Below are 57,671 nucleotides of genomic sequence, written 5' to 3'. Positions count from 1 at the left end.
AGAAACGATTACGACAGTTCCAGGTTCATCCTTCTTTGATAGTGCGGAGTCGTTTGCGATGATTCGCGGTGGACACATTGACTTGGCGATTCTAGGTGGCATGGAAGTTTCGGAAAATGGAGACTTGGCCAACTGGATGATACCGGGAAAAGTGGTGAAAGGAATGGGCGGCGCAATGGACTTGGTTGTCGGTGCAAAACGTGTCGTAATCATCATGGATCATGTCAATAAACACGGCGAATCGAAAGTGAAAAAAACGTGTTCGTTGCCGTTAACGGGTCTTGGTGTTGTGGACCGACTCATCACGGATTTGGCGGTGTTTGATTTCACAGAGGACGGTATGAAGCTTGTAGAAACTGCTGCAGGTATCTCTGTGGACGAAGTAAAAGAAAAAACCGAAGCAAGTTATACGATATCTCCAAACTTTACGGCTAGATAATTCGATTGACGATACCCGCTGACGAAGGTGTCGTCTTTTTCATTGGAATGGGGGCAGGTTCATGGAGAGAATAGCTATCATAGGGTGCGGTACAATGGGCCACTCCATTGCACTGAGTGCTGCGTGGGCGGGATACGATGTGACGTTGCATGGCATAAACGTGGAAGAACTCGAGCGCGCACTGGCAAGCATTGCGAGTAAGTTACAAGTATTAACGGACAATGACTTGTTGGAGATGGAAGAAGTGGAGGCAGTAAGAGATAGGATTACTACAGTCACAACAATTGATGAGGCTGTAAAGGATGCGACGTTCATAATCGAAGCAGTGCCTGAACGTCTGGAGTTGAAGCAACAAATCTTCAAACTACTGGATCAGCTTTGCGATCCATCCGTGATTCTGGCAAGTAACACTTCGGCAATCAGTCCGACTGACATCGCAGCTCAAACTACACATCCTGAACGCACGGTCATCACACACTTTTGGCATCCGGCACATTTGATTCCATTAGTTGAAGTAGTTCGCGGATCGAAAACAAATGATGAAACGGTTAAACGTTCGATGGCATTAATGAATGGGATGAATAAAAAGCCGATCGAAGTGAAAAAGGAAGTACCCGGTTTTGTAGGGAATCGTCTACAATTCGCCTTGTTGCGTGAAGCACAGCATATTTTACAAGAAGGAATAGCGACAAAGGAAGATATAGACGCTGCAGTACAATACAGTATCGGCAGAAGATTACCCGTCACGGGTCCATTTTTATCGGCAGATATGGGTGGCCTAGATGTATATACGGACATATCGAATTATTTATATAAAGATTTATCGAATGCAAATCAATCCACAGCTAGTATGCAGGAATTAGTGGACGCGAGAGAGCTCGGTAGTAAAACGGGCAAGAGATATTATGAATGGGATCCTTCATTTACTGAGGAGGTACATACTGCGCGGGAAAAAGAACTGATCCGCTATGTAAAGCAAGATAGAGGAGGATAAATAAAAATGCCAGAACACCCAAAGCGGGTAGTTCCGGCATTTTTATTTCTTCATGAGTAAATAGCAAAAGTACGGTGCACCTATCAATGAAACAATAATACCTGCTGGAATACCACTCGGTTCCAAAATGTTTCGCCCAATTGTATCCGCTAGCAATAGAAGGAAACTGCCTAGTAAGATCGCAATAGGTAAATTCATTTGATGGCGTGGGCCGATTAAGGACTTGGCGATATGAGGCGCCATCAGACCGATGAACGCGATACCACCTGTGACTGACACAGCGGATGCAGCTAGCGCCACGGCGGTCAGCAATAACACTACACGCTCTCGTTCAATCGACACGCCGATACCTGTCGCCATAGATTCATTCAAACCGAGCATATCGAGTCGGTGTGCTTTACATAACGCAAAAGGAATTAAGAGGAGCAACCAAGGGGCCAGTGCCCAAATATAAGGCCAATCTGTTCCCCAAATATTTCCTGCTATCCACCTTGAAATGAAATCAACTTTTTCTTGCTTGGCGGAAGAAGTCAATACAACCATTACACCTGAGAGTGCCATTGAAAATCCAATACCCACTAATACAAGACGCATAGGCTGCAGTCCACTTTTTCTACTGTAAGCAAATAGGTAAATTAAAACCGATGTGATGAGGGCTCCCCCAAATCCTACTAACGGTAATAAGTAAGTGAACGCGCCAGCCTCGATTGGTACAAACAAGAAAAATAATGCAATAGCGACTCCAGCTCCAGAATTTATTCCGATGATACCGGGGTCGGCAAGGTCATTCCGTGTGATTCCTTGTAAAATAGCACCTGATAAGGCGAGCGCAGCACCGGCCAACAACGTAATGATGATTCGCGGTAGTCGAATAGTAAACAGTACAAATTCTTCTTTGAAGGTGCCTTGACCGAGAAGAGTAGGGATTAGCCGGCTCCATTCAATAGAAGCAGATCCTAAACCAAGCGCAAGAGTAGTTAGGCAGAGAATCAATACAATGAAGCATGCTCCAAGAATTCTTTGTTTTCTTCGAATATGTGGAAGTATCATGAGAATGCCTGACCTCCTTTGCGTACGATTAAAAGAAAGAACGGTAAGCCGATGATTGCAATCAATGCAGCAACAGGCGTTTCAAACGGCGCTTGCAGCATTCGTCCAACCGTATCCGCTAGCAACATAAAAGTCGCGCCTAAAATAGCGGAAATGGGGATGATGAATCGGTAATCTGTTCCGACGATTGCACGAACAATATGTGGAATCATTAATCCAACAAATGCTAAGTTACCCGCTAATGCCACAGCGGCTCCTGCTAATAAGATAATCACCATAAACAGCATGACTTTTATTTTCACTGTGTTTTGTCCAAGTCCAATCGCTACTTCTTCATTCAGGCTCAATAATGTCAACTGGCGTGAAAGCACGAGTGCGACGAGAATACCTATAATGATAACTGGGGCAATGGTCTGCAACTGTCCCCATGAAGTACCAATCAATCCGCCGGCTGTCCACATTGCTACGTCCTTTGAAATCTTAAAATACAAACCAACACCCTGTGCAATGGCGAATAAAAATGTAGAGACGGCTGCGCCTGCCAATACAAGGCGAATGGGTGCAAAGCCGCCTCGCTTCGCGGAGGCAATACCGAAGACGATCAGCGCACCGACAGCAGAGCCAATAAAGCAAGCCGTCATGATGCCGAAATAGTTGATAGTTGGAATGCATGCAAGCGCAATGGCTAAGGCGGCATTCGCCCCAGCAGTCAGTCCAAGCAACCCAGGATCAGCCAATGGGTTTCGCGTCATGCCTTGCATGATCGCCCCGGAAACAGCTAAAGCCGCACCTACAAACATAGCACCTATTTCACGTGGAAAGCGTATTTCGCGCAGGATGAGAATATGATCTTTTTGATTTGACGTGAATGAAAGGTAGATATCTTGCCATGAAGTGTGAGCGGCACCAAGCTTCAAGGCAAATAAGAAGCTGATTAGTAAAAGTATCGTGCTAGCAAATAATTTAAAACTAAATGGTATAGCTTTTCTAACATGTGTATCCACTTTATTCATCCGCTCCTTTCTTGTCATAAAAAAAGGGGTTCTTCAATGAAGAAGAGCCCCATCTTGTTTGATTACTTAGTTCCTAAAAAGCTTTTGATGAAGAAATCGAGCTGATTATCCAGTGTATAGGCATCATTGAAAGAGAATTCTGCTGTATTTACCTGATAGACTTGATCATTTTTGACGGCAGGAATATTCTTGTATGTTTCTGTTTCCAGGAATGAATTATCTCCCGTATCACTTTTACTTAATATGATATAGTCCCCGGCAAATTCAGGCAAGACTTCTGCAGATAGCGCATAATATCCGTCTTTCTTCGTCATTTCCTTTACTTTTTCAGGCATCGCTAATTTCATTTCCTGATATAAGATTTCCGTTCCTCTTCCCCAGTTATCACCGAAGACATAAATTTGTTTGTCAAACTCTTCAATGACGGAAACTGTCGAATCTTTTCCGATTTTGGCTTTAATGTCTTCTCCCGCCTGTTGTGCACGTGCCTTAAATGCATCTACCCATTCTGTTGCTTCTTTTTCTTTATTCAATAACTTACCAATTTCGATTTGCTGTGTTAAATAATCTACTTTTCCGTATGTATACGTAACAGTAGGAGCAATTTCTTTTAGTTTGTCAATATTTTTAATAGTGTTAAGTCCAATAATTAAATCGGGTTCCAGTTCAATGATTTTTTCAATATTTTCATCAGAAACTTCTTCTACATCTTTCAAAAATGAATCAAAGCTTGGATTATCTTTTGACCAAGATTCAGCTCCTACCAAATTCACGCCAAATTCATGTACAGTACCCGCAAAACTAGATAACACCACAACACGCTGTGGATTAGCGGGAACCTCTACTGGACCTTCTTCAGATTGATAGGTAATCGTGTCACTTGTTCCTTGTTCTTTTGAAGGTGTATCTTCTTTCGCAGGTTCTTCCTGTTTGTTTCCACAAGCTGCTAACGCAAGTACGATAAGCAAAAGAGCAGGTAATAGAATTTTCTTCAACAGTTATTCGTCTCCTTTTAGTAAATCATATGTAATACATAACGGTTTGCCCGTTCTTGGATCCGTTCCAATTTCGGCATCAATTCGAAATACTTCTCGCAGTATATCTGGCCGTATTACTTCCTCGCACACGCCTGCGCGTACAATTTCACCATCTTTCATCGCAATGATGAAATCGGCAAAACGTGCTGCTTGATTCAAATCATGAAGTACCATGATAATGGTGCGTTGCTGCTCCTCATTAAGCTTTTGCAATAGCTCAAGCACTTCTAGTTGATGTGCCATATCCAAATAGGTAGTTGGTTCATCTAGGAAGATGATATCTGTTTCCTGGGCGAGTGCCATCGCAATCCAAACGCGCTGTCGTTGACCACCGGATAATGCATCTACTTGACGGTATTTGAATTCAGTCGTATTGGTGACTTCGAGCGCCCAATTGATAACATCCATATCACGTGCTGTCAAACGTCCCATTGCATTCTGGTAAGGAAATCTACCGTAAGATACCAATTCACCAACTGTTAAACCACTGGCGGCTTCTTGTGTCTGTGGAAGAATAGCCATCTTTTGTGCGAGCTGCTTCGTTTTTTGTTTAACAATATTTCTGCCATCTACTATCACTTCTCCTGATTGATGCGGAATTAAGCGCGTGACAGCTTTTAGAAATGTGGATTTGCCACACCCGTTTGCTCCGATAATAGCAGTCACTTTCTTGTCAGGTATTTGGACCGATAACCCATTAACGATCAGATGATTATCATATGAAACTTGTAGATTTTCTGTATACAAGCGAACCATTTCGTAAAATCAAACCTTTCCTACTAAGTAATCATTGATAATGATTATCAATATCGGTACAATAAAAACTATAAATTGAAATGCAAGCGATGTCAATAATTATTTGTAAAGGAGAAGATGGAATGAAACAAGATCAGCTACTGGACGTGACGATTATCGGCGGAGGACCCGCGGGGTTATACGCTGCTTTCTATAGTGGGTTGCGTGAAATGAAGACGAAAATCATTGAATATCAGCAGCAGCTTGGAGGAAAGATCCATGTCTATCCTGAAAAAATGATTTGGGATATTGGCGGCATGACACCGGCACCAGGAGCACAGGTAATTGAACGGCTTGTGACCCAAGGGTTAACTTTTGATCCGGAAGTCGTGCTCAACGAGAAAATTGTGAAGATCGAAAAGATAGCAGGCAAGCATTTTGCATTACATGGCTCTTCGGGTACTGTTCATTACAGCAAAACCGTAATACTCGCAACAGGTACAGGTATTTTGAATCCACAGAAGATTGAAGTGGAAGGCGCAGAACGCTTTGAAGTGTCGAATTTGAACTATACGGTAAAATCTTTGGGACGTTTCAAAGGGAAGACCGTCTTGATTTCGGGCGGTGGCAACGCGGCAATTGACTGGGCCAATGAACTGCAACCCATTGCTAAGAAAGTGTACCTAACTTATCGTAAAGAGAGCTTAAACGGCCATGAAGCGCAAGTGCGACAACTCTTGGAGAGTGGCGTGATCTGTCACTTCAATACGAATATATCTCGATTCATTGCATCTGAGGACCATAGCTCAATTGAGAGAGTGGAGCTACGACACAATGAAGATGAAACAGTTACCACGATAGCTGTAGATGAAGTAATCATTAATCACGGTTATGAGCGTGATACGTCGTTAATTGGTGATCAGCAACTGGGTGTTGAACTAACGGAACATAAACAGATTGCCGGAACGTGCACGAGTGCTACGTCTATAGAAGGGATGTATGCGGCAGGGGATGTACTGAGCCACAAAGGCAAGCTGCATTTAATAGCAGGGGCATTTCAAGATGCAGCGAATGCTGTGAACTGCGCCAAAATCTATATCGACCCCGAAGCAAATAAAAATGGTATGGTATCTTCTCATAATGAACTCTTCAAGGAACGAAATCGTGAATTAGTGAAACAACTCGTATAAAAAAGAACTGACCAACGATGTTTTTTATCGTAGCGTCAGTTCTTTTATTTAGATATTCTCGAGTTTCTCCAGCCGTTTCATCAGCATGCCCCGCCACTCTTCAGCCAGTGCATCGACTTCCAGAATTCGCTTCAATCCTCCCGAATCTCTAGGACGCTGAAAATACACTTCATTTGCATAAAGGATGGAAACTTGGTTTGGATCTTGTTGCAGCAAAGTAATGGTTGAATCTGAACGGACAATTCCTTCTTCCACAACACGGCATAAATAGCCTGTGAATCCAGTGTTGACCATTCCCCTCATCAAATCGGGTAAGCCAGTTCGCTTACTAATTGTGCTACAAGGGACTCGCCCCTGTATTACTTGAATAACTGCTTCTCCCACTGTAAACATATCTCCAATACATATATCTTTCTCAAGCATTCCATCCACTGTCAGATTTTCTCCGAAAGTAGAAGAGGGCAACGTGCAGGAAAATTTCTTTTCCCAGAAAGTATAGTGCTCACTCGGATAGATACAGACCGCTCGATCAGGACCGCCATGATGTTTCGTATCCGCAATCCCGTCTCCTTGAAAACCATCCACAGAAAGATATGCTTTTTCGACAGACTGCTTACAAATAGCACTGGAAAATTCTCCACCAGTAGTAGATTGTACGATTCGCGGCATCCCAATAGATAGCGTCCGCAATGAAGGTTCACTGTTCAATAAAAATCCCTACTTTCCGCGTGTTCATACATGTAGTATACAATAAACGCGATTTATAGAAGGGATTAGTATAGCGCATGTTAGATTGCGACCATGATCAACCAAAAGATATGCATGAACAATACGGCAATATAAATAAATAATGCAGTAGTCAAAGAAATACGTACGATAATCCCTGATGAACTAACCGTTACGATATATAAAAGTAATAAAGGTAATCCTAGTTTTACCACGTAGAACAAAGGAATACTTTGTTCATATAAAAATGATACTAGCAAATTGGCTTCTTCTATAAGACCAAACCGCAAACCATAATCCGTGAAAATGGCATCTAATAAACATAAGCAAGCCAATAGAAAACCTGCATTTATTAATCTGTTTTGCTGAATAGGAAAATCCTTAACTGTATTCATTTTATCGGCTCCTTACATACAGTGTAGTTACCTAGGGTGAGTAATAAGTGATGATTTTATTCATTGATTACCATAATTTTATATAATTATTTATTTGCATTAGGCTATGAAAATGCGTATAGTACATTACAACAGTAATGTACTACGTAACCTTGAGGTGGTGAAGTTCTTGCTTGAGATGGATGGAGAAAAGCCGATTTATATACAAATTGCAGAATGGTTAGAGACAGAAATTATTGACGGTACGTTACAAGCGGACGATAAAGTGTACTCGCAGTATCAATTGGCAGATCTTTTCAATATCAATCCTGCGACTGCTGGAAAGGGACTGACGATTTTACTAGACGCGGAACTTATTTATAAAAAACGTGGCCTTGGCACATTTGTAACGGCTGACGCACGTGAGAAACTACTGGCGAAGCGTAAAGGCGGTAGGTTAAGTCGTCTGGTGCAGGATCTGCTTAATGAAGCGGCATTACTTGGGCTGGAAGAAGATCAGCTAATTAAATTAATCCAGGCAGGGCGAAAGGAGAGGTCATAATGTCAGCAATTACGTTGAAAAACGTGTCAAAAAGTTATCGATCTATTACAGTACTGGACCAGTTAAATTTAGAAATCCGTGAGAATGTCATTACGGGACTGGTAGGACGTAATGGTGTGGGAAAGACGACGTTGATGAAGATGATTGCGGGATTCATAAAAGAGTCGGAGGGAGAACTTCGTGTGTTTGGTGAGCATCCCTTCAATAGTCTCAAGGTTTCCGCCAACATGATGTTTATTGACGATATGATGGGCTTCCCGGATGCACTAACATTGGATGATTTACTAACAGAATGTGATCGCTTCTATGAAAATTGGAATCAAGATCTAGCTATGCGTCTGCTTGAATACTTTAAATTACCGCTGTCGTTGAATCACCGGGTACTGTCAAAAGGGAAGCGTAGTACATTCAACGCAATTATTGGTATTGCCACACGTTGTCCACTCACGATGTTTGATGAGCCAATTACAGGAATGGATGCTGGGGCGCGCAGGGATTTTTACAGGGCGCTGCTGAAAGATTATATCGCTTATCCCCGCACTATTTTGTTGTCGAGTCATCATATGGAAGAAATGGAGGATTTGCTGGAGGATATTTTGGTGATTGACGGCAAGAGCATCTCGTTTCATGGTCCAATAACTGAACTGCAGGAAAAATTCCTGTCACTTCAAGCGCGAGAGAGTGTGCTGAAATCCTATGCGATTCGCTATGCGGTTGTTCATCGAGCAAACGCAGGACCAATGACAGAATGGATTGTAGACAACCAGCATACCAAAGCGGAAGTAGAAGAGTTGAAGCAGGCAGGCATTCGCGTATCGGCAGTTTCTGCAAGCCAAGCGTACTTGGCGATGACGGGCCAGGCGACAGGAGGGGTAGACGATGTTTTCAACGCAATGGAGCGTCAATGAACTGGCGAAGCGTCAGTATTTATTTAAATTGAGTACCAATGGAGCGGTATTTACTACGTTGATAGTGCTACAGATTATTGGGACTATATTTATAAGTGGTGCGGGGTCCTCATCTATGAACGAATGGGAAGAGATGATTTCTGTTAACTACACGTCCATATCAAATGATAGTCAGGTAGGTCTGACATTATTCTGGGCACTCATTGTTGGATTTCTGCTGACATCAGCTGCACAGCGTAATGAATCCTTTTCATTCGTGACGAATCGTCTGACCTTCCAGCTGGCGAACTTTTATTTCATTTGCACAGCCGCATTACTTGGTGGTGTAATGACCGTGTTGATCGGGTCGGTCATGAAAATTGTTGCGCTGTTTGGCGATAATGTCATTATAGAAACGACAGGCCTTCTGTCATCGCCGCTTGATTTCTTCTCCCGGATTCTCGTTATGACCGCGTACACATTGCTGATTATGATGATCGGGTATTTACTTGGAACCTTAATACAGTTTAGCAAGTTGTTCATTGCCTTGTTTGGATTGATCTGGTTTGTGTATTTCACGTTCGGTGTCAGCCTGTCAGTTGGCGAAGGTGATAGCGTATTGTACTTTTACTACGGAGAGACATCTATTCTAGTGTTTGTTTTGAAAGTAGTAGTATCGGTTGCTGTATTGTTCGGTATTAGCCTCTTTGTGACAAATCGTTTGGAGGTGAGAAATCCATGATGTTTTTTATGGTGTTAATACCGATAGTCCTGCTTCTTGGTCTGGTTCCCATTGTGATATTTACGAAAAACATGAAACGTACACGATTGAAAAAATCATTTCATCGCAATATTATTGTAGGTTATCTTGTGTTATTGTTACTCGGTGTTTTTGTGGCGGAATTCATGGAGCGTAAGGTAGAACTTCATATTCCACCAAAAGTAACGGATAAAAATATTGAATTTGATTTGCAATCTGCGATTGTAGAAGGGGCGACGATTCCTGAACATCTCGTTCTGGCGAAGCGGTCACATGAGGTGAAAGATGAACTATCGATATCTCCTTTCACTGGCGCTTATATGTTGATTGAACGTACACCTCATCACAGTAATGTGGTCAGTGAAACCGTCTACACCCCTGAGTTATTGGCAAATATCGGTGATGGTGATGGGGATGATGTGTATTATGACTTTACGGATCAGCTTAAAATAGCATTGCCGGTTTGGGAAAACAATTGGATGACTGTTCCTAAACAGCCTCGGAATACTATTCAGTATACATTTTATCATGATTCAAATATATTGAATCAGTTCACTGGTGAAAAAACGCATGGTTATTCCTCTGGCTCAGTGTCGGCAACCATGATGATTCACTTGGTCATACCCGAATCGATTGAGTTGAATCTTCCTGAAATTGAAAGTGAACGTGGAACCTATATAGAATTTCTTGAATAGAAAAAGACCGAAGCATACACGCTACATTGTGCGTTTATGCTTCGGTCTTTTGTATTATCCACGTTCTACAGGCATTGAGCAACATCTAAAAGAGCCGCCGGATTTGATAATTTCCGAGAAGTCGACTTCAATGACCTCAAATCCATGTGCGCGTAAGTTTTTATTCACTTGTTCATTTTGTGGAAGGCTGATTACTTTATTGTTACCGATTGAGAGAACATTGGTACCAAGCGAAAACTGTTCATCTTCCGCCACTTCGATCAGTTCATACGAACCGGCCATTTGATGCAGTGTTTCCTGATCAAATGCCGCTGGAAAGACGAGCGCTTTTTCGGGTGAAAGAATATTAAAAACGCAGTCTAGATGTAAGTACTGCCCGTCAAATGGAATAGGCTTGAGTTGATAATCCGGAAGCTTTTCCTCCAGCTTATTTACAGCTTCCCTGGACGTACGACTACTGATGCCGACGTAGATGGTATCCCGGTCAACGATAATGTCTCCGCCTTCCATTCGATCGGTGGCGGACTGATAGGGGATGTCATGTGCAATCAGCCATTCTTTTAGTGTAATTTCTTCACCTTTTCGAATATTTGCAGCCAAGTCGGCTATGAATATGTCATTGCCTATTGTGAAGCCAATATCTCGTGTAAAAACTTGCTCGGGGAATTTTTCAGAAGGAGGAAGCGTGATGACTTCCACTCCGTTTTCCTTCAAAATTTCTTCAAATTCTGCGTGCTGACTCATTGCACGTTGTATATCAATGTTTTCATCCTTATACTTTTTTTGTACTTCGTTAATGACTTCATCAATCGCCATAAATTCCGGCTGGCATAATATGACTCGGCGCAGTGTATCGTATTCCGTTACGCACTTTATCGTATCGATTCTTTGGTTAGTAGTTGTCACTAGCAGTGTGCCCCCATTCATGAAAGTACTTTGTATTATTCCCGTTGCCTAGGTTTATAAACTACTTTGGCCATTGATTCTACTATTTTGGAAAGACATTAATTTGTTGTAGCTGGTAAATATACATAGTAACAAAACGGCTCTCTCATAGGGACAGACTAGTCAATAGGAAAAAGCATAGTAAACGCTTACATATTTGTATTGACAAATAATTTAGAAAACGTATAAAATAGATTAACCGACTATATAACGACATATCCTATTTGGCTGAACTTGAATGGAGGGTTGCGTAGTGGATCAGAGGAAAAAAAGAGAAATTGGGTTTTGGTGGTCAATTCTACCGTTAGTCTTAATGATACTGGTTATGATCATAACTGTAGTTAAGCTTAAAGAGGGACCGCACATGCCGCTAATTGTAGGAACTGCCATTGCGTCACTCGTAGCCTGGCGACATGGTTTCTCGTGGAAAGAAATTGAGGAAATGATGTACAAAGGAATTCGTTTGGCCCTTCCAGCTGTCATCATCATTATGCTTGTTGGTTTGGTTATTGGTTCGTGGATGGGTGGAGGGATAGTTGCCACGATGATCTTCTACGGATTGAAAATCATTACACCCTCTTGGTTCCTAGTAGCCATTGCGCTGATTTGTGCAATTGTTTCATTGGCAATAGGTAGCTCATGGTCGACAATGGCTACGATTGGTGTAGCTGGGATGGGTATTGGACTCAGTATGGGGATTCCAGCTGGAATGGTAGCAGGGGCTGTCATTTCTGGCGCATACTTTGGAGACAAGATGTCACCGTTATCCGATACAACCAATTTAGCCGCGGGACTTACTGGAACGGATTTATTTGATCATATTAAGCATATGTTGTATACGACGATTCCCGGATTACTAATTGCGCTTGGAGTATTCACATTCCTCGGAAGAAGGTTTGGGTCAGGTGAAGCTGAATTAACGTCGATTGCCAACACATCTCAGGTTATGCAAGAGAGCTTCGTCATCTCTCCCTGGTTATTGCTAGTTCCTTTGGCAGTTATTGTGATGGTTGCCATGAAGATCCCTGCAGTACCGGCATTAATTGTCGGGATTATAATGGGTTTTCTAGCGCATGTAACACTTCAGTCGGGAACATTTACAGATGCACTCGGTGCTCTGCAAAGTGGTTTTGCAATCGAGACGGGCAATCAGCTAGTAGATAAACTATTTAATGGCGGTGGCCTTGATAGTATGATGTATACCGTCTCTATGACGATTGTGGCTATGACCTTTGGCGGTATTCTGGAGTATTCAGGTATGTTGCGGGCCATTATGAAGCAATTGCTGAAAGTCGTGAAATCGACATCTACATTAATTATTTCAACGATTGGTGCGTGTGTCATGACCAATGCAACTTGTTCTGAACAATACGTTTCGATTGTTGTACCTTCTAGAATGTTCAGTAAAACATATAAGGATATGGGTTTGAACTCGAAGAACCTATCGCGTGCACTAGAAGATGGCGGAACATTGACATCCGTATTTATTCCTTGGAATACGTGTGGTGTGTTTATATTCGGTACGCTTGGTGTAAGTGTAGTAGAATACGGCCCGTACGCTATCTTGAATTTCGCCGTACCTCTCATTTCAATTCTCTATGCTTTAACTGGTTTTACTGTTGTCAAAATGACATCTGAGGAAATGGTAGAAATGAACGAGCAAGAAGCGAAGTTGGAACTCGAAGCGCAACTTGAATAATTAAAAAGCAAAGCCGAGTTCTTGACGGCTTTGCTTTTTTACTAGATGGTAAACTTCATTTTGTACAATGCGCGTGGTCTTCCTTGGCTGTAGGCCATTTCTTCACCAACTGAAACGACAAATTGTTGATCCATTAGTTTTTTAATGGTTCGTTCAGCGGTTCTTCTAGAGACCGCTAAATATCCAGCTAAATCATTAGCAGTGAATGGTGTAGATTGTCTAAATTCATCAAACAGAGTTAGCTTGGATATAACTGCAGGGCTTAGTGTCGTCTTTTTACTAATCGTAAGTAAATCTGGGTCGTCTAATCTCATCGCAATTGATGGTTTTGTAGCTGGCAATGGACCGTGTAATTTCTTATGTTCATCCAGCATAAAGACTCCTTTGTTGTCCGTTTGTTTGCTGAGTTGCAGTGCGTTGATCGCATTGTCGCTGGCTTCCAGGGCTGTTAGTCCTAATCCAAAAGACAATGTGGATGCTGATTGAAGCGATTCGCAGAACTCGACGAAGGCTTTTAATGCGAAAACAAATTCTATAGTGCCTAGAGTAGTGTAGAAAAAGAAGCTACCCTCTTTTTCTTTCCATTGCGCCTGCAAGTAGTTCGCTAACTTTTCTATAGTGCCCTGCGGAAGTTTCTCAGGTTGGTGAACTTGTAGTACTCCTACAGCGATTTTAGTCGCTTCATTTCTTGCAAAATCCGCTTGTTGGACTGCATGTTTTATTGCACGTAAAATATTACTAGCCGGATCCAGCATCCGGAATGATGGGATGCCTGCCGCCTGTAATTGATCGTATACGGCATGCACACTAGTTACTGCTAATTTCGATTTCCCGCTTTTAACATGCTCCATATGAAAATTCACAACCGTTTGTAAATCCGTGTTGGCTTGTAATTCATGTATAGCAGGCTTCTGAATGGAAGAAAGAGGACCGAGATCCTGTAAAATCTGTTCAATATGTGCTAGCTCTTTTATATCTATCGAAATGTCATGAATTGCCATGTTTTTTTCTGAAGCAAGGTATAATAAAGTGACAGCGATTGTATGTTCATTTTGTTGGACATAGAATGCTGGAATTGAGATGGTCTGAAGAGCTTGTTTGGACGCTTCATAAGGCAGGGAGCCAGAGAATAAAATGGCATGACAAGGCTTCATTGTCTTTAGTAGCCGGGGAGCGTCGGACGGCTTGTCGTATTGATAGTAATCAATACGTATATTATGGGGTAATACAATACTCCTTGCTTGCCGACAAAATTCTTGTGAGCCAATCAATGCAATTGTAACCTTCATAATGGGACCCCCTCTTTTCATTAACGACTATTTAACGACAATCATACAACACAGAGGAAAAGCTGCCAATGGGAAAGGAAGAAAAATAATGAAAATAACTGAAATAGAAATTTTTGCGATTCGATTACCGCTCTATGAACCCTTTGTAATTAGCTATGCATCGTATGCTGACATGCCATCTATTATTGTGAAATTAACAACAGACACAGGTTATGTTGGGTACGGTGAAGCGGTAGCGGATGACCATGTCACGGGGGAAAGCTGGGAAGGTACATTTGCCGTACTACGCTATACACTCGCTCCCGTTTTACTTGGTGAAAATCCAAGTCACTTTGGGAAAATTCATGAACTGATGGATCAGGCGATTTACGGTGTACCTACAGCGAAAGCAGCGCTAGACATCGCTTGCTTTGACGCAGTAGGGAAGGCATATAGTATCCCTGCCTACAATTTACTTGGTGGACGTTATCATGAGAAATTTCCGATTACACATGTTCTAAGTATCGCTTCACCCGAACATATGGCACAAGAGGCTGCTGACCGTGTGGCAGCGGGTTATAGTTCATTAAAGATGAAAGTCGGTACCAACGCAGCGGAAGACATCAAGAGAATTCAAGCTGTGCGCGAACGTGTTGGTCAGGAAGTCGCAATCCGAGTAGACGTTAACCAAGGTTGGGTCAACAGTGCGACGACATTGCAGGCGATGAAGCAATTGGAAAGCTGTGATCTGGATTGGCTCGAGCAACCTGTAAAAGCGGATGACATCGATGCATTGGTAGAAATTAAATCGAAAATCGCGACACCTCTAATGGCAGATGAGGGATTGCGTGGGGTGCGCGAAATGCGTGAAATTATTGCAAAGCGTGCAGCAGATAAAGTGAATATCAAGCTTATGAAATGTGGAGGTATGTATCCTGCAATGAAGCTTGCGCATATGGCTGAGATGGCTGGTATCGAATGTCAGGTTGGATCAATGGTAGAGTCGTCTATTGGATCTGCAGCAGGCTTCCATGTAGCTTTCTCACAAAAGGCGATGACGAGTGTAGAACTGACTGGGCCGTTAAAATTCAGTAAAGACGTCGGCAATCTTCACTATGAAGTACCGTTTATTGAACTCAATGAAAAACCTGGACTGGGTATCGATGTAGATGAGCAAACGCTAGAAGAATTGACAGTGCGTAAAGAAAAGGTGACATTATGACATTGCAAGCATCCCTTTCATTGCTGACAGAAGAACAGCTGCCGGAAGTTCTAGCATTACAAGAAAGGATCATTGCGGTTCTGGAGCAACCTGAATTTCTTCAACCGCTAACGTATGATGAGTTTGTGTATATTTTGCGAGGTAATGGCATGATGGTGGGGGCTTTCGTAGATGACCGTCTCGTCGCGTTCCGTGCGATGTTGGATCCTGGTGAAGACGAAGAGCATTTAGGAAGTGATGCGGGTGTATCGCAAAGCGAATTGTCTAGCGTGCTATACTCGGAAATTTCAGGTGTGGATCCAGACTATAGAGGGTATGGACTGCAAACGACATTAGGTAAATGGCTGATGGAACATGTAGAGAGAGATCGCTATCGCTATATTTGTACAACTGTTGCACCATTTAATATTCCAAGCTTGAAAGATAAATTTGCATTGGGTTTACGAATTAAAGGACTCAAAGTTAAATATGGCAATAAATTACGTTATATTTTATTCGTGGATTTGCAAAAGCCTTTTCCTGAAACAACTTCGCAGCAAAAATTCGTTCTAATGGGGAATACTGAACAGCAACAAAAATTGCTGAAAGAAGGTTGGTTTGGGGAGTATATCGAGAAAAAAGACGATCATTGGTATGTGCTATACGTAAAATAATAGACTTGTAACATGTAAGACTATGCCTTAAAGCGTAGTCTTTTTTTCATTCGCCGGTAGAATTTTAAGTTCCCAATAGATCTAGAATGCAAACTCTATGGTAAAATTAAGGAACTACAAATTGAAAGGTTGATAGCCGTAATGCGAAATTCTTCTGTAAAACTTACTTCATTATCTTCAAAAGGAGGCTGCGGTTGTAAAATAGGACCCGCTGATTTAGCTGAAGTTCTTCGCACATTGCCTCCCGGTCTCACTGACCCTAATTTGCTTGTCGGATTGGATACAGGCGACGACGCAGGTGTATATAAGATAAATGATACGACTGCCATCGTGCAGACACTGGATTTCTTCACACCCATCGTCAATGATCCATATGACTTTGGACAAGTGGCGGCGGCGAATGCGATCAGCGATGTCTATGCAATGGGCGGTAAACCAATTACAGCATTAAACATCGTCGCATTCCCGATACATACACTTGACCGCAGTATCTTGACGGAGATCTTGCGCGGAGCTGCTGACAAATTGAAAGAAGCCGGTGCCGTTCTTGTCGGTGGCCACTCAATTGACGATCAGGAGCCTAAGTTTGGTATGCAAGTAACTGGAACGGTGCATCCTGATAAGATCCGTACGAATGCAGGAGCAAAACCTGGCGATCGTTTAATTCTGACAAAACCGATTGGCATAGGTATCATGACTACTTCTTTGAAAAACGGATTATTATCCGAAGAAGAAGAAATTCACGTTACAAAAGTAATGACCACACTCAATAAAACGGCGGCTGAAGTGATGGATGATTACAGCATTCATGCTTCAACAGACGTGACAGGCTTCGGTTTGCTTGGACATGCCTCCGAAATGGCAACAGGTAGTGGCGTGTGCTTGCGAATTGATCATAAGAAAGTTCCAGTTTTACCTCGTACACGAACACTTGCAGAAGCGGGTTCGGTTCCAGGCGGTACGAAAAATAACTTTGCACATATAGAGGATATGGTTGAATATCCCGAATCATTGGATCAAGTTGGCAGATGGATTTTATGTGACGCAGTAACTTCTGGCGGTTTGCTTGTAGCAGTTGCTGGAGATGAAGCGGATCGTTTGCAAGAGCATTTGCGTGAAGCGGGAGTCGATGCGCATATTATTGGAGAAGTAACTGCTGAACATAACGGTCGAATTATCGTACAGTAAATCAAGGAGATGGGAAATAACATGGTACGAGACATTACATTGACGGAAGCGCTCGAATTACAGAAAAATCATTCACATACATTAGTCGATGTACGCTCTCCGAAAGAGTATAAAGAAGCAACTATTCCAGGCAGTATGAACATTCCGATTTTCACGAATGAAGAACGTGCAGAAGTGGGTATGCTATATAAGCAAGTAGGAAAACAAGCAGCAATGGATCATGGTCTGGTTATTTTCTCTAAAAAGTTACCCGAATTCATTGCGGAGTTCAGGAAAATAGACACGCCAATCACTGTGTTTTGTTGGCGTGGCGGCATGCGAAGCAAAACGGCAATGACTGTACTGGAATTGATGGGAATCCGCTCAAGTCGAATCAGTGGCGGGATTCATACATATCGCCAGCGGGTTATTGCACGACTGCAAGAAACAATCAAACCTAAATTGCTTGTACTAAACGGGTATACAGGAAGTGGCAAAACGAAGATTCTTCGCAAGCTGATGGAAGACGGCTATCCGGTCATTGATCTAGAAGGTATGGCGGGACATAGAGGTTCAATATTTGGACAAATCGGTGTCGAGCCGAACAACCAGAAGAAATTCGAATTGCTAATTGCAAATAAACTAGAGAGGTATGAAAATGAGCCATATATTTTCATAGAAGGCGAAAGTAAACGTATAGGACAAGTACATATGCCGGAACTACTATTTGAGAAAAAAGAACAAAGCCCCCAATGGATTATTCAACTACCGGTTGAAGTACGTGTTAAAGAAATCCTTTCCGTGTACGAACCGGAAAAACAACCAGGTCTGTTTATAGAAGCTTTTACAAGAATTCGCAAACGCATCCATCGACCAATTGCAGTACAAATCCAGGAAGACCTAGAGAACGAACGGTTCACGGAAGCCGTAGAACAGTTGTTGACTCACTATTACGACCCACAATACGAACACTCTGTAGCCCGCTTTGCTACAATTGACCGAGATGTCATCCAGGTTGCAACTGTACAAGAAGCGTATGAGGAATGCTTACATAGATATAAAGAGCTAATGAAATAAGTGAAGTTAGACTATCCTATTGGGTAGTCTTTTCTAATACGTGAAAAACACTAGTTGACGGACGTTACTCTTACACACACTTTACACTTCACATGATTGATTGTAGCTCAATAGAGTACAAAAGTTTGTCAAATGATTAAATAGGGTATTCTAATAACTATTAATAACCAGACACTTAACAAGCAAAATTGATACAGAAAAGAGGAAATGCTATGATCGAACTGAAAACAAATCTACCAGGAAAAAAATCGCTATTTGGAGATGCGTGTAACATACTCATAGAACATGATATCCAAATGGGAGGTAACTGGGATTTCGACCGTGGAAACTTCGATACCATTTTGAATCAAGACGGTAGCAATACGATTTACTTGCGAATACCTTTTCATGTAGTTGACGGGGTGCTTGATGAAGATAGTGCCATGATCGAATTTGACGTACCATTTATTATCAACCATGTAGTAAATATTGGATTGGATGATGATGAAAGTCCTGTATTAGCTACTGTTGGTCTCGACCAGTTCCAAACGCCTGAAGATAAAGACGGACCTATTGTATACGATGAAAAGTGGGTACGTGAAGGGGAAGCACGAATAGCAAAATTTTCGGATCATCCTATTTTTATCGCTCCACTAGTATAAAAATTCATATGGTTAAAGAGACAAGTAGCTCCAAAAATTGGAGTTGCTTGTTTTTGCGTATGGAAATGAACTCCTTTTCCATTTATTAATATGTGATAAGATAAATAAAGTGTAAAAGTTACGTAACATATGATCTATTGTGAGGTAATAGAAAAGGTGGGGAATTTCATGTCAAAACGGCAAGATTATTCATTCTATACAAAATCGAAAGAAGCGCAGAAGCAATTGTATAAGCGCTCTTTACTTGTCGTGATCATTTCCCAAATATTTAGTGGTGCCGGACTTGCGGCTGGAATTACAGTAGGGGCGCTATTAATTCAAGATATGACAGGGAATGAAAGCTTAGCCGGTATGCCCATTGCGCTGTCTACTTTTGGATCAGCATTCTCAGCGTATCTTGTCGGTAGGCTGTCCCAACGGTATGGTCGTCGCCTCGGTCTTGGCGCGGGCTTTATTACCGGTGGTGTAGGTGCGTTCGGTGTGATTTTTGCTGTGATGACCGGAAGTCTTGCTGTGTTATTCCTCTTTCTGTTTATCTATGGAGCAGGTACATCCTCCAATCTACAAGCTCGCTATGCCGGAACAGATCTAGCGAATGAAAAGCAACGGGCTACTGCGGTCAGTGTCGCTCTTGTTTCAACTACAATCGGTGCGGTAGCCGGACCTAATCTCGTCTTGCCAATGGGATATGTGGCAGATTTCATCGGTATACCTTCGTTAACGGGTGTATTTCTACTAGCAGGGGGCGCCTACGTGTTATCCGGGCTGACATTCTTACTGTTTTTACGACCGGACCCTTTACTCGTTGCACGTGAGATTGAATTGGCGGAACAAAAAGAACGTGGAGAGTCTGATGAAGGACGCATTGCTCGTCAACATACGGTCAAGAGGATGGGAATTTGGGTGGGTAGCATTGTCCTTGTACTATCACATGGTGTCATGGTTGCGATTATGACAATGACCCCTGTCCATATGCAGCATCACGGCGCTTCCATATCAGGAATTGGTTTAGTCATCGGCTTACATATCGCAGGTATGTATTTACCATCCATTTTTACTGGTGTATTGGTAGACCGTATTGGACGTCCAATTATGGTGATTGCGTCGGGGGTAACACTTGCGCTAGCAGGTATTCTTGCAGCCTATGTAGCGGGCGAATCGATATTCTGGATGTCCCTATCGCTCATATTGCTAGGGGTTGGCTGGAACTTTGGATTAATCAGCGGGACAGCTATTGTTATCGATTCTACTGATGTGTTAACTCGTGCAAAGATTCAAGGAAGCATTGACGTGTTTGTCGCACTAGCGGGGACAGTAGGTGGACTGGCATCAGGAATTGTCATGGCATTTTTCGGTTTTTCGATGTTAAGTTTTCTTGGAACGTATATTTCGTTACTACTTATTCCGCTCATTATTTGGTTGCGTTACAAAGAAAAGAAAGTTCCAGCACAAATTGCCTGACAAAAACGGATTATTTCCTTGGAAATAATCCGTTTTTCTTTCGTAAACGACATGCTTGGCTGTGTAGCATCTTTCCTTTCTTTCACATAGATTAGCAGCGTAGAAGAAAATGGGAGGGGTCATATATTGAATCAGCAAAGTGAGTATTGGATGAATCATTGGCAACATCCGCAATATCGCAGGATTTCAATGGAGCAGGCAAATGAAATCGCACGACAAAGAGTACCGGGTGAAGTGGTGAAATCAGAACTGGAATTTGATGACGGCATGTTGATATATGAAGTGGATATACGCACAGTAGAAGGACAGAAGTATGAAGTCAAAATTGATGCCGTGACCGGTGAGGTATTGAGGGTGAAATTAGATTGATTTAAAACGACGAATGGAGTTCGTTTACTTTTCCAATTCTATTATTCTGTGTATGATTAACATAAGAACTGTCACAGAAAGTAGGGAAGTAGTATGTATACACCCATTGATTATTCCAATGACTTACAAGAGAAGTACGCGCAACTAATCACACAGTTGGATGCACTCATGTCAGGAGAGCCAAACGTCTACGCAAACTTAAGCAATGCATCCGCGTTACTCAATCAATTCTTCGACCGCATCAATTGGGTAGGTTTTTACTTGATGGACGGCGATGAGCTCGTGCTCGGTCCATTCCAAGGATTACCGGCATGTATTCGTATTCCGCTCGGTAGAGGTGTTTGCGGAACAGTTGCGAAGACGAAAGAGGGCCTAGTTGTACCAGACGTTAATGCGTTCCCAGGCCATATCGCATGCGACGCAGCATCCCGTTCCGAAGTTGTTGTACCACTGATTAAAGATGGAGAAGTATTTGGTGTGCTCGACATCGACAGCCCTGAATTAGATCGCTTTACAGAGGACGATTTGGCGGGATTGACGCAAGTAGTAAAAGCGCTCATGAAACATATCTAGCTAAATGGTAGGTTACGGGAAGGCATAGTTGCTCGACGTACCAGGCGGACGCTCTTCTCGTGGGCCCGCGGTGAGATAACTAATATAGCTTTCTTGATTTGGAGATCTTAATGATACATTGAGAAATAGTAATGTATAGCATGCAGTGGCACTTAAACTTACTAAGTGGAAATCAATACGTATCATTTGCAGATTTCGATCACTAGCTAATAAAAATAAAAAGCACGCCGGAGAAAATATCCGGCGTGCTTTTTACATGCCTAAAATCCAAGTAAAGAAAATGACAATGATTGCAATAGGTGCGAAATAGCGTACAATTACTTTCCACAAAGAGTGAAGTGCCGGGTGCATCCTTAACTCCTCTGCCGTATCTTCTTTCGTCAGTACAAAGCCGGCAAATAAAGACACAGCCAATGCCCCGAGCGGCATCGCAATTCTACTCGTCAGTATATCTGCAAAATCGAAAATAGAGTTGCCGAAAATACTGACGCCAGATAATAAACCAAATGATAATGCGCTAGGAATTCCGACCAAAAAGATTAATCCGCCAAACACCCACGAAGCGCGCTTTCTCCTATCATGCTTTTTACGGATGCCTGTAGAAACTACGATTTCTAGCATCGCTATAGCAGAAGTCAATGTAGCAAACAGCATCAAGAAAAAGAAAATAATTAAAAATATGCTGCCAAATGGAATTTCATTGAAAATAGCTGGCAGGATAACGAAAATTAGTCCTGGCCCCGCTTCCGGTGAATGTCCTAACGCGAAAACTGCCGGAAAAATGACAAGTCCCGCTAGGATCGAAATCCCTATGTTCAACATAGAGACATTAAATGCGGACTGTCCGAGCTTCTCTTCTTTCGAAAGGTAGGATGCGTAAGTCATCATCGCGGTCACACCGACACTTAGTGAGAAGAACGCCTGTCCTAATGCAACTAGAAAAGTAGTTCCGTTAAAATAACTCCAATCTGGTACGAATAGAAAACGCACACCTTCCATCGCGCCATCTAGTGTCAGCGAACGAATCGCTAATACAATGAATGACAAGAATAATAAAGGCATGATCCAGCGGCTGGCCCGTTCAATTCCTCCGCGAATCCCGCTTTGAACGATAAAGATCGTTAACGCCATAAATAACGCTTGTGCCAATAATACTTCCCATGGATTCGCTATCGTCGTATTGAAGAGCTCTCCATAATCCAGCCCACCTAGTGTAAACGTAAAGGCACGCGCCAAATACGATAAAATCCATCCGCCGACGACACTATAAAAAGATAAGATGATGAAAGACGAGGCAAGCCCCATCCACCCAACCCATCCCCATTTGCGTCCCACTGATAACTTTTTCAAAGAAGTCACGGCATCTGCCTGTCCTCTACGGCCAATGACAAACTCAGCCAATAAAATTGGCAAACCAATTAATAATGTACAAATGATAAATAACAGCACAAACACGCTGCCACCGTTCGTTCCGGCCATATAAGGGAACTTCCAGATTGCGCCTAGGCCGATGGCACTGCCAGCCGCCGCTAAAACAAAGCCAATCTTGGATGTCCATTGTTCACGCTGTTTCATAAAAATCCTCGTTTCTTTTTCTAAATCACAAAGTCAATAAATCGTATCATAATTTTAAGAAAGAATCGATAGTTGTAAAGTTAACAGAGAGTTTTGAAAATAACTTGACTATTTAATGAAAGTGGTGTAATATTACACCAATAGATATGAAATGTAACTATGAGGTGATCTAGTGAATCAACAACAATTAATAGAACTGATTTCATTAAAGTTACGGGTAATTCGATTAGAGAAAGAATATTCCCAACAAAAAATGGCGGATGTACTAGGGCTCTCTAAAAAGACGTTAATTCAAATTGAAAAAGCAAGAGCAATGGCCAGTTGGACAGCTGTTATAGCTGTCTGTGCTTTATTTCGCGATAGTGACGTATTGCAAGCTACCGTCGGCGGCGATCCGTTAGAAGTACTGGAAACTATTGCGCATGACGGTATTGACCGCCGAAAGGATCAATCGATGGGTGGTAAAGTGTGGTGGCGCGAGTTGGAGGCAAAAGGAATTTTTCGTTTACAGCAAAATATAATTAGTCAGCATTTCCGTATTTTAGATGAGGAGCATTATCGTTGGTACAGTTCATTTGATGAAGACGAGGCACGTCACCGGTTGGAGGAACTGAGCCGAAAATGAAGAGGGAGGGACGCGTATGATTGCACCCATAGCATTTGCGGTACTTTTATTGATAGCGTTACTATTTTTTACTGGAATTGGATTGTTGTATTTATTGTTCATGGGATTGATCCACTATATTCCGTTAGCGCTAAGTGCAATAATCATTTTATATGTGTGGATCGTCATGATGATCTTTCATTTCTTCAGCACGCGGCAACGAAAGCGATTGTTTGGCATTATTGCAGGGGGAGTTCTACTCGGGGCGGCAGTTTGGCCGATAATGCAAATATACAAGGATAGTATTTCAACAGTGGATGCCGAAGTGGAAGTGCGTGATTATGAACCGTTTACGATTGGACAGGAATCAAAGCTTGCCGTACTCGATGAGGCAGCTACACTCGAACTGAAGGATGATTTACCGAGAATAGACGGCGCGACCGCGCTATATCCACTGTATGCAGCTTTTGTTCAAGCAGTCTATCCAAGTAAAGAATACAATCCGTATGACAGCGAAGTAATGGTCAATACAACACCTATCGCGTATGAAAATCTGTTTTCTGGCGAGGTAGATATAATTTTTGCAGCAGGACCTTCAGACGCTCAAATGAAAGTAGCGGAGCAACTAGGTCTTGAGCTGAAATTGACACCGATTGGTCGAGAAGCATTTGTCTTTTTCGTTAATCAAAAAAACCCTGTTGATAATCTAGAATTAAAACAAATTCAAGATATCTATGCGGGTAAGATCACCAATTGGGAAGAGGTAGGAGGTAAAAACGAGTCGATACGCGCATTTCAACGACCAGCAGACAGTGGTAGTCAGACAGGTTTGGAACGACTGATGGGGGATATTCCGATCATGGATGCACCAAAAGAGAATGTGCCCGAAGGAATGGGTGGTATAATTTCAGAAGTCTCAAAGTATCGAAATTATAAAAATGCTATTGGTTATACGTTCCGCTATTACTCCACGGAAATGGTAGGAAATGATGAGATTAAACTGCTCGCAATCGACGGCGTCAAGCCGACGAAAGAAACAATCCGTACTGATGACTATCCAATAGCATCTGAGTTTTATGTCATTACAGCAGGAACAGACAATCCGAATACTGAGAAATTCATTGAATGGATGGTTTCACCACAAGGACAGAAATTGGTGGAGAAAGTAGGATACGTGCCGGTGAAGAAGCCGTAAATACACAGTAATCTAGTAGAATGAAAAGAGGATGCACGTTATGCAAGGGGAAAAGAAACAACTAGTATGTATACTGCTCGCTTTTGTATGCGCAGCGGGTGTGTTTTTCCTAAGTGATGTATTTCAAAGTATGGCTTACTTGGGCGATGGATTGATCTGGTATTGGATAGGTGTTGTACTCACTTTCGTAACCGGAATAGTAGGGACTGTGTTTATTCTTCTATCGTTAAAAGTTGAAGGGCCTGTAGAAAAAAGCTGGCTTACCGTTTTACTTATTTCATTAAGGGCGGTCGCAGTTTTAGCTATTGGGCTGGGCTTTTTGTGGACTACTTTTGTAGTCGTTGCTGGTATGTCAGGTATGTGAAGGTTTACTCATCATGTTGAATAAACAGTACATGTTTTGTACTTAGCAAATTGGAGTGATGAAGCAATGGCAAGACAATATTTTAACATGGCATGGCTTGTCATGATTCTGATTCCAGCACCGTTCTTATTTCATTTCTATGAATTTGGCCAGTATATGAAGCGAGAAGATGCAAAGTATTTATTAGTAGTGTCTGTTTTATATCTTGTGATAACAGGCATTTTATCTTGCGCTATAAAAGTTCGTTATATTTTACTTATGAATATACTTACCGCCATAGTATCTCTGCTATTGGCTATGAATTTTATTTCGGATGATGGTGGATGGTTCAAGCCATTTGGTCGAGATATTGTCATTTTGTTAACAGCTATCCCGTTTTTCATTGGACAATTAGTAATTCGGATGGTTGCTAAACTTGTTATAGACCGATAGAAAAAATGGCATGCCACTAGGTTAGAGGCATGCCCTTTTCTTATTTCTTAAGTGTATGTTTCTTACCTGCTTGATCTGTCACGATTAACTGTGTAGCAGTAACTTCCATATCCCTCGCAAGGATAGTAGAAGCTTTGCTGATCTTTTTATCTAACAGATTATATTTATACACACCTGTTTTGTTGAAGTAATACATCGTAGAAAGGTCGAACGCTACGGATTTATTGTTTTGACTTACTTGATTGGTTTTTGAAGTAGCTTCTACTTCATCGAAAATGACACGGGCGTCAAAGTTCAATAATGTTTTTTTGTTTTTCCCATCCATCGCTACTGAATACAGCGTCAATGGATCATCTATTGGAGTAGTAGGATCGAATGCAGAATCGAAAACTCGTTCCTTGTTTTTTTCAAGTGTATAGTAGATTCGATCGTTCCAAATGAACATATTACGGAACTTTTGATCGATTGGAATACTACCAATCCTGTAACTCCAATCATTTACATTTAATTTTACCAGATTATATCCTGAAGGCATGTTGTTTCCTGCATTGATCAAGTTCCAATACGGAATGAAAAGATTATCATTGTATAGGACCATTTGATAACCGGACATGAGCAATACTCGGTTGATTCCGTTGTCCGGCATAGTCGTGCTATCCAAAAGTGTTGAACGTGTTCCAGCCTTTTTATTCTCTTTAACTAGCTTAGTGGAGTTTTTGTCTTTTGCAATTGTGTAAGTAAAACCATTCTGTTCAATCGTCTTTCCTTTAACACCCACATAGGAGTGGTAATTTTTCAACTTCATAGAGTCGTCCAGTGCGCGTACTAAAAACGCAGCGAACTGAGAACGTGTAACGGAGTCTGCCGGCATATACTTACCTTCAGAACCACCCGTAATGCCCTTTTTCGCAATCCCATTAATATCGGGGAATGACCAATGTGTCGGTGAAACATCTACAAACGTTGCTTGACGGTCGACAGGTATATTAAATGAACGACGAATGATTGCAGCCATATGTGCACGTGAAGTATCTTCACCAGGACGCATGAAACCATTGTCTCCACGCATGATGCCTTTTTCATTCACTGTTGCGAGTATTTGATAATAGGATGACTTTTTCGAGACGTCCTTGAACTGTATTGTAGGATTCTTTACCAACGGAATTTTCAGTGCTTTAATGAGCATAGAAGATGCCTGCGCCCGTGTGATAGGATCGTTTGGCTTAAAGGTACCGTCTGGAAAACCGCCGATGATATTACGGTCAGCTAAATACATAATTTCTTTCTTCGCCCAATGCTTGTCTACGTCAGAAAATTGTGTGGCTGCCTGTGCTTGAAATGGCGTTGCTGCAAAAACCAATAAAACTGCTAACAATCCAACTAGTTTATTCTTCATATAGGTAGACCTCCTTTAGGTATTCTATTTAGTATACAGGATTTTTAATGGAAAAATAAGGGCCTGTAAACGTAAAAACCGACAAATGGACGAACTCTCATTGTCGGTCATGGAAACTTATTTTGTACCCATCTCATACGTTTTTACAACATGGATACAACCAATGACGGATTGTAACATGGAACAATTCTTCTCTGTTAGTTCCATGACTCGAGGCATTTTTTCTACTGTAATATCCGAGCCAATAACTGTGAAATGGAGATGAATTTCCATCAGACGACTTGCATCATCCTGTGAGCGTATCACTTCTTGCACTTCCACCGTGATATCATCTGCAGGCACACGCATTTTATCTAGAATCTTCCGCATGACGCCGCCACCGCAAGCAGCAATCGATGCGACCATTAATTGAAAGGGACGAAACCCTTTTTCTTCATTGGATGAAATGTGTAACGTACCAAACTCAACTTCAGTGTCAAAACCGTGTTCTGTCATGTGAAACTTCACAGTGATCAACCCCTATTCTGTTAGTATACGTAGTATTGGAAAAAAGACCAAAGAACGTTATCTGATTGTATCACGTTTAATTTCATCTATGCGTGGAACACTGACAGCTAAACGGAAAGGAGTGTGTAGACTTGAGTGAAAACAAACAGCCACATAAAACATTAACTGATAAGAATAATGGTCTTTCATCCACACAGGAAGTATTATACGACAAAGAGTATAAACGAGCAGATCAGGCTACCGAGCAAGACAAAAAGAAGAAGTAGGAAGTAAAAATAGTGAATGAAGTACGCCCTAGTAGTCGTTATCCAACTACTGGGGTTTTTCTCATGAAATCGTCCTAACGAATTATTCGTTTTCACTGTATAATGAAAGTAAATGCTAAGATAAAGAGGATATAGAAATGAAAAAAATAAGATGGAAAAAGGTTGTCGTGTTACTAGTTGCTATCTTTATTGTCTTTCAGATAGCAGGGAGCTTTTTCTTCTATAACTTAGCCATCAAACGTGGTCCCAAAGACTTCCTGACAGGCAATGCTGACTTGAAAGTATCAGCCGAGACAATGGATGTGTTTTTAAATGGAGACTGGCTAGATTGGGTGGATAAACAGAAGTTTGAAGAACTGCATATGACGTCAAGAGATGGTATAGAGTTAATGGGGTATTACTTGCCTGCCAAACGGCCGACTGACAAATTAGTGATTCTGACTCATGGTTACTTAGGACACGCAAAACAGATGGGTTTGTACGGTCAATTTTATTATGAAGAACTGGGATATAATCTCTTCATGCCAAATGCTAGAGGACATGGAAAAAGTGGTGGAGACTATTATGGTTTTGGGTGGCCCGATCGTTTAGATTTGATTGATTGGACGAAGTTACTTAGCGAAAATATGAATCCCGCTACAGAAGTAGTCTACCATGGGTTGTCAATGGGGGCCGCTACAGTTTTGATGGCAAGTGGTGAGAAGCTTCCGAATCAAGTGAAGGCAGTCATTGCAGACAGTCCGTATCAATCCGTGTATCAGCTTTTTGCCTATCAATTAAATCGAATGTTTCATTTGCCGGCATTTCCGTTACTTGATAATATGAACTTATTGACGAACGCAAAAGCGGGATATTCATTGAAGGAAGCAGATGCACTGAGTGCTGTAAAGCGTGCAACTATACCAATCCTGTACATACACGGCAACACCGATACATTTGTACCGACAGACATGACAAAAGAATTGTACGAAGTAACGGAGAGTGACGCGGAACTGTTTTTAGTGGATGATGCGAATCACGGGGAAGCATTCTTGATGGATCAGGAAGCGTATAAGAGAAAGGTGGATGATTTCCTTAATGCCTATTTATCGACACCGAACTTGTCAATTGACCTCTTTCGCTAACCAATCTATACTAATTTTACAGGGTAGGGGTAGCTGTATTTCTGATCATAAGGTCGTGGCGTATTGGTAAAATCAACAGTAGAGAAACTTTGTAAATTGCATACGGAATTGACTAATCAAGATGTGCAGATTTTGCAAGAGATGGCGTTTAGCTTACAAACTTATGCAGATCTGTCTAATTCGTATATGTTCATCGATTGTAAATTAAAACCGAGTAATCAAGCGATTGTTGTTGCAGAGGCTTTTCCAGTGGGGTGTACTCCACTGTATTCTAATTCTGTCATTGGAAAGATTGTATTTGAGTCTTTTGAACCGGGTGTTTTTTATTCTTATCGTAACGGAAAAAAGTCTATCATACAGCAGGCGATGACACAAGAAGGTATCGTGGTGCATCAAACCGTGGTACCTATTAAGAACACCTATCATCAAGTGATCGGTGTGTTGGTTTCTGAGAAACAAGTTACCTCACCGCTACCGGCTGACGATATAAAGAGATTTTCGGTAGTAACAGAAACAGCGGAAGATCAGCTGACGAATTCGGGCCTTGGAGTAGTCTCGGATTTATTGATGGAGATGCTTATTTTGACTGATGCTAGTAATCGATTAGTTTATGCAAATCCATCGGGGTTAAAGCTTATTTCTGAAATGAGCGGACGGGATGACGTATTGTATCGAGATTTATTGGAAATGCTACCGTTTTTGCGGACAGTTTATGAGCAGGAAGAGGATGTATTTGTCTTTGAGTTGACAATTCAAGACAAAAACTTAATTGTAAAAAAAATAAGAATGCGTGAAAAAAATAAGTCACAAGAAACGTTGTTGATCATCCAAGATATTACGGAACTTCGAACAAAGGAAAAAGAATTGATGATGAAATCCGTCGTCATTAAAGAAATTCATCATCGGGTTAAAAATAATTTGCAAACTGTCGCAAGCTTGATAAGATTGCAAATGCGGAATGGTATATCAGCTAATAACCGATCTGCTTTTGAGGAAACGCTTAACCGAATATATAGCATTTCCTCTGTGTATGAAATTATTCTGACAAAGGAAGATGCAGATGACGATGATGTAAATATCATAAATTTGACAAGAAAAATTTGTTCCACGATGGTACTAAATGATTACAACTTAAAAGTAGACTTGATTATTGAGCCCAATGGCAATAAAATAATAACATCCTCTAAGAAAGCGGTTTCAATAGCATTGATTATTAATGAGCTCATACAAAACTCCCTAAAGCATGCATTTCAAGGCAAAGAAGAAGGAATCATTGATGTGGAATTTATCGTGGATCATGACTTTGTAGAACTTCACGTTTCCGACAACGGCGTTGGAATGAAGAATCCGCATACGTCACTCGGTACGGAAATTATCCACAACTTAGTAACCAATGATTTAAATGGCGAGTTCCTATATGTGCCCAGGGAAATCGGGACACATGCAGTAATCAATTTCCCAGTGGGTGCGGAGGTGGAGACTTTTCATGAGTAAACGAATCTTGATAGCGGAAGACGAATCCATTATTCGTATGGATCTAAAAATGACTTTGCAAGACCATGGCTATGAAGTCGTTGGGGAAGCAGGCGATGGTGATCGGGCGATCGAGCTAGCCTTTTTGCATAAACCAGATTTGATTTTAATGGATATTAAAATGCCGAAGATGAATGGACTCAAAGCCAGTCGAATCATCGGAGAACAACTGGATATACCGATTTTAATCATTACCGCGTACAGTCAGAAAGAATTTGTGGAAAAGGCACAACAAGACAGTGTGGTCGGCTATTTAGTCAAACCCATTTCTGAAGCCAATTTAATTCCTGCAATTGAAGTTGCGCTGCATCAATCCAGTAAAGTAAACCGGCTAAAAGACGGTATTCAGCAGGCAAAACAGGATGTGGAAAAGCGGAAAGTCATCGAACGGGCAAAAGGTATTCTCATGAATACAGAGAACTTAACCGAGCAACAGGCGTTTAAAAAAATGCGTGATACAAGTATGTCAAGGCAAATGACAATGGAGTCACTTGCCGTGGAGATTATAGATTCGCACAAGTAAATAGACCTAAGCAAAGACGCTTAAAGAGATACATTCTTTAAGCGTCTTTTTGTCTTCTTTTTTCAAAATTTGTCATTCGTTTTAAAGGTGGTGGCAAGTGTATTAATACAAGGTGGACGGTAACACTATAAGAAAGTAATAGGGGGAAACTCAAATGGAAATGATCGGTACGGTAATTGTGTATATTATCATGGCCTGTGCAGTTGCAGGGGCATTTGCTTCAATAAAAAATCCGGAAGAGGGATTAGGTAAGGAATTCATGTCTGGATTACACGCAGTTGGGCATATTTTCGTTCCTGCGGCAGGAATCATGGCGTCTATACCCTACTTGACCTGGTTTATCAGTAAATTCATTGGTCCTGTATTTAATTCCATCGGGGCAGATCCGGCACTTGCCGCAACTACAATTCTAGCTTCAGACATGGGTGGTTATCAGTTAGCGGAAGCGCTAAAGGTAACAAATGAAGGATGGATCATGGCGCTTATTGTTGGTTTCATGTCCGGAGCAACCATCGTCTTCTCTATTCCAATGGGACTTGCGATGCTAGACAAACGAGACCATAAGTACATGGCGCTTGGCATCATGTCAGGTGTATTAACGATTCCAATCGGTGCATTTATCGCATCGGTATTAGTTGTTTTATTCAACACAGACGTGCGTGATGTAATCAGCACGACAGCTACATCCAATTACGAGTTTGCGATTAGTTATTTACAAATCTTTATAAATTTATTGCCATTATTATTATTTGTTGTATTGATTGCGGTTGGTCTGAAGTTTGTTCCACGTATTATGATTAATGGATTTATGATTTTTGGCCGTGTAATGGACGCTGCCATTAAACTTGTGTTAGTGTTCTCTATCGTAGAAGTATTTACGGGTATCTTTACGAAGATCTTTGGTGTTTGGGGCTTTGATCCAATCATGGCGGATAAAGCAGACCAATTCCGTGCACTTGAAACAGCCGGATATATTGGTATTATGTTAGCGGGTGCATTCCCAATGATTTATTTGATTCGAAAGTACATGGGGAAACCTTTGGAAGCTGCGGGCAAGAAAATTGGGCTATCGCCTGAAGGTAGCGCGGGTCTACTTGCGACTGTCGCGAATATCTTGGCGATGTTCTCATTAGTTCGATACATGAAACCAAAAGATAAAGTGATTAATATTGCATTCGCAGTGTGTGCTGCTTTCTTGCTAGGTGATCATTTATCTTTCACAGCAAATTTCCAACCAAATATAATTTTACCGGTTATACTAGGTAAATTAAGTGCAGGTATCATCGCAGTTATCATTGCATACAAGCTGTCTGTACCAACAGCATTAAGGTTAGAAAAGCAAGACCGCGAAGCGGGAATTATTCGCGAAGGTGAGTACGAAGATGTTGAAACGAAAGCTCCCGCCGCTAAAGCATAAAAATATAAACAGGGAGTGTGTATAATGGGCGAAGACAAGAAACGATTTATACAGGAATTTGTTCCAGGAAAACAGATCACACTCAGTCATTTGATTGCTAATCCCGATCCTGACATGTTTCAGAAGTTAGGCATCCAGGAAGCTGGAGCCTTAGGTATCCTCACTTGTACACCGAGTGAGACGGTAATTATCGCAGGTGACTTAGCTACGAAAGCAGCAAATGTTCAAATTGGATTCCTCGATCGATTTACAGGGAGTCTTGTTATCGTAGGAAGTGTCTCCGAAGTAGAGATGGCTATGCTTGAGATTAATCGTTTTTTATCGGAGAAATTAAAGTATACACCAGCTGAAATCACAAAATCATAAGGAGTGTGGACGATGCGAAACAAGGCAATGCTGATCGGTGCGGTACGGGCGGGAAAGTCTACATTGACGAATGCTTTATTGGGCCGAGAAGTAGAAGCTTTCAAAACGCAAACGCTCAGTTATTATGATTGGATTGTCGATACGCCGGGCGAGTACACGGAAAATCCAATGTTCTACAAAAATATTATGGCCACCGCGCTTGAAGTAACGCACGTACTGTATTTGCAAGACGCAACGAGTGAAAAACTTATTTTTCCACCAGGCTTCAGCATGGGAATCCCGAAACTACCAATCGGGGTCATAACCAAATGCGATCTTTCGGAAGCGAATATTGATCGTTCACTTGGCATGTTGAAGACTGTCATGAACGTCGGGCCCATCGTCATGATTTCTTCCAAAACAGGTATGGGGATCAAGCATATAAAGGAATTGACAAAGCTGAACGACATCCCGGCGATGCGACATTACGTAGAATCAGAAGCCGACAAGCACTTGATCTTCCACGGCTAATTTTCTTTACAGGCAGATAGGAATTTGATATAGTAAATTTCATACAAGTGAATAAAAACGGCAAAGGCGCCTTTACATCCCCTGGGAAAATCCATGGGGTTGTAAAGGCGTCTTTTTTATATCAAAAGCGCAAGACGCCCATTAGCTCCGACAGGCGTTTGTGATTTTCCGATAAAGTGCATACTTTGTACGTAATAGGGAAGATTGAAACGACCCGGAAGCTGGTGTCTAAGCTAGATATAATGAAAAGTACGGGGCAGGAAGTAATCAAAAAGGAGTGTGGGCGTGAGCAATTTCAATAAGCACGAAACAATTATTAGTGCAGGGATTGATATTGGCACAAGCACGACAAAACTGATTATCAGTCGTTTTTCTCTACGTAATGTAGCGGGTGCAACACATGTGCCACGAATAGAAATTACAGATAAAGAAATACTCTACAAGAGCCCAGTATTTCGAACGCCATTGCAAGACGCAGTGACGATTGATGTAGCGGGTGTCCAACAGATTATACGCACGGAATACGACAAGGCAGGAATCCAGCCTTCGCAGATAGAAACAGGCGCTGTCATTATTACAGGTGAAACCGCAACCAAACGAAACGCCAGTGAAATGTTGCATCAGTTGTCTGATGAAGCAGGCGATTTCCTCGTCGCAACGGCAGGCCCTGATTTAGAAGGAATTATCGCGGCAAAAGGGTCAGGTAGCTATGAATCGTCTGGAAAAAGTGGCCAGGTAATTGCCAATATAGACATTGGTGGAGGGACAGCAAATATTGCAGTATTCAAAGACAAGCAACTTCTTGGTACATGCACGATGCATATCGGGGGTCGCTTGATTGAATTTGAACACGGAAAAGTCCGTACCATTTCACCGCCAGTCGAACGTTTATTGCAAGACCAAGGCTATACGTTACAAGTCGGTGACCCCCAAAATGCATCAGCTGTATCATTCGTAACGACTTATATGGCAGAAGCGATGGCGCGTATTTTGAAGAAAGAAGTTCAGGCACAAGATCGTGTGCTTTTGCTAGGTCATGAACCGAACTGGTTGCCACCAATCGATATCATCGTCTTTTCAGGTGGTATTTCGGAATGTATGTATCATCATACTTCCGGTGAAGTCCAAATAGCGCGGTACGACGATATTGGTATGCAACTTGCGGAAGCACTGCTACAAAACACATCACTACAACACTTTACTTGGCAAGAGCCAGTAGAAACTGTACGGGCTACTGTATTGGGAGCTGGAACACAGACTACTGAAATTAGCGGAGCAACCATACAGATTGCGCCACATGAGTTGCCATTAAAGAACATTCCGATTTACCAATATGATTTTGAAGGAAATCTCGATATAGGATTATCCCGATTTGAAGACGCGGTTCAGCAGGCGGTTACTTTATACGACTCTGCAAAAGAAGGACAAAACTTCGCTCTCTATCTTTCCAATCTTCCCTATCTCGGGTTTCGCGATGTGCAGAGATTGGCCAAGGAAATTGTTCAGATTATGAACAAGAGACCGCGCCCTGAACAGCCGATTATATTGGTCATTCAATCTGATCACGCTAAAGTGATTGGCCAAACATTGGCGGCATTACAAGTGAAACAAAGCATTATTTGTATAGATCAAATTAATGTGGAAACAGGCGATTACATTGATATCGGCAATGCGCTCACTTCAGGCGTCGTACCGGTCGTTGTGAAAACCTTAACATTCCATACAACGTAAAGGAGGTCTTGTACGTGAATTTATCCACTACATTAGGCGGCGAACGATATGTGTTCCATGACCTAAAAGAAGTGCTAGCAAAAGCGAATGAAGAGAAATCTGGAGATCGTCTCGCAGGAATTGCGGCGGAAACCGTGCAAGAACGAATCGCTGCCAAAACAGTCGTTAGTGAGTTGCTTATAAGCGACATCCGTAACAATCCACTAATCCCAATTGAAGATGATGAAGTCTCACTGATTATTGAAAATGATATTAACGAGAAGGTCTACAGTGGAATCCAGAACTGGAGTATCGCAGAACTGCGCGAATACATTTTGAGCAATGAAGTAGGGGACCGCGAATTAAAACGTCTCAGTCGCGGATTGACTTCGGAAGTCATTGCGGCTGTAACGAAGCTGATGTCCAATCTGGACTTAGTACACGCGGCGAATAAAATCGAAATCTTATCAACGTGTAATATTACAATCGGTCAAAAGGGTACTTTATCTTCCCGCCTGCAACCGAATCATCCGACGGATAATATTGACGGGATCATCACTTCGTTAAAAGAAGGCTTGTCTTACGGTATCGGTGATGCGGTAATTGGGATCAATCCTGTAGATGATTCCGTAGAAAGCGTAAAACGTGTGTTGAATGCGACGAAAGACTTTATTGATGAATGGGAAATCCCAACACAAAACTGTGTACTTGCGCACGTTACGACACAGATGAAAGCAATCGAACAGGGAGCTCCTGCGGATATGATTTTCCAAAGTATCGCGGGAACAGAAAAAGCCCATCGTTCATTTGGTATTTCAGCAGAATTAATTGCGGAAGCGAAAGATCTGTCGCTGAAAATGGGTACGGGTACTGGTCCTCAAACATTGTATTTTGAAACAGGACAAGGATCCGAACTGTCGGCTGAAGCGCATTATGGCGTAGATCAAGTAACTATGGAAGCACGGAACTACGGTTTTGCACGACATTATGATCCGTACATTGTCAATACAGTTGTCGGATTTATTGGTCCGGAATATTTATATAACAGTAAGCAAGTGATCCGGGCAGGCCTCGAAGATCACTTCATGGGCAAGTTACATGGGCTGCCAATGGGTGTAGATATTTGCTATACGAACCATATTAAAGCAGACCAAAATGACATTGAAGACTTAAGTATCTTATTATCAGCGGCAGGTGTGAATTTCATCATCGCAGCCCCTATGGGTGATGACGTTATGCTGAATTACCAGTCGATGAGCTACCATGACGTGGCGACGGTTCTTCGGACGATGGGTAAAACACCAGCACCTGAATACTTGAAATGGCTTGAAAAGATGGGGATTTACGAAAATGGCATGTTGAGTAAATATGCTGGAGATCTCACACTCTTCAATCGATAGGAGGTGGATGGACTTGAATGAAGATTTAATTCAACAAATCACAAAAATGGTTGTAGAAAAGCTAGAGGCTGCGAGTAGTGCTCAAACGATACAGCAACAGCCAACAAACGAACAGAAAGTAGAGTTGTTTTCACAGCGACCTATCGGGCAGTTGGAAGTGGAGACTGTGAAAAAATCGCCTAGCGGTGCAGTGGTGTTCCATAGTACGACGGAAGGGCCAAAGCGGAATATTTCCACAGTAAAACCAAAGCCAACGACGGCGTATGGTAATCCGAAAACAAAACCACAAGACAATCTTGAGGAAGACAAGCTGGCAGACTATCGTAAGAAAACGCCAGCTAGAATAGGTGTCGGGCGCGCAGGCTCACGCCCAAAAACGAAGACGTGGCTACAGTTTCGACTAGATCACGCAGCAGCAGTTGATGCAGTCTACGGTGAAGTACAAGATGACTTGCTTGAACAACTAGGATTGTTCCAAGTGCAATCCAAAGTGGCAGATAAAGAAGAATACATTCGACGCCCGGATCTCGGCAGAAAGCTTTCAGACGAAGCAAAGGCTTTGATTCAAGAGCGTTGTAAAAAATCGCCTGTCGTACAAATTGTAGCGTCAAACGGACTGAGTGCGAAAGCGATCGAAGAAAATTTGGAAGACGTCTACTTATCATTACAACAATCACTTAATAACTTGAATATTGATATGGGAACAACGTTTTATGTCGATAAGGGAAGAGTTGCCGTGATGGATGATATCGGAGAGCTGTTGCAGCCTGATGTTGTCGTCATGCTGATCGGTGAACGTCCGGGTCTTGTGTCCGCAGAGTCGTTAAGTGCTTATATATGCTACAAGCCTAGACATGGAACGATTGAAGCGGATCGTATGGTCATCTCCAATATTCATAAAGGCGGAATCCCCCCTGTTGAAGCGGGTGCATTTCTTGGAACGGTTATTCAGAAAATCTTGAAGTATGAAGCGAGCGGTGTATCGCTTGTTCAAAAGGAAGGATAAGGAAGGAGGAGGGCAAATGAAAATCTATGCAGATATATTATCGATGCAAGTCATTTCGAATGTCAGTCCGGAACTTGCTGAGAAGTTCCGATTGAAGTCTCACCAGCGAAGTCTTGGGTTGGTAACGACGACAATTGATGACGTCGGCTATACAGCAATTGATGCAGCAACGAAGCATAGCGATGTGGAAGTGGTCTATGCAAAAAGTTTTTACGCGGGCTCAGCTCATTCTTCTGGTCCGTTATCGGGAGAGTTTATAGGAGTCATAGCTGGCTCGTCGCCGGAAGAAGTGAAAAGCGGTCTTGATTCGATTCGTATAACGATAGAGCACGAAGCGTATTTTGAGGCGATTAACGGAAATCGTGATCATGCGTTATATGCGCATACCATTTCCAGTTGCGGGAGTTACTTAGCTGACATGGCCAATGTAGCCGATGGACAGTCATTGGCATACTTGATTGCACCGCCTGTTGAGGCCGTTATCGGTTTGGATGCTGCGCTAAAAGCTGCAGACGTTACACTTTGTGTACTCTATGCACCTCCCTCCGAAACCAACTTTGGCGGTGGTCTACTGACAGGTAGTCAGTCTTCTTGCAAGGCAGCAGCCGAAGCATTCCGAGAAGCGATACAGAAGATGGCGAAAGATCCGTTAAGTTACTGATAGACAAGTATCTAGAAAGGAGTGTTTTAATTTGGTCCAATTAATGGATAAAGATTTATTGGCTTTACAACAAATGCGTACAGCCGTCCAAACTGCAAAAGAAGCACAAGAGAAATTCATGGGCTATTCTCAGCAACAAGTTGACCAGATTGTCAAAGCCGTAGCTGATGCCGCTTTTGAACAATCTGGTCGCCTCGCGCAACTTGCGGTAGATGAAACAGGTATGGGGGTAGCAGCTCATAAGAAAATTAAGAACGAAGTGGGCTCCCGTGATGTATACGAAAGTATTAAAGATATGAAAACGGTCGGCGTCATCAAAGAAGACCTTATGAATAAGGTCGTGGAAATCGCTGCTCCGTTCGGTGTAGTTGCCGCAATCATCCCAACGACCAACCCAACATCGACGGCGTTCTTCAAAACTTTGATTTCATTGAAGACACGAAATTCCATTGTAGTTAGCCCTCACCCTTACGCAGTGGAATGCACACACGAAGCATTAAAAGTATGTGATGCTGCAGCGGTTGCAGCTGGAGCCCCTGAAGGTTTGATTCAATGTCTCACACTGGCTTCAATGGAAGCTACACAGCAATTAATGTCGCATAAAGACGTGAATCTTATCATTGCAACAGGCGGTAGTGCGCTCGTCAAAGCGGCATATAGCTCCGGCAAGCCAGCTTACGGTGTAGGTCCTGGTAATGTACCAGTTTATATCGAACGTTCCGCAAAGATTGAAAAAGCGGTAAAAGATATCGTGGACAGCAAGTCATTCGATTACGGTACGATTTGTGCAACCGAGCAAGCCATTGTGGTTGATAAGCACGTCGTGGATCTGGTTACGCGTGAGTTGAAGAAAAATGGCGCGTATATTTTATCAGATGAAGAGAAAAAGATTATGGAAGGTGTCATCTCACCGGTACCCGGTAAGGTGAATCCGAAAGTGGTCGGTAAGAGCCCACAGTTCATCGCGAAAATGGCAGGCATTTCTTTACCAGAAGGTACGCGCCTGATTGTGGGGATGGAAACAAAAGTCGGTAAAGACGTACCGTTTTCATTGGAGAAACTATCACCTATTTTCGCCATGTATGTCGTAGACGGTGTGAAGCACTCGAAAGAAGTGTGCCTCGACTTACTAAACCTTGGCGGACGTGGACATAGCTTGGCACTACATACCGAAATCGATGCAGTAGCTCGTGAATTCGCTATGGAAATGCCAGTATCACGTATTTTGGTCAACACGATGTCTTCTATTGGAGCAGTTGGTGGTACGACAGGCTTAATGCCATCATTTACATTAGGGTGCGGAACATTCGGCGGCAATATTACATCAGACAATGTCACAGCTACACATTTATTAAATATTAAGCGGATGGCATATGGCACGAAGGAAGTGCAATTACCAAAGCATTCAGAGCCGACGGAAAGCTCCAATGATCAGCTCGTATCCAGTGTAATGAATAATGTATCAGCCACAACAAACAACAACATTGATCCAGCATTAGTACAGAACTTAGTTAGTGAAATCGTTAAACAACTTACAAAATAAAACATTATTAGGAGGAAACAATTATGAACAGAGAAGGTACAGCATTAGGAATGGTAGAAACTAAAGGACTAATCGGTGCAATTGAGGCAGCAGACGCAATGGTGAAAGCAGCAAGCGTAAACTTAGTAGGTAAAGTACATGTCGGCGGCGGAATCGTAACAGTCATGGTACGCGGTGATGTAGGCGCAGTAAAAGCAGCAACAGATGCAGGTGCTGCTTCAGCACAACGTGTAGGTGAATTGCTTTCTGTTCACGTAATCCCAAGACCACATAACGAATTAGAAATGATGTTACCAAAAAGCGAATAATCACTGCTGTCATAGTAGAAAGGCGTGAACTAGATGAATCAGCAATTGATTGAACAAATTGTCGGAGAAATTCTTGGACAACTGGGCAAAAGTCCCGTTCAATTGCCGGAACGAGCGGTCCCCATTGCGGTTTCCGCCCGTCACGTACATTTACAGCCTGAACATGTGGAAGTATTGTTTGGCGCAGGGTATGAATTGACACAGCGGTCCGAGCTTTCACAGCCGGGCCAATTCGCCGCAAATGAAACGGTGATGATTGCAGGACCTAAAAGCAGTATTGAACGTGTGCGTATTTTAGGACCTGTCCGAAAAGCGACTCAAGTTGAGGTCAGCTTTACGGATGCCATGAAACTCGGCGTCAAGCCCCCACTTCGGGAATCCGGTAATATTGAGGGATCAGCACCGATTACATTAATCGGGCCAAAAGGTAGTGTGCATATAGACCAAGGACTTATTATCGCGCAGGCACATATCCATATGGCACCTGCAGATGCTACACGCTTTGGCGTGGAAGATGGAGAGTATGTCACGGTGGAAGCAGACGGAGTCCGATCCATTTCATTCCGCAATGTACGAATTCGGGTGAATGAGCGATATCGTCTCGAAATGCATATTGATACCGATGAAGCAAATGCAGGGTTCATTTCACAAGGATCGATTGGTCGTCTAGTGAAATCGGGTGACGCAAAAGAAGCGGCACCTGTACAAGCGACGACAGAAACGGTGAAGACGCCTACTCCGGTAAATGTTCAAGAGACATTTGAATTCACAAAAAAGCTTTTGTCGGCTGAAGACGTGTCCGAGATTTCAGAGAAGGAAATCGTTATTAATAAAGGCACAATTGTTACGGCACTAGCAAGAGATACAGCACGTGAACTCGGTAAAAAGATATCTAGTAGAAAGTAGAAAGTAGAAAAAGGTGATTACGCATGCGAATGGGTAGAGTGATTGGTAATGTATGGGCAACCCGTAAAGAGGATGGATTATCAGGGCTTAAACTGTTAATCGTCCAGCCGATTGATGCATACGGCAATAGTATACAGTCGCATATGGTCGCGGCAGATCGGATTGGAGCAGGGGTTGGTGACGAGGTACTCATTACGAGTGGCGGTTCTTCACGCTTTATTTTACCGAAAGAAAACCCGATCCCAATCGACGCGGTCATTATTGGCATTATCGATTCAACAGAAGTGAAAAGAGGTGATATACATGAGTCAAGCGATCGGAATGGTTGAGACAAAAGGATTGATTGGATCGATTGAAGCGGCAGACGCAATGGTGAAAGCATCCAACGTGGAGTTGGTATCACAGGAGATGGTGGATGGTGGAATTGTTACGGTCATCGTTCAAGGTGATGTTGGAGCAGTTCAGGCAGCTGTTGACGCAGGTCGCGACGCAGCAGCGCGTGTAGGTGAATTACTAGGTGCGCACGTAATACCGCGTCCCGATGATTCAGTGTATGGCATGGTGAAACCCCTAGTGTCGACTACTCCAGAAATTCCGCAAGTAAAGAAACTGGCAGAAGCGAAGAAGGCACCGAAGAAAGACTGAGGCATACATTATATGTGCATTCCTCATATTGAAGTCTATAGAAAGGAGTGTTTTGCATGGCTTTCAAACGACATAAAATTGCGGTCATTGGAGCTGGTCACACGGGCTCTACCGCTGCATTGATGGCTGCACAGAAAGAATTAGGAGACATTGTCTTGGTTGATATCCCGGATCTTTCCAATCCGACTAAAGGGAAAGCACTGGATCTTCTTCAGACGAGTCCTGTACAACAATTCAATTCCCGTATTACAGGTACATCCAATTACGAGGATATTGAAGGCGCTGCAATGGTTATCATTACAGCGGGTGTTGCACGTAAACCAGGTATGAGTCGAGATGATTTAGTCGCAACTAACGCGAAGATTATGCGTTCTGTTTCCGAACAAGTGAAACGTTATGCGCCAGACAGTACCGTACTGATTTTAAGTAATCCGGTTGATGCGATGACATATGTATGTTATAAAACAACGGGCTTTCCTAAAAACCGAGTAATTGGACAATCAGGCGTGCTTGATACTGCGCGTTTCAATACGTTCATCTCGGAAGAACTAAACATTTCCGTAGAGGATATTTCAGGCTTTGTACTTGGTGGACACGGAGATGACATGGTTCCACTTGTGCGTTATTCTTATGCTGGCGGCATTCCATTGGATAAAATTATCTCGAACGAACGGCTAGAAGCAATTGTGGAGCGCACTCGAAAAGGCGGCGGTGAGATCGTCTCACTACTAGGGAACGGTAGCGCCTATTACGCACCGGCAGCGGCTTTGGTGGAGATGGCTGAAGCAATTATTAAAGATAAGAAACGAATTATGCCGTCCATTGCTTATTTAGAGGGCGAATATGGATATGAAAACATTTACTTAGGCGTACCCACTGTTCTCGGGGGCAATGGTATCGAAAGCGTGATTGAACTTCCGTTAACAAAGGAAGAACAAACAGCACTCGATCAATCAGCTGACTCTGTCAGAGCAGTCATCGACATTTGCGAAAAGCAAATGTCCTAATTACTACGGATCTCTCTAAGTCGTAAAGAGGACTTAGGGAGATTTTTTGTGTATAAAAAATTTTAAAGGTAGTGTTTTAGTCGTTAAATGATAGAGAAGTCATAGATTCTCCTCGAAAATCTACAAATGTTAACAGGGAATTACAACTTTAATATTTACAATTATTTATTTGGGTGGTACAATAAACAGAATTCACTGAATTGTAAAGCATGTCTTTAGTATACTTGTTAGGGGATATATAAAGAATTCATTTCCTTTCGACTCCGAAATGTAAGCGCTGTCAAACGGCATTTTATCATTACTTGACGAAAAAATGTTCATTTATTCCCCGGCAAGACATATACTATGAAAACTACAAAATCCAGGAGGTAATTCTTATGAAAAACAACAACTATCAGAACAATTCATCACTACCCGAGCAGAACGAAACATTCTATTTAATCACAGGCTATTCGGAGAATGGTTTCATCCACGGAATCACGTGGGAAGAAGCATATGTTCAAGGATTGGCGGAGTGCGGCTGTCTATGCGATCAACAACTAATGTAAGTAATGAAGAACATTCTACACGGGGTGCCTAGCAAAAAACGATTGTGGATGTACTCACGATGTTTTTTGCATAGGTACCCTATTTAGTTATGTCATGTTCCTTCTAATAAATACAAACGCTACCACTCACAATGTTATCCATGATAAAATGATAGCAATCAAATAAATGAGTTTGCACGATGCGTTGGTACCTATCAAGGTGTAAAAGGGAATCCGTAAACCGGAGCTGTCCCCGCAACTGTACACACGGACGACCGCTAGAATTAGCCACTATGGAGACATGGGAAGGCATTAGCGGAAGGATGAAGTGAAGCCAGGAGACCTGCCACATATCGTAAAAGCGACACTTTCTTCGGGGGTTGAGGAGTGGAGGCAAAAAAGGTATCTGCATCTATGCATTTTTGTGTGTAGTATATTAAAGCTGCCTGAATTTGTTTCCTCATTCACAACTATTGCAATCATCTTGCCGAAGAGGCGGAATGATTGTTTTTTGTTGTTTACGAAAGGAGACCGCGACATGAGAGTAGTGGAACAGATAACCGAACGCGCATTGTTGCAGTTATTGTATAAACAAGTGGAACAACAGCGTGGAAGGCCTGTGTATTCAGGGTTTCATCAAGTAGTAAGGAAACTGTTACAGGATGGCTTATACGATCAATGGTTTTATGACTATTCAGCAAGCGAAAATCAAATGGCTCGGCTTACAGATTGTAGCTGAACGTGACCGATTGATACCTTCTGCACTGTTGCAGCAATATATGAATGAATTTGTAACGTCCAATTATTACGATGAGTGGATAGGACTGCCTCAGGAGAGGATTATGCTCATAGCTATGGCTACCATGCAACATGAAACTGTTCAGCGTCTGCAGAAAGTACAGGAAGCATATTGGATACTGAGCCATGGCTATGTGACGTTACCAGCTGAAGTGATGTCGTTCTTCGGTAAAACATTCTGTCAGCGAAAGACGAGAGTCCAGCAATACACTATGGATGTTGCTGACAGCAGAATCGCATCATTTTTATCAAGCAAGGTAAAAGAAAAGCATATACGTATACCCGATTGTTTTATGGAACAAGTAAAAGCGTGCGGTTCTTGGAGTTTATTTGAAGCTGAACAAGTAGAGCGCACTTTAGGATGTTCACTAGGCGACTTCAACAGTGAAAGATTTCCCCATGCCGCTGACGGCTCTTTTATTACATATAAAAAAGTTTCTGCCGTCGGTTTGATGAAACAGCTGCTTAGTAGTGAAGGGATTATAGTGCATTTTTACAATATAAAAAGACAGGAAAAAGCTGCGTTATCCTCGTATATTCAATTGCCGAACGTAATGCAGAAGACGGAGTTGGCACGTACATGTACCATACTTGTACCTTTGCTAAATAGCATTGAGAGCATATGGGGACATACTTTACGAATTGAAGTAGCGGAATGGGATACCGCCATAGTCGACCAAAATATCGGTTTGCATTCAGAGAAGGCCATTCTGTTTATTGAAGATGTAGCTGCACAAATGAACGGGTACTTAGAGACTTCATCTCGTCAAAGTGGCATGCAAAGACCTTTACGTAAAGCGGCTGCGGTCATGCACCGTTCAATATGCCAGGCGACAAAACAACAACAAGTCGCGATGATCGATCAGCTAATTGCAGAACAGCGCCATACCGATCAAGGCGGATCTGTTACGTTGGAGAAGTCTTCTACCATTGAAACGGCAGAACTGTTGCAGCTACTCATGAAAGCATGGAGTGGTGGAATTCCTGAAGTCCGACTTATCTGAATCCCTTCTATTGTAGTGGAAAATGAAGTGGCGTAAACTAAGTATTACTAGTAGTTTACATCCGAGGTGAGACAGATGTTTCAATTTGATACATTAGGACATGAAATAGTAACGGAATTATCGAATCTGATTAAGCAGCAAGTCATCTTAACGGATCGAAGGGGCTTCATTCAAGCGAGCACAGAACCGGATCGAATCAATCAATTTCACGAAGGGGCACTGTTAAGCATGCGCCAGAAAACAATGCTCCGTATGGGTGATGAGGAAGTAGGGCGTCTGCATGGGGTCCGTAGGGGAATCGTCTTGCCGATCATCATTGAAGATGAACCGATCGCTGTACTTGGCGTGACGGGTGATCCAGACGCGATTTATCCGCAGGCTCAGTTAATTTTACGCGTAGCGGAACTGTTTATCCAAGATTCCTTAAAACGAAAGCAAAAGGATGAACAAGTTCGCGATGTGGAGTTTTTCGTTTTTGACTGGCTGACGGGATCGAAGAAAGATGAAAGGTTTACAGAACGAGGGACTCTCCTAGGAATCGACGTCACACTTTACCATCAAGTAGTGGTTTTAGAGGTGCTAGATTTATTGGAACAGTTCTCCGTCGAAGAAATAGAGACATTTACATCGATTCAAAACCTCCATCCTTCTATGAAGATGATCCGCTGGGCGCAGAATAAAATCTTACTATTATTACCTGAAATGAATCAAGAAACAGTAAAAAACGAGTTGGAGTTCCTATTGCTTCATATAAAACGGCGCAAGAAAGTACAAGTTGTCGCAGGTATAGGTGCATCCACACGTTATTTCGACTTAGCTAAATCATTCGCGCAGGCAGAACGTGCTGTCAATGCCGCAAAGAAATCTGGTGATATTGTCTTTGAACATGAACTGCGGCTTGAAATTATTTTGCAGAGCGTTCCAGATATGGTGAAGCAAGAATTCCTTAAGCGTACAGTTTCGACGCTGAAAGATAATAAAGAACTGCTGAATAACTTGGCGGTATGGTTTGAAGAAAATCAGTCGATGCAAAATACTGCGCAGCGTCTGCATATCCATAAAAACACATGGACTTACCGGCTACAAAAGATTGAGCAATTAACGGGGCTATCTGTTTCCAGTACGCATGATGTCTTTTTACTGTACTTGGCATTGTGTATCATGGAAGACTAGTCGTGAATAAATGACACATTTGCTTCGCTTCCGATAGTGGAATCGGAGCTTTTCTTATTGGATGGAGAAACTGATGTTTTTTCAAACCGAGCTCCTATTCATGGTAGGATTAATTTGTGTCTCATCCTAAGAGTGTCAGGAGGATTTTTTTGAATAGAATCAGAAATATCACAACACTGCAATGGATCTTATTTTTGATCTTAGCACTTTGCTGTATCGTTTCCATTGCCTTTGTAAACCAAAATTATTCATTTTATGACCGACCGATCGCTAAGGTAATCCATACTACAATAGAGGAAGAAACTGACGTAACAGATATGCATGGCAATGAAGATACGCTATTTGTCCAGCAGATGGTAGCTAGGATAATGAATGGGGAAGAAATGGGGCGTGAAGTCCAGTTGGTAAATGAGTATTCATCCTCGGGAGCGTACGATCAACAGTATGATATAGGAAATGAAGTATTTGTTTCCATTGATTCTAAGGTAGGAGAAGAACTGGCAGGTAGTATCACAGACGTAAAACGGGATAAATATGTATTACTCGTTGCTTGGATCTTCGTCTTTACGCTATTGCTTGTAGGGCATAAGCAAGGGCTATTAGCAATAGTGGGATTTGTGATTAACGTTATAGTACTATCATTCGCTTTAGATGTTTATGTGAAATACTATGAAGTCAGTTTACTTGTGGTTTGTGGAATATGTATCCTATTATTCACAATTATTTCGCTCTTGCTAGTGAGTGGCCGAAATGAAAAAACATATGCTGCAATTGTAGCTACGCTAGTCGCAACAGTAGTATCTCTTTCCATTACATCTCTTGTCATCTGGATCACTTCAGGGAATGGGCTACGTTATGAAGAAATGCAGTTTTTGACGCGTCCTTACCACACCATCTTCATGGCGGGCCTGTTTATCGGATCGCTCGGAGCCATCATGGATGTGGCCATTACGATGTCGTCTTCCCTGTTTGCATTATATGAAAGAGATCACACGATATCAGTTAAAGCGCTAAGAACATCTGGAATAGATATCGGCAAAGATATTATGGGAACCATTACAAGCATTCTATTTTTCGCTTATATAAGTGGATCCATTCCCATGCTGATTCTCTATTTGAAAAATGCTTCGCCTGTAGGATTTGCACTTTCGATGAATCTATCGTTGGAATTAGCACGTGCATTAGCTGGTGGGATTGGTATCGTCTTGACTATCCCTATTGGACTCTATACAGCGATCTTCTTTATTGAACGAAAGAGGGCGAGAATATGAATGTGCTGGTATGGCTCGCTGTTATTTTACTCGTATTGATGATCTGGGTAGGTGGGAAAAGTGGAGCACGATCATTCATATCACTATTTTTTAACTTTGGTGTCGTCTTCTTCACTATGTTTTTTATGTTGGATTCGAACGCTAACCCTATTTTAATTACATTTATCGCCTGCATAGTTATAGGATGCGTCAGTTTGTTCTACATTAATGAAGTGAACAGTAAAACGGTAATAGCATTCATCTCAACGATGATTACCATTAGTATATTATTGTTTTTTATAGTAGTAGTGTCCCAAAAGCTCATGATTCAAGGATTTGGGGAAGAGGAAGAAGAGGCAATCGCAGGTATGTCACTCTACATTGGTCTGGACTTCGTAAAAATAGGTGCTTCCGTCATTATCATGAGTACAATTGGAGCAATCATGGACGTCGCTATATCAATCGCTTCTACTATGCATGAAGTATTTAAGCATACGCCCAGCTTAAGCAAGAAGGAGTTATTCAAGTCTGGTGTCAATATTGGGCGGGATATTTTAGGAACCGATACGAATACATTGTTCTTCGCATTCTTTGGAGGATATCTGGCATTGCTCATTTGGTTTAAGGATTTGCACTACTCCATTGGAGATATTGTCAATTCAAAGATATTCAGTTCAGAAATGATTTTGATACTTTGCGCGGGACTTGGTATAGCGCTAGTTATACCGATAGCGTCTTGGATCAATGCATATTTCTTAGTTAGAACTAGAGAGAAGTTAAATAAAGTACAAAGAGAGGAGCAATGAATTGCTCCTCTCTTTTTCATTATATTAATATAGTGGGAGTGTAAAGGGACATTTCACAATAGAAACTAGACGTTGGCACAAAAAATGAATATTTTCTCTCGATATCATTGTGCTAAAGTCTATATGAATTAAGTTGTCATACTATTAGAATTATATGGACTAATCAAATGTTTTGAATAGGTACTTTCTTTAGGTGAGTATCTGAACAACTTTTGAAAAAAACTGGGGGGAATACAAATGAAAATGAAGAAAAAGAGTGTATTAGGCGCAATTGGTTTATCTGCCATACTGATGCTGGCAGCTTGTTCGTCAGACAAAGAAGAAACAAAAGACGGTGTGGGAGAATCAGAAGGAAAATCATACGATCTAAAAATGTCTGTCACCGTTAATGACTCATCTACCTGGTACCAAGCGGCAGACAAGTTAGCACAGGACTTGAAAGAACAAACAGATGGCCGTATCAAGATTGAAGTTTTCCCGAATGAACAACTATCAAATGGTGATCAAGGGAAAGGCGTAGAGCTTCTAACAAAAGGACAGACCGATCTGAGCCTACACTCAACAATTATCTATTCTATCTTAGATGATCGCTTTGGTGTAGCGAGTGCACCATTCTTATTTAAAGATAAAGACGGGGTAGACAAAGTTTTTGATGGTGCAGGTGGAGAAGCACTTGCTGAAATCCTCAATGAAAAGAACGTTGAATTACTCGGATTCGGAGAGAATGGTTTCCGTCAAATCACAAACAGTAAAAAGGAAATCAAATCGCCAGAAGATATGAAAGGTCTGAAAGTACGTATTCCTGGAATCACTATGTACACAGACTTGTACCGGGCACTAGGTGCGGATCCAACGACAATGGCATTCTCTGAAGTATTTACATCTCTTCAGCAAGGTACGATTGACGGTCAAGAAAACCCGATTGATGTTATTCATTCTTCTAAGTTGAATGAAGTACAAGACTACTTAACGACTTGGAACTATTCCTATGATCCACTAGTATTGGGCATCAATAAGAAGTTGTTTGATTCGATGAGTGAAGAGGATCAGGAGCTTGTGAAGAAGTTAGGTAAAGAAGCGGCAGAATATCAAGTAGAAATGGCACGTGAAAAAGAAGAGAAACAAATCAGTGAGCTGAAGGATGCAGGCATGCAGTTCTACGCACCAACAGACGAAGAATTAGCTAAGTTTACAGAAGCGGTGCAACCCGTTTATAAAAAGTATGAGAATATCTGGGGCAAGGATTTATTAGACAAGTTCCAAGATCAATAAGAACTGGAGGGTGGATGTATGGGAAAGATATTCAATAGATTAGAAGAATGGATTGTCGTGATTGTACTGTCCATCATGTCCACCATTGCATTCGTTAATATTTTATCCAGAGGCTTTGCTAATTATTCATTTTCTTTTACAGAAGAAATTACAGTCAACTTGTTCGTATTGTTAACATTTGTCGGAACGGCCATTGGTGTGCGTAAGTACGCGCACCTTGGCTTTACTCTGATTTATGACAAGGGCAATCTGTTGCTGAAGAATATAATTACGATTTTGGTTGGAATTATGATGATGCTATTATTTTTTATTCTTTTATATTTTGGTATGAAGATGGTGCAGTATCAGATGGATATGGGACAGAAAACACCTTCTCTTGGATGGCCGCAATGGTGGTTCTCGATGTCGATGCCAATCGGTGCGCTATTTTGTTTAATCCGCTCTATCCAAGTAACTATTGTTGAATTCCGACAACAAAACGAGAAGGGAGAGCAGCTATTATGACAGCGATCATTTTATTCGGCGTATTTTTTATTTTAGTCATGCTTCGAATGCCCATTGCTGTGGCCTTAGCAATCTCGTCCATTGTTGTACTATTTACAGGCAGTGGATTGTTTGGTTTGGAATTGGTTGCAGATATCATGTATACGAGTGTAGCGAAATTTACGTTGCTCGCGATTCCGTTTTTCATCTTGGCGGGAGTCATTATGGAGCATGCGGGAATTTCAAAAAGACTAATTGATTTTGCGCAGGCTCTAGTTGGTCATCGTAAAAGTGGAATTATTTTTGTGACCGTTATGACGGCGATTTTCTTTGCGGCCATTTCAGGCTCAGGCCCTGCAACGGTTGCAGCGATTGGCGGTATTTTAATCCCAGGTATGGTGAAGAACGGTTATAAAACGGAAACTGCAGCAGGTTTGGTGGCAAGTTCCGGGGCAATCGGTATTATCATTCCTCCTAGTATTGCTTTTATCGTCTTCGCGGTAGTAGCGGGCGATCAGATTCCGGTATCGATCGGAAGAATGTTCATGGCAGGGGTCATTCCAGGCCTGCTATTGGGCGTTGGATTTATTATAGCTGCTATGTTCGTTAGGTATCGACAGGAAAAACGTGAGGGGCCGATATCGCAACAGTACATAATGGAACCTGCAACCAGTGCGGAACGCTTTAAAGCTTTCGGGAATGCAATCTGGGGCTTATTAATTCCTATTATTATTTTAGGTGGTATTTACGGTGGATTTTTTACACCGACAGAGGCAGCGGTAGTGGCGGTATTTTATAGTCTGTTCATCGGGTTTTTCATTTATCGTGAACTGACATTGAAAAAGCTATATGACATCTTAGTTGCAGCGGGTATTCAGACGGCAGTCGTCATGTTTATCGTTAGTGCGGCGAGTGTCTATGCATACATCATCACAACCGAGCAAATTGCTACGCAGATTTCAGACGTGATGTTAAGTATTTCAGATAATAAAATTATAATCTTATTGCTCATTAATATCATTCTACTAATTGCGGGCATGTTTATTGATGCAATTTCTGCCTACTATATTTTCATTCCGATCTTATTGCCAATTGTGCTATTGTTCGATGTCGATCCAACAGTATTCGGTGTATTCATGACAGTCAACTTAGCGATTGGGCTTTTCACTCCGCCAGTCGGACTCAATTTATTCGTAGCCGCGGGTATATCGAATACTTCAATAGGGCAAATATCGAAAGGAGTTTTACCTTTCGTTGTCTCCTCCATCATTATCTTGTTACTCATTACGTATATTCCGCAGATCTCTACATTTTTACCAGATTTACTAGACATTAAGTAGATTGAGGAGGGTTACTTATGAAGCTGAATGGACAGACGGCGATTGTCACAGGGGCTTCCAATGGTATTGGTGCCCAGACGGCCCTCCTTCTTTCACAGCAAGGAGCCAATGTTGTTCTGGTGGATTCAGTGAGTTGTGAGGCGACGTTACAGGCGATTCAATCTTTCAGTGGCAAAGCAGTTTATTTAGAATGCTTAGGGGAAGTTCGTGATAAAGAATTTGTGAATGCGGCAATTGCCAGAGCATCGGATACCTTTGGGGAGTTACATATCTTAGTAAATAATATGTGTATATGTAGAACTCATAATGAAAGTCAGTCATCTGTTGCTCAATGGGAACTCGAAGCGGATACGAATGCGCAAGCAACTTCTCTTTTCATTCGAGGTGTATCGCCATATATGATGGAGCAGAAGTATGGTCGTATTATCAACATTAGTTCGATATCAAATTGTGGCGGAGAACGAACGTTTACAGCTTCTAAGGATTCAATTAGTAAATTGACGAAGCAGACCGCTAAAGAACTTTGTGAGTATGGAATTACATGTAATTCGGTTGCACCTGTATCTATCACGAAATTGGACGAGGCGACAATCCATCAAACTGGCACAGCGACTAGTATCGCAGAGGCTGTACTGTATTTTGCTTCATCTGAATCTAATTATACGACAGGACAAATACTGAAAGTAGATGGAGGGTTTTGTATTGAATCACCCAATTGAAGCGGTGCATGACAAGAAAACGAATCGGATTATCGGTCGTTTGAAGAAAGATACCGATTTATTTGAAGGGATTCTTGCAGTATGTAAGCAATATCACGTTGAAGCAGCTCAATTTCAATGTATAGGTTCTCTAGCGTATGCGACCATTGTACAGCCACAGCAAAATCTTGATAAAAGTTTACAGTATTCCGAACGGCTCGTCACAAACACCCCCGTCGAACTGCTTTCAGGTTCAGGATTTGTTGGCTACGATGAACAAGGACAATTGGATATCCACTTCCATGGTTTATATGTAGACTGTAATAAACAGATGAATGGCGGTCACTTTCTCAAAGGAGAAAACCCTGTGGCGATTACAGTGGAATTCATTATATTCCCGGTATCCGATACACATGTTCATAGAAAGCCAGATGAATATTCAGGTATTCCATTATTTCATTTTGCGCAAAGGAGTGAGTGATAGTGGAGACAATCGGTAAACTAGCAATGAAATCGGCAGCGGCCTATCCGAATAAAATAGCCGTGAAAGATGAAAGACGCTCAATTACATTTCATGAACTGATGGAACGGGCACTTGCGCTTACAGCATACTTTGAGAAAGTTGGTCTTCAAAAAGGGGATCGCTTCGCCGTGCTCTTATCGAATCGTCTAGAACATATTGAGCTTGACGTGGCGGCAGCGATCTCAGGTGTCATCAAAGTACCGTTAAACTATCGACTTCATCCGAAAGAGCATGAATATATGCTGGATGATGCAGATGTTCAGTTGATTATTGGTGAATCAGTGTTAATAGAACCAATCAATACAGTAATTCAAGCGTTAACGATCGGTGAGCCGTACGAACAAGCAATTGAACAAAATGTTGGTGCTATATGTACAACGGAGGTTATGGAAGAGGATATATTTGCGATTATGTATACATCCGGTACGACAGGAAATCCAAAAGGTGTGATGCTGAGTCATCGCAACATCATTTCGGGAGCATTATCACTAGCGCTCGCTTGTGAAATTAATTATGACGATGTGATAGGACATGTCGCCCCGTTGACACACGGCAGTAATTTTCTGTCGCATGTAGCGTGGTTATATGGATTAACGCAAGTTGTATTTAACAAGTTTGAGCCTGAAGAATTTGTGCATGATTTAACGAGAGAAAAAGTCACTGTTATTTTTCTAGTTCCGACGATGGTCAATTTGATGGTCCAGCATCCGAAATTCAATCCGAAGAATTTATCTACAATCAAAACGATTAATATGGCAGGTTCTTCGATTGCAGCAAGTAAACTCGAGCAAGCACTCGCTCTAACAGGGCCGATATTTGCACAGACATTCGGTCAAGTTGAAGCGCCGATGTGTATTACGATAATGCCGAAACGTGAACTTGGCGATCATCTAGAATCCTGTGGCCGTGTTGGACCTTTTGTCGATGTAAAAATTGTCGATGCGCAAGGGACTGAACTGCCGGCAGGTGAAGTCGGAGAAATCGTTTGTAAAGGTTCTCTTGTCATGAAAGGGTATTGGAATAACGAGCAGGCGACGAATGAAACATTACGTGACGGCTGGTTGCAAACAGGTGATCTCGGTTGGAAAAGTGAAGCAGGCTATGTACATATCGTGGACCGTAAAAAAGACGTTATCATTTCAGGTGGCGTCAATATTTATCCGAGGGAAGTTGAAGAAGTCCTCAATAAGCATGACGGGGTAAAAGAGACATGCGTTATCGGTGTACCTGACGATAAGTGGGGGGAAAACGTCATTGCATATGTCGTTCCGAACGGTACTAAACCCGTGACGAAAGAAGAATTACTTCAATTATGTCTTGACCATATGGCGAGTTTCAAAAAACCGAAAGAGATGTATATCGTGGATGAACTACCGAAAAGCTCGTACGGTAAAATTTTAAAACGGGAATTACGCAATCAGCATGTGGAGGTGCAATCTTGACGAATGTCTATATCGAAGGAATTGGCATGACGAAGTTCGGAAAGTTTATCGATAAGTCTATGAAGCAGTTGCTAGTTGAAGCGTCGATAGAAGCACTTGAAGATGCAGGAAATCCGAAAGTTGATGCGGTGTTTGTCGGAAACTTTATGGGCGGCTCAATCGGAAATCAGGAAATCCTCGGTGCCTTAGTTGCCAATGAACTCGGACTTGGCTATATCCCGACAGCGAAAGTAGAAGGCGCTTGTGCATCAGGGGGGATTGCGCTTCGTCAAGGAATCATGGGGATTCTAAGTGGCGAATACGATACAGTCTTAATAGCGGGTGTGGAGAAGATGAAACATGCTTCGACTGCTGATGTTACACAGGCGATCAATGCCGCAATGGATAACGATTCCAATGAAAAGCAGGCAGGTCTCACATTCCCTGGATTCTTTGGCGTACTCGCGAACCGTTACTTCTATGAAACGGGCGCTACGAAAGAGCATTTGGCGATGATTGCGTTAAAGAACCGTGAAAATGCGTTGAATAATTCACTGGCACAATTCCAGAAACCAACGACGATGGAGGAGATCATGGCGGCACGTATTATTACTTCTCCACTCGGCTTATTTGATTGTTCTCCAACTACAGATGGGGCAGCAGCGTTGGTGATCACGCGCAAAAAAGGTGCTATCCATATCCGTTCGTCTGCACAAAGTTCGGGACCTACCCAAATGCAAGATGCGGATGATTTACTTTCATTGCCTGCAGTACGAGAATCGGGTCGCTTGGCATATGAAAAAGCGGGCGTCGGTCCGGAAGATATCGACGTCGTGGAAATTCATGACTGTTTCTCCATGACGGAAATGCTTGCAATTGAGGAGTTGGGCTTTTTCAATAAACGAGAAGGCTGGCTTGCGGTGGAGCAAGGTCGCACGAAAGCGACTGGCGATAAACCAGTGAACACGAGCGGGGGATTATTATCACGCGGTCATCCAATCGGTGCAACCGGTGTCGCACAAATGTATCAGCTCGTCCAACAACTGCGTGGTACTGCACCGAATCAAGTAGAAAATGCCCGACTCGCTTTGGCGCAAAACTTGGGCGGAACAGGTTCGTACTCCACTGTTCATATTCTAGAAAGGTTGTGAAGAGATGAAAGTCTATCAATGCGATCAGTGTGAATATGCCAGTGTTTCGAATAAATACCGTTGTCCGAGTTGCGGAACAGGCAAGCTGCAAGAGCGAGACGTATCTTCGAGGGGTTCGGTTTACAGCTATACCGATATCCATATCGCACCTGCAGAATTTGCTCATCTCGCTCCTTATACCGTGGCACTTATTCAATTGGAAGAATCTAAAGCGAAGGTTACCGTAAGAATGGATGGAAATGTTCAGATTGGGGACATGACGGAATTGGATCATGTAGAGGATGGGGCGTATATTTATCGGAAATGCTGAGTTAGGAGCGATGTTTTTAAGGAGAGCGCTCAAAGGTTCATGGAAAGCGCTCATAGTTGCGGCTCGAGTGCTCTATCGAATGCTTTAACCGCTCATACATGGTCTTTGACTGATCATAGTACTTCGATTAGCGCTCAAAGCAAGTGTCTAACCGCTCCTAACAAAAAACATAGACGGACTTCCTCGCAAGGAGGAGAAATAAATGAAAACCATACAAACCGTATCAAAAATTATTTCAAAATATTTACCACTTTGGATCGTACTCTTATCCATCATTGCCTACGCTATTCCGGATGCGTTCATTTCAATCCGGCAACTGACGGGCTTTGGATTAGGGACGATCTTCTTTCTGATGGGCTTATCGCTTTCGTCAGAGAAATTGCTCGAGGTCATCAAAAACCCAAAATATGCTTTACTTGGCATCCTGCTGAAATGGACGATCATGGTCGGAGTATCAATAGGAATTGCCTATATATTTTTCGGCAATCAAGCGGAGATCGCAACCGGTATTATTTTGGCAGGTACCGTACCAAGCGGAACGTCTGCAAATATTTATACATTCATTGCAGGAGGAGAAGTAGCGCTTAGTATTACGATGGCGACACTTGACACATTCATTTCCCCTGTGTTGACGCCGGTTTTATTGCAGACATTTGCGGGACGATTTATTCCCATTGAATTCTGGCCTTTATTTCTTAATATTATTTATATCGTGTTCTTCCCTTTGATTGGTGGTTTACTGATCCAGTGGAAGTTTGAGCGGCAAGTGGAGAAGTTCAAACCATATACGGGAGTCTTGTCCCAGCTTGCTCTATTTTTAGTCATCCTATCGGTCATCTCCAATGCCCAGCAAGCACTATCTGAGAACTTGTCCGTGCTACCTCTTGTATTCGTAGCAGTCACATTACAAGTTAGTATCCCAATGGGCGCTGGCTACTTCATCTCCAGATGGCTAGGCGTACCCGAGCGCAACGCCCGCGCGATTTTATTCCATACAGGTATTTGCAACACCGCCCTTGCCGCAACACTTGCGATGGAGCACTTCGGATCACTCGCAGCTGTACCGGCTGTTGCCAATATGGTAATGAACTTAACAATTGGCGCCTTAATGGCGAGTCTATTCGAAAATAAATTCCGACTTGCAGTGGAAGAGTAAGAGCAAAATACAAAAAAAGATGCAGAAGGGCGTATAGCCTTCCTGCATCTTTTCATTATTAGACTTCCACTTTACTGCGTACAAGATAATCGAACGCGCTGAGGGAAGCGGTGGCGCCGGAGCCCATGGAGATGATGATCTGTTTGTATGGCTCGTCTGCGCAGTCGCCCGCCGCAAATACGCCGGGTACGCTCGTCGCGCCTTTTTTATCGATCACAATCTCACCGAATCGGTTGCGTTCGACTGAATCGCCGAGCCAGTCCGTGTTCGGCACGAGTCCGATTTGGATGAATATGCCGTCCAGTTCGATATGATGCTCCTCACCGGAATCACGGTCTGTATACGTGACGCCGTTGACTTTATCAGTGCCGGTGATTTCCTTCGTTTGGACGTTCGTCAGCACCTTCGCGTTCGGCAGGCTGTTCAAGCGTTCCTGCAAGACCGCGTCTGCTTTGAGTTCCGGTGCGAATTCGAGCACGGTGACATGACTTGCAATGCCTGCCAGGTCGATCGCCGCTTCGATGCCCGAGTTTCCGCCGCCAACTACTGCCACGTTCTTGCCTTCAAACAAAGGTCCGTCGCAGTGCGGGCAGTAGGCAACGCCTTTGTTGCGGAATTCCGCTTCGCCCGGTACGCCAATGTTGCGCCAGCGTGCTCCCGTCGACAGGATAACGGTCTTGCTTTTGAGAACTGCGCCATTTTCCAGTTCGATTTCAATGAGTTCCTTTTTCTCCAGACGTTTCGCTGTCTGCAGGTTCATGATATCGATATCGTATTCTTTCACGTGTTCTTCAAGGCTTGCCGCAAGTTTCGGTCCTTCCGTGCGGTTGACGCTGATGAAGTTCTCAATCGTTGCGGTATCCAGGATCTGGCCACCGAAACGATCAGCGATGATGCCTGTGCGGATCCCTTTGCGGGCAGCGTAGATCGCTGCGCTAGCGCCTGCAGGCCCACCGCCGACAACGAGCACATCGAATGGTTCTTTGTCTTCAAAGTCGGATGCATCCAGGCCGCTTCCCATTTCCGCAAGGATTTCCTCGATTGTTTTGCGGCCGCTCGTGAATGGTTCGCCGTTTAAGTGAACGGTCGGAACCGCCATGATGTTTTTGCTTTCCACTTCATCCTTAAAGGCTGCGCCGTCGATCATCGTGTGCGTGATATTGGGATTTAGTACGCTCATGATGTTCAGCGCCTGTACGACTTCCGGACAGTTCTGGCAGCTCA

General features: G+C 42.5%; 63 protein-coding genes and 1 riboswitch (2 of these 64 cut by a window edge). Of the genes, 51 read left to right on the top strand and 12 right to left on the bottom strand.

Features of this window, described 5'->3' with window-relative positions; translation table 11 throughout:
• A protein-coding gene (locus CSV63_RS05910) for a 3-oxoacid CoA-transferase subunit B (RefSeq protein ID WP_099694965.1) crosses the window boundary here: on the top strand, positions 1–439 show its 3' portion. Its footprint begins 212 nt before the window's first position; only the last 439 of its 651 coding nucleotides appear in the window; the start codon falls outside the window, past its left edge; it ends in the stop codon at positions 437–439.
• A gap of 61 nt (positions 440–500) precedes the next feature.
• Positions 501–1,433 (top strand): 3-hydroxyacyl-CoA dehydrogenase family protein, encoded by a 933-nt coding sequence (locus CSV63_RS05905; RefSeq protein ID WP_099694964.1) that lies wholly within the window; start codon positions 501–503, stop codon positions 1,431–1,433.
• A gap of 42 nt (positions 1,434–1,475) precedes the next feature.
• Here the strand turns inward: CSV63_RS05905 and CSV63_RS05900 are convergent, their stop codons facing one another.
• From CSV63_RS05900 to CSV63_RS05885, 4 genes are all read right to left on the bottom strand, one after another.
• Positions 1,476–2,483 (bottom strand): FecCD family ABC transporter permease, encoded by a 1,008-nt coding sequence (locus tag CSV63_RS05900; RefSeq protein WP_099694963.1) that lies wholly within the window; start codon positions 2,481–2,483, stop codon positions 1,476–1,478.
• Entirely contained in the window at positions 2,480–3,496 is a 1,017-nt protein-coding gene (locus CSV63_RS05895; protein ID WP_099694962.1) for a FecCD family ABC transporter permease, read from the bottom strand. The genes CSV63_RS05900 and CSV63_RS05895 overlap by 4 nt, the downstream gene beginning before the upstream one ends.
• A gap of 62 nt (positions 3,497–3,558) precedes the next feature.
• Positions 3,559–4,491: an iron-hydroxamate ABC transporter substrate-binding protein gene (locus CSV63_RS05890; protein ID WP_099694961.1), complete on the bottom strand. Its 933-nt coding sequence runs from the start codon at positions 4,489–4,491 to the stop codon at positions 3,559–3,561.
• A 3-nt stretch (positions 4,492–4,494) separates the two neighbouring features.
• Positions 4,495–5,289 carry an ABC transporter ATP-binding protein gene (locus tag CSV63_RS05885; RefSeq protein WP_099694960.1) on the bottom strand — a complete coding sequence of 265 codons (795 nt, stop codon included), beginning with the start codon at positions 5,287–5,289 and terminating at the stop codon, positions 4,495–4,497.
• A gap of 122 nt (positions 5,290–5,411) precedes the next feature.
• Between CSV63_RS05885 and CSV63_RS05880 the strand changes: the two genes are divergently transcribed.
• Positions 5,412–6,458, top strand: coding sequence for an NAD(P)/FAD-dependent oxidoreductase (locus tag CSV63_RS05880; RefSeq protein WP_099694959.1), 1,047 nt, complete (start codon positions 5,412–5,414; stop codon positions 6,456–6,458).
• Positions 6,459–6,506: 48 nt separating this feature from the next.
• Here the strand turns inward: CSV63_RS05880 and CSV63_RS05875 are convergent, their stop codons facing one another.
• Together CSV63_RS05875 and CSV63_RS05870 are read right to left on the bottom strand one after the other, a co-directional pair.
• Complete coding sequence (locus CSV63_RS05875; protein WP_099695020.1) at positions 6,507–7,127, bottom strand: MOSC domain-containing protein; 621 nt, start codon at positions 7,125–7,127, stop codon at positions 6,507–6,509.
• A gap of 119 nt (positions 7,128–7,246) precedes the next feature.
• Positions 7,247–7,579, bottom strand: a complete 333-nt coding sequence (locus tag CSV63_RS05870) for a DUF5658 family protein (protein WP_099694958.1) — start codon at positions 7,577–7,579, stop codon at positions 7,247–7,249.
• Between the two features lie 178 nt (positions 7,580–7,757).
• On the opposite strand from CSV63_RS05870, the gene CSV63_RS05865 reads away from it, so the two are divergent.
• The 4 genes from CSV63_RS05865 to CSV63_RS05850 are packed head-to-tail and all read left to right on the top strand — an operon-like array spanning position 7,758 to position 10,462.
• A complete protein-coding gene (locus tag CSV63_RS05865) occupies positions 7,758–8,120 on the top strand; it encodes a GntR family transcriptional regulator (protein WP_233191968.1) in 363 nt (120 codons plus the stop codon).
• Complete coding sequence (locus tag CSV63_RS05860) at positions 8,120–9,028, top strand: ATP-binding cassette domain-containing protein (protein ID WP_233191959.1); 909 nt, start codon at positions 8,120–8,122, stop codon at positions 9,026–9,028. Before CSV63_RS05865 ends, CSV63_RS05860 begins: the two co-directional genes overlap by 1 nt.
• Positions 9,000–9,749 (top strand): hypothetical protein, encoded by a 750-nt coding sequence (locus CSV63_RS05855; RefSeq protein ID WP_099694955.1) that lies wholly within the window; start codon positions 9,000–9,002, stop codon positions 9,747–9,749. The genes CSV63_RS05860 and CSV63_RS05855 overlap by 29 nt, the downstream gene beginning before the upstream one ends.
• The gene (locus tag CSV63_RS05850) at positions 9,746–10,462 is read left to right on the top strand and encodes a hypothetical protein (RefSeq protein WP_099694954.1); all 717 of its coding nucleotides are present in this window, start codon (positions 9,746–9,748) and stop codon (positions 10,460–10,462) included. Before CSV63_RS05855 ends, CSV63_RS05850 begins: the two co-directional genes overlap by 4 nt.
• A 54-nt stretch (positions 10,463–10,516) precedes the next feature.
• Here the strand turns inward: CSV63_RS05850 and CSV63_RS05845 are convergent, their stop codons facing one another.
• The gene (locus CSV63_RS05845; RefSeq protein ID WP_099694953.1) at positions 10,517–11,389 is read right to left on the bottom strand and encodes a dimethylarginine dimethylaminohydrolase family protein; all 873 of its coding nucleotides are present in this window, start codon (positions 11,387–11,389) and stop codon (positions 10,517–10,519) included.
• Positions 11,390–11,645: 256 nt separating this feature from the next.
• Between CSV63_RS05845 and nhaC the strand changes: the two genes are divergently transcribed.
• Positions 11,646–13,106, top strand: coding sequence for a Na+/H+ antiporter NhaC (gene nhaC / locus CSV63_RS05840; protein ID WP_099694952.1), 1,461 nt, complete (start codon positions 11,646–11,648; stop codon positions 13,104–13,106).
• 41 nt (positions 13,107–13,147) lie between these two features.
• On the opposite strand, the gene CSV63_RS05835 is transcribed toward nhaC, so the two are convergent.
• Positions 13,148–14,395 (bottom strand): HTH domain-containing protein, encoded by a 1,248-nt coding sequence (locus tag CSV63_RS05835; protein WP_099694951.1) that lies wholly within the window; start codon positions 14,393–14,395, stop codon positions 13,148–13,150.
• Positions 14,396–14,483: 88 nt separating this feature from the next.
• Between CSV63_RS05835 and CSV63_RS05830 the strand changes: the two genes are divergently transcribed.
• From CSV63_RS05830 to CSV63_RS05795, 8 genes are all read left to right on the top strand, one after another.
• On the top strand, positions 14,484–15,596 hold the full coding sequence (locus CSV63_RS05830) for a mandelate racemase/muconate lactonizing enzyme family protein (protein WP_099694950.1): 1,113 nt from the start codon (positions 14,484–14,486) through the stop codon (positions 15,594–15,596).
• Positions 15,593–16,249 carry a GNAT family protein gene (locus CSV63_RS05825; protein ID WP_099694949.1) on the top strand — a complete coding sequence of 219 codons (657 nt, stop codon included), beginning with the start codon at positions 15,593–15,595 and terminating at the stop codon, positions 16,247–16,249. Before CSV63_RS05830 ends, CSV63_RS05825 begins: the two co-directional genes overlap by 4 nt.
• Positions 16,250–16,390: 141 nt before the next feature.
• On the top strand, positions 16,391–17,437 hold the full coding sequence (gene selD / locus CSV63_RS05820; protein WP_099694948.1) for a selenide, water dikinase SelD: 1,047 nt from the start codon (positions 16,391–16,393) through the stop codon (positions 17,435–17,437).
• 21 nt (positions 17,438–17,458) lie between these two features.
• A complete protein-coding gene (mnmH, locus tag CSV63_RS05815; protein ID WP_099694947.1) occupies positions 17,459–18,493 on the top strand; it encodes a tRNA 2-selenouridine(34) synthase MnmH in 1,035 nt (344 codons plus the stop codon).
• A 212-nt stretch (positions 18,494–18,705) separates the two neighbouring features.
• Complete coding sequence (locus tag CSV63_RS05810) at positions 18,706–19,134, top strand: YugN family protein (RefSeq protein ID WP_099694946.1); 429 nt, start codon at positions 18,706–18,708, stop codon at positions 19,132–19,134.
• 168 nt (positions 19,135–19,302) lie between these two features.
• A complete protein-coding gene (locus CSV63_RS05805; RefSeq protein ID WP_099694945.1) occupies positions 19,303–20,595 on the top strand; it encodes an MFS transporter in 1,293 nt (430 codons plus the stop codon).
• A 126-nt stretch (positions 20,596–20,721) separates the two neighbouring features.
• Complete coding sequence (locus CSV63_RS05800) at positions 20,722–20,964, top strand: PepSY domain-containing protein (protein WP_199203609.1); 243 nt, start codon at positions 20,722–20,724, stop codon at positions 20,962–20,964.
• Positions 20,965–21,057: 93 nt separating this feature from the next.
• Positions 21,058–21,537 carry a GAF domain-containing protein gene (locus tag CSV63_RS05795; protein ID WP_099673081.1) on the top strand — a complete coding sequence of 160 codons (480 nt, stop codon included), beginning with the start codon at positions 21,058–21,060 and terminating at the stop codon, positions 21,535–21,537.
• 252 nt (positions 21,538–21,789) lie between these two features.
• Here CSV63_RS05795 and CSV63_RS05790 read toward each other — a convergent pair whose 3' ends face one another.
• Positions 21,790–23,112: a sodium-dependent transporter gene (locus tag CSV63_RS05790; protein ID WP_099694944.1), complete on the bottom strand. Its 1,323-nt coding sequence runs from the start codon at positions 23,110–23,112 to the stop codon at positions 21,790–21,792.
• A gap of 172 nt (positions 23,113–23,284) precedes the next feature.
• Between CSV63_RS05790 and CSV63_RS05785 the strand changes: the two genes are divergently transcribed.
• The 4 genes from CSV63_RS05785 to CSV63_RS05770 all read left to right on the top strand — a co-directional run bounded on the left by CSV63_RS05785 (position 23,285) and on the right by CSV63_RS05770 (position 25,707).
• Positions 23,285–23,737, top strand: coding sequence for a helix-turn-helix transcriptional regulator (locus CSV63_RS05785; protein WP_099694943.1), 453 nt, complete (start codon positions 23,285–23,287; stop codon positions 23,735–23,737).
• 16 nt (positions 23,738–23,753) lie between these two features.
• On the top strand, positions 23,754–24,911 hold the full coding sequence (locus tag CSV63_RS05780; protein WP_099694942.1) for a PstS family phosphate ABC transporter substrate-binding protein: 1,158 nt from the start codon (positions 23,754–23,756) through the stop codon (positions 24,909–24,911).
• 40 nt (positions 24,912–24,951) lie between these two features.
• Positions 24,952–25,275, top strand: coding sequence for a hypothetical protein (locus CSV63_RS05775; protein ID WP_099694941.1), 324 nt, complete (start codon positions 24,952–24,954; stop codon positions 25,273–25,275).
• A 66-nt stretch (positions 25,276–25,341) separates the two neighbouring features.
• Entirely contained in the window at positions 25,342–25,707 is a 366-nt protein-coding gene (locus CSV63_RS05770) for a hypothetical protein (protein WP_099694940.1), read from the top strand.
• Positions 25,708–25,747: 40 nt separating this feature from the next.
• Here CSV63_RS05770 and CSV63_RS05765 read toward each other — a convergent pair whose 3' ends face one another.
• Together CSV63_RS05765 and CSV63_RS05760 are read right to left on the bottom strand one after the other, a co-directional pair.
• Complete coding sequence (locus CSV63_RS05765; RefSeq protein ID WP_099694939.1) at positions 25,748–27,103, bottom strand: S-layer homology domain-containing protein; 1,356 nt, start codon at positions 27,101–27,103, stop codon at positions 25,748–25,750.
• A 117-nt stretch (positions 27,104–27,220) separates the two neighbouring features.
• Entirely contained in the window at positions 27,221–27,610 is a 390-nt protein-coding gene (locus CSV63_RS05760) for an OsmC family protein (RefSeq protein WP_099694938.1), read from the bottom strand.
• A 131-nt stretch (positions 27,611–27,741) separates the two neighbouring features.
• On the opposite strand from CSV63_RS05760, the gene CSV63_RS05755 reads away from it, so the two are divergent.
• From CSV63_RS05755 to CSV63_RS05610, 31 genes are all read left to right on the top strand, one after another.
• A complete protein-coding gene (locus CSV63_RS05755; RefSeq protein WP_099694937.1) occupies positions 27,742–27,876 on the top strand; it encodes a YfhE family protein in 135 nt (44 codons plus the stop codon).
• Between the two features lie 137 nt (positions 27,877–28,013).
• Complete coding sequence (locus CSV63_RS05750) at positions 28,014–29,000, top strand: alpha/beta hydrolase (RefSeq protein WP_199203608.1); 987 nt, start codon at positions 28,014–28,016, stop codon at positions 28,998–29,000.
• 63 nt (positions 29,001–29,063) lie between these two features.
• The gene (locus tag CSV63_RS05745; protein ID WP_099694935.1) at positions 29,064–30,494 is read left to right on the top strand and encodes a sensor histidine kinase; all 1,431 of its coding nucleotides are present in this window, start codon (positions 29,064–29,066) and stop codon (positions 30,492–30,494) included.
• Positions 30,487–31,056 carry an ANTAR domain-containing response regulator gene (locus CSV63_RS05740; RefSeq protein WP_099694934.1) on the top strand — a complete coding sequence of 190 codons (570 nt, stop codon included), beginning with the start codon at positions 30,487–30,489 and terminating at the stop codon, positions 31,054–31,056. The genes CSV63_RS05745 and CSV63_RS05740 overlap by 8 nt, the downstream gene beginning before the upstream one ends.
• A 154-nt stretch (positions 31,057–31,210) precedes the next feature.
• Positions 31,211–32,473 (top strand): ethanolamine utilization protein EutH, encoded by a 1,263-nt coding sequence (gene eutH / locus CSV63_RS05735; RefSeq protein ID WP_099694933.1) that lies wholly within the window; start codon positions 31,211–31,213, stop codon positions 32,471–32,473.
• A gap of 24 nt (positions 32,474–32,497) precedes the next feature.
• Positions 32,498–32,839 carry an ethanolamine utilization microcompartment protein EutS gene (gene eutS, locus CSV63_RS05730; protein ID WP_099694932.1) on the top strand — a complete coding sequence of 114 codons (342 nt, stop codon included), beginning with the start codon at positions 32,498–32,500 and terminating at the stop codon, positions 32,837–32,839.
• 12 nt (positions 32,840–32,851) lie between these two features.
• Entirely contained in the window at positions 32,852–33,349 is a 498-nt protein-coding gene (locus CSV63_RS05725) for a EutP/PduV family microcompartment system protein (RefSeq protein WP_099694931.1), read from the top strand.
• A gap of 285 nt (positions 33,350–33,634) precedes the next feature.
• Positions 33,635–35,080, top strand: coding sequence for an ethanolamine ammonia-lyase reactivating factor EutA (locus tag CSV63_RS05720; RefSeq protein WP_099694930.1), 1,446 nt, complete (start codon positions 33,635–33,637; stop codon positions 35,078–35,080).
• Positions 35,081–35,094: 14 nt separating this feature from the next.
• Positions 35,095–36,459: an ethanolamine ammonia-lyase subunit EutB gene (locus CSV63_RS05715; RefSeq protein ID WP_099694929.1), complete on the top strand. Its 1,365-nt coding sequence runs from the start codon at positions 35,095–35,097 to the stop codon at positions 36,457–36,459.
• Positions 36,460–36,466: 7 nt separating this feature from the next.
• Positions 36,467–37,465, top strand: coding sequence for an ethanolamine ammonia-lyase subunit EutC (eutC, locus tag CSV63_RS05710; protein ID WP_369823794.1), 999 nt, complete (start codon positions 36,467–36,469; stop codon positions 37,463–37,465).
• 16 nt (positions 37,466–37,481) lie between these two features.
• Positions 37,482–38,126, top strand: a complete 645-nt coding sequence (eutL, locus tag CSV63_RS05705; protein ID WP_233191957.1) for an ethanolamine utilization microcompartment protein EutL — start codon at positions 37,482–37,484, stop codon at positions 38,124–38,126.
• 43 nt (positions 38,127–38,169) lie between these two features.
• Positions 38,170–39,669 (top strand): aldehyde dehydrogenase family protein, encoded by a 1,500-nt coding sequence (locus tag CSV63_RS05700; RefSeq protein ID WP_199203616.1) that lies wholly within the window; start codon positions 38,170–38,172, stop codon positions 39,667–39,669.
• Between the two features lie 23 nt (positions 39,670–39,692).
• On the top strand, positions 39,693–39,977 hold the full coding sequence (locus tag CSV63_RS05695) for a BMC domain-containing protein (protein ID WP_085132129.1): 285 nt from the start codon (positions 39,693–39,695) through the stop codon (positions 39,975–39,977).
• A gap of 33 nt (positions 39,978–40,010) precedes the next feature.
• Positions 40,011–40,883 (top strand): phosphate propanoyltransferase, encoded by an 873-nt coding sequence (gene pduL, locus CSV63_RS05690; RefSeq protein ID WP_099694926.1) that lies wholly within the window; start codon positions 40,011–40,013, stop codon positions 40,881–40,883.
• 23 nt (positions 40,884–40,906) lie between these two features.
• Positions 40,907–41,212, top strand: a complete 306-nt coding sequence (locus CSV63_RS05685) for a EutN/CcmL family microcompartment protein (protein WP_099694925.1) — start codon at positions 40,907–40,909, stop codon at positions 41,210–41,212.
• The gene (locus CSV63_RS05680; protein WP_099694924.1) at positions 41,187–41,528 is read left to right on the top strand and encodes a BMC domain-containing protein; all 342 of its coding nucleotides are present in this window, start codon (positions 41,187–41,189) and stop codon (positions 41,526–41,528) included. Before CSV63_RS05685 ends, CSV63_RS05680 begins: the two co-directional genes overlap by 26 nt.
• A gap of 56 nt (positions 41,529–41,584) precedes the next feature.
• Positions 41,585–42,535, top strand: coding sequence for a malate dehydrogenase (gene mdh / locus CSV63_RS05675; RefSeq protein WP_099694923.1), 951 nt, complete (start codon positions 41,585–41,587; stop codon positions 42,533–42,535).
• A 377-nt stretch (positions 42,536–42,912) separates the two neighbouring features.
• Positions 42,913–43,083 carry a hypothetical protein gene (locus tag CSV63_RS16445; protein ID WP_158232047.1) on the top strand — a complete coding sequence of 57 codons (171 nt, stop codon included), beginning with the start codon at positions 42,913–42,915 and terminating at the stop codon, positions 43,081–43,083.
• Between the two features lie 167 nt (positions 43,084–43,250).
• Positions 43,251–43,427, top strand: a riboswitch (cobalamin riboswitch).
• Between the two features lie 297 nt (positions 43,428–43,724).
• Complete coding sequence (locus tag CSV63_RS05670; protein ID WP_099694922.1) at positions 43,725–44,864, top strand: ribonucleoside-diphosphate reductase subunit alpha; 1,140 nt, start codon at positions 43,725–43,727, stop codon at positions 44,862–44,864.
• Between the two features lie 75 nt (positions 44,865–44,939).
• Positions 44,940–46,037 carry a CdaR family transcriptional regulator gene (locus CSV63_RS05665; protein WP_099694921.1) on the top strand — a complete coding sequence of 366 codons (1,098 nt, stop codon included), beginning with the start codon at positions 44,940–44,942 and terminating at the stop codon, positions 46,035–46,037.
• Between the two features lie 149 nt (positions 46,038–46,186).
• Positions 46,187–47,308 carry a YibE/F family protein gene (locus tag CSV63_RS05660; protein ID WP_099694920.1) on the top strand — a complete coding sequence of 374 codons (1,122 nt, stop codon included), beginning with the start codon at positions 46,187–46,189 and terminating at the stop codon, positions 47,306–47,308.
• Positions 47,305–48,093 carry a YibE/F family protein gene (locus CSV63_RS05655; RefSeq protein WP_099694919.1) on the top strand — a complete coding sequence of 263 codons (789 nt, stop codon included), beginning with the start codon at positions 47,305–47,307 and terminating at the stop codon, positions 48,091–48,093. Before CSV63_RS05660 ends, CSV63_RS05655 begins: the two co-directional genes overlap by 4 nt.
• Positions 48,094–48,330: 237 nt before the next feature.
• Positions 48,331–49,365: a DctP family TRAP transporter solute-binding subunit gene (locus tag CSV63_RS05650; RefSeq protein ID WP_199203607.1), complete on the top strand. Its 1,035-nt coding sequence runs from the start codon at positions 48,331–48,333 to the stop codon at positions 49,363–49,365.
• 18 nt (positions 49,366–49,383) lie between these two features.
• Positions 49,384–49,869: a TRAP transporter small permease gene (locus tag CSV63_RS05645; protein WP_099694917.1), complete on the top strand. Its 486-nt coding sequence runs from the start codon at positions 49,384–49,386 to the stop codon at positions 49,867–49,869.
• Positions 49,866–51,188, top strand: coding sequence for a TRAP transporter large permease (locus tag CSV63_RS05640; protein WP_099694916.1), 1,323 nt, complete (start codon positions 49,866–49,868; stop codon positions 51,186–51,188). The genes CSV63_RS05645 and CSV63_RS05640 overlap by 4 nt, the downstream gene beginning before the upstream one ends.
• A 17-nt stretch (positions 51,189–51,205) precedes the next feature.
• Positions 51,206–51,907, top strand: a complete 702-nt coding sequence (locus tag CSV63_RS05635; RefSeq protein WP_099694915.1) for an SDR family NAD(P)-dependent oxidoreductase — start codon at positions 51,206–51,208, stop codon at positions 51,905–51,907.
• Positions 51,891–52,367 (top strand): PPC domain-containing DNA-binding protein, encoded by a 477-nt coding sequence (locus tag CSV63_RS05630; protein ID WP_099694914.1) that lies wholly within the window; start codon positions 51,891–51,893, stop codon positions 52,365–52,367. The genes CSV63_RS05635 and CSV63_RS05630 overlap by 17 nt, the downstream gene beginning before the upstream one ends.
• A 2-nt stretch (positions 52,368–52,369) precedes the next feature.
• Positions 52,370–53,851, top strand: coding sequence for a class I adenylate-forming enzyme family protein (locus CSV63_RS05625; protein ID WP_099694913.1), 1,482 nt, complete (start codon positions 52,370–52,372; stop codon positions 53,849–53,851).
• Positions 53,848–54,981, top strand: coding sequence for a thiolase C-terminal domain-containing protein (locus tag CSV63_RS05620; RefSeq protein ID WP_099694912.1), 1,134 nt, complete (start codon positions 53,848–53,850; stop codon positions 54,979–54,981). Before CSV63_RS05625 ends, CSV63_RS05620 begins: the two co-directional genes overlap by 4 nt.
• A gap of 4 nt (positions 54,982–54,985) precedes the next feature.
• Positions 54,986–55,291, top strand: coding sequence for a Zn-ribbon domain-containing OB-fold protein (locus CSV63_RS05615; protein WP_099694911.1), 306 nt, complete (start codon positions 54,986–54,988; stop codon positions 55,289–55,291).
• Positions 55,292–55,493: 202 nt separating this feature from the next.
• A complete protein-coding gene (locus tag CSV63_RS05610) occupies positions 55,494–56,447 on the top strand; it encodes a bile acid:sodium symporter family protein (RefSeq protein WP_099694910.1) in 954 nt (317 codons plus the stop codon).
• A 58-nt stretch (positions 56,448–56,505) separates the two neighbouring features.
• Here CSV63_RS05610 and ahpF read toward each other — a convergent pair whose 3' ends face one another.
• Positions 56,506–57,671 carry the 3' portion of an alkyl hydroperoxide reductase subunit F gene (gene ahpF / locus CSV63_RS05605; RefSeq protein WP_099694909.1) on the bottom strand. 373 nt of this gene lie beyond the right edge of the window, so 1,166 of the gene's 1,539 nt are visible here — the last part of the coding sequence; its start codon lies off the right edge, out of view — the gene reads right to left on this strand; it ends in the stop codon at positions 56,506–56,508.

Source organism: Sporosarcina sp. P34, assembly GCF_002743375.1.
Classification (GTDB): domain Bacteria; phylum Bacillota; class Bacilli; order Bacillales_A; family Planococcaceae; genus Sporosarcina.
This window is presented reverse-complemented; position numbering and strand designations above follow the sequence as displayed.

Excerpts from the sequence above, each read along its gene's own strand:
- CSV63_RS05905 (WP_099694964.1), top strand. The coding sequence starts at position 501 with ATGGAGAGAATAGCTATCATAGGGTGCGGTACAATGGGCCACTCCATT.
- CSV63_RS05900 (WP_099694963.1), bottom strand. The coding sequence starts at position 2,483 with ATGATACTTCCACATATTCGAAGAAAACAAAGAATTCTTGGAGCATGC.
- CSV63_RS05895 (WP_099694962.1), bottom strand. The coding sequence starts at position 3,496 with ATGAATAAAGTGGATACACATGTTAGAAAAGCTATACCATTTAGTTTT.
- CSV63_RS05885 (WP_099694960.1), bottom strand. The coding sequence starts at position 5,289 with ATGGTTCGCTTGTATACAGAAAATCTACAAGTTTCATATGATAATCAT.
- CSV63_RS05880 (WP_099694959.1), top strand. The coding sequence starts at position 5,412 with ATGAAACAAGATCAGCTACTGGACGTGACGATTATCGGCGGAGGACCC.
- CSV63_RS05875 (WP_099695020.1), bottom strand. The coding sequence starts at position 7,127 with ATGCCGCGAATCGTACAATCTACTACTGGTGGAGAATTTTCCAGTGCT.
- CSV63_RS05870 (WP_099694958.1), bottom strand. The coding sequence starts at position 7,579 with ATGAATACAGTTAAGGATTTTCCTATTCAGCAAAACAGATTAATAAAT.
- CSV63_RS05865 (WP_233191968.1), top strand. The coding sequence starts at position 7,758 with ATGGATGGAGAAAAGCCGATTTATATACAAATTGCAGAATGGTTAGAG.
- CSV63_RS05860 (WP_233191959.1), top strand. The coding sequence starts at position 8,120 with ATGTCAGCAATTACGTTGAAAAACGTGTCAAAAAGTTATCGATCTATT.
- CSV63_RS05855 (WP_099694955.1), top strand. The coding sequence starts at position 9,000 with ATGTTTTCAACGCAATGGAGCGTCAATGAACTGGCGAAGCGTCAGTAT.
- CSV63_RS05850 (WP_099694954.1), top strand. The coding sequence starts at position 9,746 with ATGATGTTTTTTATGGTGTTAATACCGATAGTCCTGCTTCTTGGTCTG.
- CSV63_RS05845 (WP_099694953.1), bottom strand. The coding sequence starts at position 11,389 with ATGAATGGGGGCACACTGCTAGTGACAACTACTAACCAAAGAATCGAT.
- nhaC (WP_099694952.1), top strand. The coding sequence starts at position 11,646 with ATGGAGGGTTGCGTAGTGGATCAGAGGAAAAAAAGAGAAATTGGGTTT.
- CSV63_RS05835 (WP_099694951.1), bottom strand. The coding sequence starts at position 14,395 with ATGAAGGTTACAATTGCATTGATTGGCTCACAAGAATTTTGTCGGCAA.
- CSV63_RS05830 (WP_099694950.1), top strand. The coding sequence starts at position 14,484 with ATGAAAATAACTGAAATAGAAATTTTTGCGATTCGATTACCGCTCTAT.
- CSV63_RS05825 (WP_099694949.1), top strand. The coding sequence starts at position 15,593 with ATGACATTGCAAGCATCCCTTTCATTGCTGACAGAAGAACAGCTGCCG.
- selD (WP_099694948.1), top strand. The coding sequence starts at position 16,391 with ATGCGAAATTCTTCTGTAAAACTTACTTCATTATCTTCAAAAGGAGGC.
- mnmH (WP_099694947.1), top strand. The coding sequence starts at position 17,459 with ATGGTACGAGACATTACATTGACGGAAGCGCTCGAATTACAGAAAAAT.
- CSV63_RS05810 (WP_099694946.1), top strand. The coding sequence starts at position 18,706 with ATGATCGAACTGAAAACAAATCTACCAGGAAAAAAATCGCTATTTGGA.
- CSV63_RS05805 (WP_099694945.1), top strand. The coding sequence starts at position 19,303 with ATGTCAAAACGGCAAGATTATTCATTCTATACAAAATCGAAAGAAGCG.
- CSV63_RS05795 (WP_099673081.1), top strand. The coding sequence starts at position 21,058 with ATGTATACACCCATTGATTATTCCAATGACTTACAAGAGAAGTACGCG.
- CSV63_RS05790 (WP_099694944.1), bottom strand. The coding sequence starts at position 23,112 with ATGAAACAGCGTGAACAATGGACATCCAAGATTGGCTTTGTTTTAGCG.
- CSV63_RS05780 (WP_099694942.1), top strand. The coding sequence starts at position 23,754 with ATGATTGCACCCATAGCATTTGCGGTACTTTTATTGATAGCGTTACTA.
- CSV63_RS05775 (WP_099694941.1), top strand. The coding sequence starts at position 24,952 with ATGCAAGGGGAAAAGAAACAACTAGTATGTATACTGCTCGCTTTTGTA.
- CSV63_RS05770 (WP_099694940.1), top strand. The coding sequence starts at position 25,342 with ATGGCAAGACAATATTTTAACATGGCATGGCTTGTCATGATTCTGATT.
- CSV63_RS05765 (WP_099694939.1), bottom strand. The coding sequence starts at position 27,103 with ATGAAGAATAAACTAGTTGGATTGTTAGCAGTTTTATTGGTTTTTGCA.
- CSV63_RS05750 (WP_199203608.1), top strand. The coding sequence starts at position 28,014 with ATGAAAAAAATAAGATGGAAAAAGGTTGTCGTGTTACTAGTTGCTATC.
- CSV63_RS05740 (WP_099694934.1), top strand. The coding sequence starts at position 30,487 with ATGAGTAAACGAATCTTGATAGCGGAAGACGAATCCATTATTCGTATG.
- eutH (WP_099694933.1), top strand. The coding sequence starts at position 31,211 with ATGGAAATGATCGGTACGGTAATTGTGTATATTATCATGGCCTGTGCA.
- eutS (WP_099694932.1), top strand. The coding sequence starts at position 32,498 with ATGGGCGAAGACAAGAAACGATTTATACAGGAATTTGTTCCAGGAAAA.
- CSV63_RS05725 (WP_099694931.1), top strand. The coding sequence starts at position 32,852 with ATGCGAAACAAGGCAATGCTGATCGGTGCGGTACGGGCGGGAAAGTCT.
- eutC (WP_369823794.1), top strand. The coding sequence starts at position 36,467 with ATGGACTTGAATGAAGATTTAATTCAACAAATCACAAAAATGGTTGTA.
- eutL (WP_233191957.1), top strand. The coding sequence starts at position 37,482 with ATGAAAATCTATGCAGATATATTATCGATGCAAGTCATTTCGAATGTC.
- CSV63_RS05700 (WP_199203616.1), top strand. The coding sequence starts at position 38,170 with ATGGATAAAGATTTATTGGCTTTACAACAAATGCGTACAGCCGTCCAA.
- CSV63_RS05695 (WP_085132129.1), top strand. The coding sequence starts at position 39,693 with ATGAACAGAGAAGGTACAGCATTAGGAATGGTAGAAACTAAAGGACTA.
- pduL (WP_099694926.1), top strand. The coding sequence starts at position 40,011 with ATGAATCAGCAATTGATTGAACAAATTGTCGGAGAAATTCTTGGACAA.
- CSV63_RS05685 (WP_099694925.1), top strand. The coding sequence starts at position 40,907 with ATGCGAATGGGTAGAGTGATTGGTAATGTATGGGCAACCCGTAAAGAG.
- CSV63_RS05680 (WP_099694924.1), top strand. The coding sequence starts at position 41,187 with ATGAGTCAAGCGATCGGAATGGTTGAGACAAAAGGATTGATTGGATCG.
- mdh (WP_099694923.1), top strand. The coding sequence starts at position 41,585 with ATGGCTTTCAAACGACATAAAATTGCGGTCATTGGAGCTGGTCACACG.
- CSV63_RS16445 (WP_158232047.1), top strand. The coding sequence starts at position 42,913 with ATGAAAAACAACAACTATCAGAACAATTCATCACTACCCGAGCAGAAC.
- CSV63_RS05670 (WP_099694922.1), top strand. The coding sequence starts at position 43,725 with ATGGCTTATACGATCAATGGTTTTATGACTATTCAGCAAGCGAAAATC.
- CSV63_RS05665 (WP_099694921.1), top strand. The coding sequence starts at position 44,940 with ATGTTTCAATTTGATACATTAGGACATGAAATAGTAACGGAATTATCG.
- CSV63_RS05655 (WP_099694919.1), top strand. The coding sequence starts at position 47,305 with ATGAATGTGCTGGTATGGCTCGCTGTTATTTTACTCGTATTGATGATC.
- CSV63_RS05650 (WP_199203607.1), top strand. The coding sequence starts at position 48,331 with ATGAAAATGAAGAAAAAGAGTGTATTAGGCGCAATTGGTTTATCTGCC.
- CSV63_RS05645 (WP_099694917.1), top strand. The coding sequence starts at position 49,384 with ATGGGAAAGATATTCAATAGATTAGAAGAATGGATTGTCGTGATTGTA.
- CSV63_RS05640 (WP_099694916.1), top strand. The coding sequence starts at position 49,866 with ATGACAGCGATCATTTTATTCGGCGTATTTTTTATTTTAGTCATGCTT.
- CSV63_RS05635 (WP_099694915.1), top strand. The coding sequence starts at position 51,206 with ATGAAGCTGAATGGACAGACGGCGATTGTCACAGGGGCTTCCAATGGT.
- CSV63_RS05615 (WP_099694911.1), top strand. The coding sequence starts at position 54,986 with ATGAAAGTCTATCAATGCGATCAGTGTGAATATGCCAGTGTTTCGAAT.
- CSV63_RS05610 (WP_099694910.1), top strand. The coding sequence starts at position 55,494 with ATGAAAACCATACAAACCGTATCAAAAATTATTTCAAAATATTTACCA.